53 protein-coding genes and 2 pseudogenes are annotated in these 56567 nt (G+C 67.2%); 42 read left to right on the forward strand and 13 right to left on the reverse strand.

Translation table 11 applies throughout. From position 1 onward, the window contains the following. The 4 genes and pseudogenes from ATO4_RS28475 to ATO4_RS18050 form a co-directional block, all read left to right on the forward strand. A pseudogene (locus ATO4_RS28475) lies at positions 1–145 on the forward strand (alpha/beta hydrolase); the annotation flags it as partial. A gap of 117 nt (positions 146–262) precedes the next feature. Next, complete coding sequence (locus ATO4_RS18040; protein WP_083592936.1) at positions 263–463, forward strand: hypothetical protein; 201 nt, start codon at positions 263–265, stop codon at positions 461–463. Next, positions 450–941 (forward strand): DoxX family protein, encoded by a 492-nt coding sequence (locus tag ATO4_RS18045; protein ID WP_139802533.1) that lies wholly within the window; start codon positions 450–452, stop codon positions 939–941. Before ATO4_RS18040 ends, ATO4_RS18045 begins: the two co-directional genes overlap by 14 nt. Further along, complete coding sequence (locus ATO4_RS18050; protein ID WP_083592938.1) at positions 938–2623, forward strand: MFS transporter; 1686 nt, start codon at positions 938–940, stop codon at positions 2621–2623. Before ATO4_RS18045 ends, ATO4_RS18050 begins: the two co-directional genes overlap by 4 nt. Positions 2624–2744: 121 nt before the next feature. On the opposite strand, the gene ATO4_RS18055 is transcribed toward ATO4_RS18050, so the two are convergent. Next, positions 2745–3926, reverse strand: coding sequence for an MFS transporter (locus ATO4_RS18055; protein WP_083592939.1), 1182 nt, complete (start codon positions 3924–3926; stop codon positions 2745–2747). A gap of 10 nt (positions 3927–3936) precedes the next feature. Continuing rightward, the gene (locus ATO4_RS18060; RefSeq protein WP_083592940.1) at positions 3937–4971 is read right to left on the reverse strand and encodes an aldo/keto reductase; all 1035 of its coding nucleotides are present in this window, start codon (positions 4969–4971) and stop codon (positions 3937–3939) included. A 106-nt stretch (positions 4972–5077) separates the two neighbouring features. Here ATO4_RS18060 and ATO4_RS18065 point away from each other — a divergent pair, with 106 nt between their 5' ends. Then, entirely contained in the window at positions 5078–5968 is an 891-nt protein-coding gene (locus ATO4_RS18065; RefSeq protein WP_210191099.1) for a LysR family transcriptional regulator, read from the forward strand. A gap of 206 nt (positions 5969–6174) precedes the next feature. Here ATO4_RS18065 and ATO4_RS27285 read toward each other — a convergent pair. From ATO4_RS27285 to ATO4_RS27290, 3 genes and pseudogenes are all read right to left on the reverse strand, one after another. Continuing rightward, positions 6175–6300: pseudogene (locus tag ATO4_RS27285) on the reverse strand (IS3 family transposase); the annotation flags it as partial. 146 nt (positions 6301–6446) lie between these two features. Then, positions 6447–7505, reverse strand: a complete 1059-nt coding sequence (locus tag ATO4_RS18075; RefSeq protein ID WP_083592942.1) for a phosphotransferase — start codon at positions 7503–7505, stop codon at positions 6447–6449. A 152-nt stretch (positions 7506–7657) separates the two neighbouring features. After that, on the reverse strand, positions 7658–7852 hold the full coding sequence (locus ATO4_RS27290; RefSeq protein ID WP_139802534.1) for a hypothetical protein: 195 nt from the start codon (positions 7850–7852) through the stop codon (positions 7658–7660). A gap of 131 nt (positions 7853–7983) precedes the next feature. On the opposite strand from ATO4_RS27290, the gene ATO4_RS18080 reads away from it, so the two are divergent. Next, entirely contained in the window at positions 7984–9294 is a 1311-nt protein-coding gene (locus ATO4_RS18080; RefSeq protein WP_210191100.1) for an aspartate aminotransferase family protein, read from the forward strand. A 44-nt stretch (positions 9295–9338) separates the two neighbouring features. Here the strand turns inward: ATO4_RS18080 and ATO4_RS18085 are convergent, their stop codons facing one another. The 5 genes from ATO4_RS18085 to ATO4_RS18105 form a co-directional block, all read right to left on the reverse strand. Continuing rightward, positions 9339–10070 (reverse strand): GntR family transcriptional regulator, encoded by a 732-nt coding sequence (locus ATO4_RS18085; protein ID WP_083592944.1) that lies wholly within the window; start codon positions 10068–10070, stop codon positions 9339–9341. 79 nt (positions 10071–10149) lie between these two features. Continuing rightward, positions 10150–11145: a biotin-dependent carboxyltransferase family protein gene (locus tag ATO4_RS18090; RefSeq protein ID WP_083592945.1), complete on the reverse strand. Its 996-nt coding sequence runs from the start codon at positions 11143–11145 to the stop codon at positions 10150–10152. Next, positions 11138–12007, reverse strand: a complete 870-nt coding sequence (locus ATO4_RS18095) for an allophanate hydrolase subunit 1 (protein WP_083592946.1) — start codon at positions 12005–12007, stop codon at positions 11138–11140. The genes ATO4_RS18090 and ATO4_RS18095 overlap by 8 nt, the downstream gene beginning before the upstream one ends. Then, positions 12004–13455 (reverse strand): acetyl-CoA carboxylase biotin carboxylase subunit, encoded by a 1452-nt coding sequence (locus ATO4_RS18100; RefSeq protein WP_083592947.1) that lies wholly within the window; start codon positions 13453–13455, stop codon positions 12004–12006. Before ATO4_RS18100 ends, ATO4_RS18095 begins: the two co-directional genes overlap by 4 nt. Before the next feature lie 3 nt (positions 13456–13458). Next, positions 13459–13701, reverse strand: coding sequence for an acetyl-CoA carboxylase (locus ATO4_RS18105; protein ID WP_083592948.1), 243 nt, complete (start codon positions 13699–13701; stop codon positions 13459–13461). A gap of 236 nt (positions 13702–13937) precedes the next feature. Between ATO4_RS18105 and ATO4_RS18110 the strand changes: the two genes are divergently transcribed. From ATO4_RS18110 to ATO4_RS18170, 13 genes are all read left to right on the forward strand, one after another. Beyond that, positions 13938–14855 carry a LysR family transcriptional regulator gene (locus ATO4_RS18110; RefSeq protein ID WP_083592949.1) on the forward strand — a complete coding sequence of 306 codons (918 nt, stop codon included), beginning with the start codon at positions 13938–13940 and terminating at the stop codon, positions 14853–14855. 176 nt (positions 14856–15031) lie between these two features. Beyond that, positions 15032–15754 carry a 5-oxoprolinase subunit PxpA gene (gene pxpA / locus ATO4_RS18115; protein WP_083592950.1) on the forward strand — a complete coding sequence of 241 codons (723 nt, stop codon included), beginning with the start codon at positions 15032–15034 and terminating at the stop codon, positions 15752–15754. Positions 15755–15906: 152 nt separating this feature from the next. Next, on the forward strand, positions 15907–16881 hold the full coding sequence (locus ATO4_RS18120) for an AraC family transcriptional regulator (RefSeq protein ID WP_083592951.1): 975 nt from the start codon (positions 15907–15909) through the stop codon (positions 16879–16881). A gap of 291 nt (positions 16882–17172) precedes the next feature. After that, the gene (locus tag ATO4_RS18125; protein WP_083592952.1) at positions 17173–19194 is read left to right on the forward strand and encodes a hydantoinase/oxoprolinase family protein; all 2022 of its coding nucleotides are present in this window, start codon (positions 17173–17175) and stop codon (positions 19192–19194) included. A gap of 4 nt (positions 19195–19198) precedes the next feature. Then, complete coding sequence (locus tag ATO4_RS18130) at positions 19199–21157, forward strand: hydantoinase B/oxoprolinase family protein (RefSeq protein ID WP_083592953.1); 1959 nt, start codon at positions 19199–19201, stop codon at positions 21155–21157. A 78-nt stretch (positions 21158–21235) separates the two neighbouring features. Then, the gene (gene torT, locus ATO4_RS18135; protein ID WP_083592954.1) at positions 21236–22315 is read left to right on the forward strand and encodes a TMAO reductase system periplasmic protein TorT; all 1080 of its coding nucleotides are present in this window, start codon (positions 21236–21238) and stop codon (positions 22313–22315) included. Positions 22316–22382: 67 nt separating this feature from the next. Beyond that, complete coding sequence (locus ATO4_RS18140) at positions 22383–23936, forward strand: sugar ABC transporter ATP-binding protein (RefSeq protein ID WP_083592955.1); 1554 nt, start codon at positions 22383–22385, stop codon at positions 23934–23936. Next, complete coding sequence (locus tag ATO4_RS18145) at positions 23933–24958, forward strand: ABC transporter permease (RefSeq protein WP_083592956.1); 1026 nt, start codon at positions 23933–23935, stop codon at positions 24956–24958. The genes ATO4_RS18140 and ATO4_RS18145 overlap by 4 nt, the downstream gene beginning before the upstream one ends. Further along, positions 24951–25991 (forward strand): ABC transporter permease, encoded by a 1041-nt coding sequence (locus ATO4_RS18150; protein WP_245308820.1) that lies wholly within the window; start codon positions 24951–24953, stop codon positions 25989–25991. Before ATO4_RS18145 ends, ATO4_RS18150 begins: the two co-directional genes overlap by 8 nt. A gap of 88 nt (positions 25992–26079) precedes the next feature. After that, complete coding sequence (locus tag ATO4_RS18155; RefSeq protein WP_083592957.1) at positions 26080–26940, forward strand: FAD binding domain-containing protein; 861 nt, start codon at positions 26080–26082, stop codon at positions 26938–26940. 17 nt (positions 26941–26957) lie between these two features. Continuing rightward, positions 26958–27422, forward strand: a complete 465-nt coding sequence (locus tag ATO4_RS18160; protein WP_083592958.1) for a (2Fe-2S)-binding protein — start codon at positions 26958–26960, stop codon at positions 27420–27422. Then, positions 27419–29782, forward strand: coding sequence for a xanthine dehydrogenase family protein molybdopterin-binding subunit (locus ATO4_RS18165; protein ID WP_083592959.1), 2364 nt, complete (start codon positions 27419–27421; stop codon positions 29780–29782). The genes ATO4_RS18160 and ATO4_RS18165 overlap by 4 nt, the downstream gene beginning before the upstream one ends. Before the next feature lie 43 nt (positions 29783–29825). After that, a complete protein-coding gene (locus ATO4_RS18170) occupies positions 29826–31160 on the forward strand; it encodes an aspartate aminotransferase family protein (RefSeq protein ID WP_083592960.1) in 1335 nt (444 codons plus the stop codon). A 165-nt stretch (positions 31161–31325) separates the two neighbouring features. Here ATO4_RS18170 and ATO4_RS18175 read toward each other — a convergent pair whose 3' ends face one another. Continuing rightward, a complete protein-coding gene (locus ATO4_RS18175) occupies positions 31326–31751 on the reverse strand; it encodes a MarR family transcriptional regulator (RefSeq protein ID WP_083592961.1) in 426 nt (141 codons plus the stop codon). Here ATO4_RS18175 and ATO4_RS27295 point away from each other — a divergent pair. From ATO4_RS27295 to ATO4_RS18285, 23 genes are all read left to right on the forward strand, one after another. After that, positions 31750–31989 (forward strand): hypothetical protein, encoded by a 240-nt coding sequence (locus ATO4_RS27295; protein ID WP_139802535.1) that lies wholly within the window; start codon positions 31750–31752, stop codon positions 31987–31989. The two genes, ATO4_RS18175 and ATO4_RS27295, sit on opposite strands and share 2 nt — an antisense overlap. Before the next feature lie 61 nt (positions 31990–32050). After that, positions 32051–33088 carry a substrate-binding domain-containing protein gene (locus ATO4_RS18180; protein ID WP_083593006.1) on the forward strand — a complete coding sequence of 346 codons (1038 nt, stop codon included), beginning with the start codon at positions 32051–32053 and terminating at the stop codon, positions 33086–33088. 106 nt (positions 33089–33194) lie between these two features. Further along, positions 33195–34436 (forward strand): ABC transporter substrate-binding protein, encoded by a 1242-nt coding sequence (locus tag ATO4_RS18185; protein WP_083592962.1) that lies wholly within the window; start codon positions 33195–33197, stop codon positions 34434–34436. A gap of 100 nt (positions 34437–34536) precedes the next feature. Beyond that, positions 34537–35403, forward strand: a complete 867-nt coding sequence (locus tag ATO4_RS18190; RefSeq protein ID WP_083592963.1) for a branched-chain amino acid ABC transporter permease — start codon at positions 34537–34539, stop codon at positions 35401–35403. Between the two features lie 3 nt (positions 35404–35406). After that, a complete protein-coding gene (locus ATO4_RS18195) occupies positions 35407–36471 on the forward strand; it encodes a branched-chain amino acid ABC transporter permease (protein ID WP_083592964.1) in 1065 nt (354 codons plus the stop codon). 3 nt (positions 36472–36474) lie between these two features. After that, the gene (locus ATO4_RS18200) at positions 36475–37212 is read left to right on the forward strand and encodes an ATP-binding cassette domain-containing protein (RefSeq protein ID WP_083592965.1); all 738 of its coding nucleotides are present in this window, start codon (positions 36475–36477) and stop codon (positions 37210–37212) included. Next, positions 37209–37910, forward strand: coding sequence for an ABC transporter ATP-binding protein (locus tag ATO4_RS18205; protein WP_083592966.1), 702 nt, complete (start codon positions 37209–37211; stop codon positions 37908–37910). Before ATO4_RS18200 ends, ATO4_RS18205 begins: the two co-directional genes overlap by 4 nt. Positions 37911–38005: 95 nt before the next feature. Continuing rightward, a complete protein-coding gene (locus ATO4_RS18210; protein WP_083592967.1) occupies positions 38006–39523 on the forward strand; it encodes an amidase in 1518 nt (505 codons plus the stop codon). Then, a complete protein-coding gene (locus tag ATO4_RS18215; RefSeq protein WP_083592968.1) occupies positions 39520–39822 on the forward strand; it encodes an antibiotic biosynthesis monooxygenase in 303 nt (100 codons plus the stop codon). The genes ATO4_RS18210 and ATO4_RS18215 overlap by 4 nt, the downstream gene beginning before the upstream one ends. Positions 39823–39960: 138 nt before the next feature. Further along, a complete protein-coding gene (locus ATO4_RS18220) occupies positions 39961–41367 on the forward strand; it encodes an amidase (protein WP_245308821.1) in 1407 nt (468 codons plus the stop codon). A 130-nt stretch (positions 41368–41497) separates the two neighbouring features. Next, the gene (locus tag ATO4_RS28480; protein WP_245308822.1) at positions 41498–42508 is read left to right on the forward strand and encodes a cupin domain-containing protein; all 1011 of its coding nucleotides are present in this window, start codon (positions 41498–41500) and stop codon (positions 42506–42508) included. A gap of 265 nt (positions 42509–42773) precedes the next feature. After that, positions 42774–43643, forward strand: a complete 870-nt coding sequence (locus tag ATO4_RS18230; RefSeq protein ID WP_083592970.1) for a nitrilase family protein — start codon at positions 42774–42776, stop codon at positions 43641–43643. 76 nt (positions 43644–43719) lie between these two features. Then, positions 43720–44829, forward strand: a complete 1110-nt coding sequence (locus ATO4_RS18235; protein WP_139802539.1) for a substrate-binding protein — start codon at positions 43720–43722, stop codon at positions 44827–44829. 84 nt (positions 44830–44913) lie between these two features. Continuing rightward, entirely contained in the window at positions 44914–45750 is an 837-nt protein-coding gene (locus tag ATO4_RS18240) for a branched-chain amino acid ABC transporter permease (RefSeq protein ID WP_083592972.1), read from the forward strand. After that, on the forward strand, positions 45743–47566 hold the full coding sequence (locus ATO4_RS18245; protein WP_245308823.1) for an ATP-binding cassette domain-containing protein: 1824 nt from the start codon (positions 45743–45745) through the stop codon (positions 47564–47566). Before ATO4_RS18240 ends, ATO4_RS18245 begins: the two co-directional genes overlap by 8 nt. After that, the gene (locus ATO4_RS18250) at positions 47563–48294 is read left to right on the forward strand and encodes an ABC transporter ATP-binding protein (protein WP_083592973.1); all 732 of its coding nucleotides are present in this window, start codon (positions 47563–47565) and stop codon (positions 48292–48294) included. The genes ATO4_RS18245 and ATO4_RS18250 overlap by 4 nt, the downstream gene beginning before the upstream one ends. Positions 48295–48373: 79 nt before the next feature. Next, on the forward strand, positions 48374–49120 hold the full coding sequence (locus tag ATO4_RS18255) for a DUF1028 domain-containing protein (RefSeq protein ID WP_083592974.1): 747 nt from the start codon (positions 48374–48376) through the stop codon (positions 49118–49120). Beyond that, complete coding sequence (locus tag ATO4_RS18260) at positions 49117–49335, forward strand: hypothetical protein (RefSeq protein ID WP_083592975.1); 219 nt, start codon at positions 49117–49119, stop codon at positions 49333–49335. The genes ATO4_RS18255 and ATO4_RS18260 overlap by 4 nt, the downstream gene beginning before the upstream one ends. After that, positions 49332–50705 carry an amidase gene (locus ATO4_RS18265; protein WP_083592976.1) on the forward strand — a complete coding sequence of 458 codons (1374 nt, stop codon included), beginning with the start codon at positions 49332–49334 and terminating at the stop codon, positions 50703–50705. The genes ATO4_RS18260 and ATO4_RS18265 overlap by 4 nt, the downstream gene beginning before the upstream one ends. A gap of 489 nt (positions 50706–51194) precedes the next feature. Beyond that, entirely contained in the window at positions 51195–52211 is a 1017-nt protein-coding gene (locus tag ATO4_RS18270) for an ABC transporter substrate-binding protein (protein WP_083592977.1), read from the forward strand. Positions 52212–52235: 24 nt separating this feature from the next. Then, positions 52236–53027 carry an ABC transporter ATP-binding protein gene (locus ATO4_RS18275; RefSeq protein ID WP_083593009.1) on the forward strand — a complete coding sequence of 264 codons (792 nt, stop codon included), beginning with the start codon at positions 52236–52238 and terminating at the stop codon, positions 53025–53027. Then, positions 53024–53875, forward strand: a complete 852-nt coding sequence (locus ATO4_RS18280) for an ABC transporter permease (protein WP_083592978.1) — start codon at positions 53024–53026, stop codon at positions 53873–53875. Before ATO4_RS18275 ends, ATO4_RS18280 begins: the two co-directional genes overlap by 4 nt. A gap of 23 nt (positions 53876–53898) precedes the next feature. After that, complete coding sequence (locus ATO4_RS18285; protein WP_083592979.1) at positions 53899–54816, forward strand: acetamidase/formamidase family protein; 918 nt, start codon at positions 53899–53901, stop codon at positions 54814–54816. A 295-nt stretch (positions 54817–55111) separates the two neighbouring features. On the opposite strand, the gene ATO4_RS18290 is transcribed toward ATO4_RS18285, so the two are convergent. Both ATO4_RS18290 and ATO4_RS18295 read right to left on the reverse strand, forming a co-directional pair. After that, complete coding sequence (locus ATO4_RS18290; RefSeq protein WP_083592980.1) at positions 55112–55519, reverse strand: transposase; 408 nt, start codon at positions 55517–55519, stop codon at positions 55112–55114. A gap of 103 nt (positions 55520–55622) precedes the next feature. Further along, positions 55623–56561 (reverse strand): acetamidase/formamidase family protein, encoded by a 939-nt coding sequence (locus ATO4_RS18295; RefSeq protein ID WP_176223051.1) that lies wholly within the window; start codon positions 56559–56561, stop codon positions 55623–55625. Positions 56562–56567: the final 6 nt, after the last annotated feature.

The following is a 56567-nucleotide window of genomic DNA, read 5'->3' on the forward strand; positions in this document are numbered from 1 at the left end:
CGTTCCGATCGCCGCGTCCGGCGAGAAGACCGCCGGGATCGTCGCGGGCGCCGAGCTGAAGGTCTATGACGGCGCGCCGCACGGCCTCTACCAGACCATGGGCGATCGCTTCAACGAAGACCTCCTCGCCTTCATCGAGGGCTGACGGCACCGTCACGGCCGGCGAAAAGCTGCGCCGTGACCGTCCCACCCAGGCATGTCGGGTCCGATCGACGCCCCGACATGCCCCGACCGACGGCCCTTCACACGAGGATCACGGATCATGCCGAACGCGGCACGCAAGGACGAACTCGCCGGCGCGATCGCGGCGACACGCGACAACATCCGCACCCTCGTCGAGCAAGCCTCGGCCGCCAGCGGCGAGGCCGAGGAAGAGCGGATCGCCGATCGCATCGCCGAAGAGGAGGCCAATCTGGCGGCGCTCCAGAGTGAGATGGATGGCACGACCGATGACCAGCGTTGACCATCCTGCCGAAGGCCCGGCAATCGCTCGCCTCGTCGCCTCGCCCGCCGTCCACTGGATCGCCCTCCTCGGCCTTTGCGCCGCCTATATCCAGGGCGCCCTCACCCAGGCCTTCGACTTCCCCGCCGCCATCGCCGAGATGCAGCATTTCGGCCTCGCCCCGGCGGAGCCTTTCGCGGTTCTCGTCATCGTCTCCCAACTCTGCGCCTCGGCCCTGATCCTCTCCGGCTTCTGCCGCTGGCTCGGCGCCCTGGCGCTCGCCGGCTTCACGCTCGCGGCGACCGTCGTCGCCCTGCGCTTCTGGGAGATGGCGCCGCCGGGCCGCACCATGGCGGCCAATGCCTTCTTCGAGCATCTCGGCCTTGCCGGCGGGTTTCTCCTCGTCGCCTGGTGGGATTTGGCATCGCGCCGAGACAGGTCGCGCAAGGACACGTTGCGCGAAGACAGATTGCGCCACGACGGGGACGACAGACGATGACCGCCGGCACCGCCCCCCCGCAAGCCCCCCTGCCAGACCCGGCGACAAGCCCTGCCGGCGGCTTCGGGCCGTTGCGGGAAAAGGCCTTCCTGATCCTCTGGGTGGCGACCATCCTCGGCAATGTCGGCAGCTTCGTCCGCGACACCGCCAGCGCCTGGCTGGTCACCGACCTCTCCGGCGAGCCCGCCGCCGTCGCTCTCGTGCAGGCGGCCGCGACGCTGCCGATCTTCCTCCTGGCGATCCCGGCGGGCGTCCTCTCCGACATTCTCGATCGGCGCAAGCTCCTGATTTGCATCCAGCTCCTCCTCGCCGGCGTCTCGATCACCCTGATGCTGCTCGCCCATGCCGGCGCCCTGACGGTCTCCTCCCTCGTCGCCCTGACCTTTCTCGGCGGCGTCGGCACCGCCCTGATGGGCCCCGTCTGGCAGTCCATCGTGCCCGAGCTCGTCCCCCGTGGCGAACTGAAGAACGCCGTCGCCCTGAACTCCCTCGGCATCAACATCGCGCGCTCGATCGGCCCGGCCGCCGGCGGCCTCGTCCTGGCGGCGGCAGGTGCCGCCGTGACCTACGGCATGGATGTCGCGAGCTACGTCTTCGTCATCGGCGCGCTGCTCTGGTGGAAGCGGCCGAAGGACGAAGCCGACGCTTTGTCAGAGCAGTTCTTCGGCGCCTTCCGCGCCGGCCTGCGCTATGCGCGCGCCAGCCGGACGCTGCATGTCGTGCTGTTCAGGGCCTTCGTCTTCTTCGTCTTCTCGAGCGCGGTCTGGGCGCTCCTGCCGCTGGTCGCCCGCAACATCCTCGGCGGCGGCCCGAGCTTCTACGGCGTTCTCCTCGGCGCCGTCGGCGTCGGTGCGATCGGCGGAGCGCTCGTCCTGCCCAAGATCCGGGCGCGGCTCGATGCCGACGGCCTGGTGCTGCTCGCCGCCGCGGTCGCCTCCGCCGTCATGGCCTGTCTCGCCCTCGCCCCGCCCCAGTGGCTGGCGATCGTTGCGCTCCTGTTCCTCGGCGCCGCCTGGATCGTCGCCCTTACCACCCTCAACGGAACTGCCCAGTCGATCCTGCCGAACTGGGTGCGCGGCCGGGCCCTCGCCGTCTACCTCACGGTCTTCAACGGCGCGATGACCGTCGGCAGTCTCGGCTGGGGTCTCGTCGCCCAGGAAGTCGGCATCGCCCCGACGCTTCTCATCGGTGCGAGCGTACTGCTGCTGGTCAGCCTCGTCCTGCACAGGATCAAGCTGCCGACCGGCGAGGCCGATCTCGTCCCGTCGAGCCACTGGCCGGAGCCGTTGACGGCGAGCGAAGTGCCGAACGACCGGGGGCCGGTCCTCGTCCTCATCGAGTACCGGGTGGCGGAAGCCGACCGCCAGCACTTCCTCGCGGCGATCCGGCGCCTGTCCGGCGAGCGCCGACGCGACGGCGCCTATGGCTGGGGCATCACCGAGGATGCCGGCGATCCGGAAAGGCTCGTCGAGTGGTTCATGGTCGAGTCCTGGGCCGAGCACCTGCGCCAGCACCGGCGCGTCACCCATGAAGACGCCGACATACAGGCCAACCTGCAGAAATATCACATCGGCCCTGCCGATCCGGTCGTACGTCACTTCCTGACGATCCCGGCCAGTTTTCGCGGCCATCCGTCACCATCGCCGACACCTGCAGACGCTGGCGGCACAGGGGCGGCGTAGGCCGAAGGGGCTGTCGTCGCCCACATGGCAACGACCGTTGTTTCGCAAGGAAAGCGCTTCCGATCGTCAGCCCTCGGCTCCAGACGCGAGCGGTTGCACCATCGTCGAGACCACCCGCTGATCACACGGTGCTTTCACGAAGCTCTCCTGCGGCCGCAGGCGGCGTCCGCCGCCGCGCCAAAAAGGCGGCGCAGAGACCGACGGTCGCCATCACCGCCCCGGCCAGCGCGACCGCCGGATAGCCGAGCCCGGCCGAGATGACACCGCCGCCCAACGCCGCGCCGATGGCGTTGCCGAGGTTGAAGGCGCCGATATTGACGGCCGAAGCGAGATTGGGCGCATCTGCCGCCGCGCCCATCACCCGCACCTGGAGCGGCGGCACCAGCGCGAAGCTCGCGACGCCCCACAGGAAGATGAGGACGGCGCTCGCGGGCTCGCTCGACATCAGCAATGCGAAGGCGGCGAGGACGGCGGAGAGCGATGCCAGCGTCACGATCAGCGTCCGGTCGACGGACCGGTCGGCGAAGCGGCCGCCGAGCCAGTTGCCGACGGTCAGGCCGACGCCGTAGGTGACCAGCATCGCCGTGACGAAACCGAGCGAGGCCCCGGTCGCCTCGCGCAGGATCGGCACGATGTAGGTGAAGACGGTGAACATCGCGCTGGATCCGAGAACGGTCAGCGCCAGCGCGCCGAGCACTTCGCCGCGGATCAGCACCCGCAGTTCGGCAAGGGCGTTGCCGCCCTTCGATGCGGCGAGCGCCGGCAGCGACAGCCGCAGCGCCGCCATGGTCGCGACGCCGAGGCCGGCGATCCCCCAGAAGGACGCGCGCCAGCCGAAATGCTCGCCGGCGAAGGTGGCCAGCGGCACGCCGACCACGTTGGCGACGGTCAGCCCCATGAACATCGCCGCCACCGCGCCGGCCCGCCGCCCGGGCGCAACGAGGCTGGCCGCGACCACCGAGCCGACGCCGAAGAAGGCGCCGTGATTGAGCGAAGTGACGATCCGGGCGAAAAGCAGCATGCCATAGTTGTCGGAGACCGCAGACAGCACGTTGCCGAGGGTGAAGATGGCCGCGAGCCCGATCAGGAGGGTCCGCCGTGGCACGCGCCCTGTGGTGAGGATCATCAGCGGCGCGCCGATCATGACGCCTATCGCATAGGCGCTGATAAGCAGGCCGGCCGCCGGAACAGAGACGCCGAGATCGTCCGCGATGGCCGGCAGCAGCCCCATCGGGGCGAATTCCGTCACACCGATGGCGAAGGCGCCCACCGCGAGGGCGATCAGGCCGAAGTTGGGCTTCATCGTCGCCTCCTCAGACCAGCGCCGGGTTCAGGCGGGCAAAGCCCTCCTGCTGGCGGTACGGGGTGTGGGGATAGGGCGGCAGGATGTCGCTTGCCGCATCGAGGGCCGCCATCTGCTCGCTGGTCAGCGTCCAGCCGACGGCGCCGAGATTCTGCCGCAGCTGGTCCTCGTTGCGGGCGCCGATGATCACGGAGGAGACGGTCGGGCGCTGCAGCAGCCATCGAATGGCGATCTGGGGGACTGACTTGCCCGTCTCCGCAGCGACCGCCTCCAGCACCTCGACGACCCGGTAGAGGTGCTCGGCCTCGACGGGCGGCGCGAACTGTTCGGTATCATGCAGGCGGCTGTCTCTTGGCAGGGGCCGTCCGCGACCGATCTTGCCGGTGAGCCGCCCCCAGCCGAGCGGGCTCCAGACCAGCGCGCCGATGCCCTGGTCCTTGGCGAGCGGCATGAGATCGGCCTCATAGGCGCGCCCGATCAGCGAATAATAGACCTGATGGGCGACGAGCCGCGGCAGGCCCCGGCGTTCGGCGACGGCCTGCGCCTTCATCAGCTGCCAGCCGGGATAGTTGGAAACACCCGCATAGCGGATCTTGCCGGCCGCGATCAGCCGGTCGAGGGTCTCCATCAACTCTTCGGCAGGCGTCGAGGCGTCGAAGGCGTGGAGCTGCAGGAGATCGACATGGTCGCTTTGCAGCCGCCGCAGCGACTCGTCGACCGCCCGGATCAGCCGGGACCTGGACGTGCCCCAGTCCTGCGGCCCCTCGCCCATCGGCAGGCCCGTCTTGGTGGAGATGAGCACCGCGTCGCGCCGGCCCTTGATCGCCTCGCCCAGAACCTCCTCCGAGGCGCCGTTCGAATAGACGTCGGCGGTGTCGAACAGCGTCACGCCGGCCTCGAGGCAGATGTCGACCAGACGCCGCGCCTCCTTCGCGTCGCTGCGTCCCCAGGCGCCGAACAGCGGCCCCGTGCCGCCAAAGGTTCCGGTACCGAAGCTCAAGGCCGGGACGCGCAGTCCCGAAGTGCCGAGTTGCCGATAATCCATGGTGCGATCTTTCTCTCGTTGAGACCTGAGCGCATAGATGACGGCGATCGACGCCGCTGAGTATCGCCTGTTGATGAGAAGGATCTTTGTCTTGGACGCAAAGCTGATGGGAGGCGCAGACCGGGCGCGGGCGCTGGAGATCTTCGCCGAGGTGGTGCGGCGGGGTAGCTTTTCGGCGGCGGGACGAGCCCTCGACCTGACGCCGTCGGCGGTCAGCCGGGCGATCGACCGGATCGAGGAACGCCTCGGCGTGCGGCTGCTCCTGCGCTCGACGCGCGCCCTCACGCTCACCGCCGAGGGTCAGGCCTATCACCAGGCGGCGCGGCGGATCCTCACCGATCTCGACGACGCCGAGCAGCAGATCGCCGACCAGGGCGCACCCCGCGGGCGATTGCGGGTCAGTGCCGCGCTGTCGCACGGGCGGCTCTGCGTGGTGCCGCTGCTCGGGGCGTTCGCCCGGCTCTACCCGCATATTCTCGTCGACATCGCCCTCACCGACACGCCGGTGGACATCGCAGCGGGCCAGGCGGACGTGGCGATCCGCTTCGGCCCGCTCGCCGACAGCACGCTGACGGCCCGCAAGATCGGCGAGAACGGCCGGATGATCGTCGCCTCCCCGGACTATCTCGCCCAATTCGGCACGCCCCAGGTGCCGGAGGACCTCTATCGGCACAACTGCCTGAACTTCAACTTCCGCAGGGCAGAGCCGGTCTGGCCGTTTCGCCGGGACGGCCGGGTCTTCTCGCTGACGGTGAAGGGCGGCATCGAGGCGAACAACGGCGAGACCCTCGGCCAGCTCGCCGCCCTCGGCATCGGCATCGCGCGGGTCGGCGCCTTCAGCGTCGTGTCGGACCTCGCGGAGGGTCGCCTCGTCCCGATCCTCGAAGCCTTCAATCCCGGCGACGTCGAGGTCATCCACGCGGTCTTCGCCGGCGGCGGCAACACGCCGGCGCGGGTCCGTGCCTTCGTCGACTTCATCGCGGCATCTCTCCGCTGATCCTGAACCGATTGGTCGCCTCACCCGTGCGGGTCGGGCTTTCCGGATGACCGTTGCTCAAGGAGCGACGTCGACTGAACCGCTCCTGTTTTGCGGCAGGCCGTTTCGTTTGAGTCGCGCCACCATGGCCGGTTCTTCCAGCGTGGCGTAGGAGCGCGCCTCGGCTTCGCCTGGGGGATGCTGCCGATAGTCTCAAGCAGACGGTGCTTGCTCACCCGCCAGCCGACGATGCGGCGGACATAGGCGTCAAGAACGAAGGCCACGGAGACGAAGCCCGACCAGATGCTGGCGTCGATGAAGTCCGAGAGCCAGAGCCTGTTCGGCGCCGGGGCATGGGAGTCGGAGCATCCGGCAAACCCGGGACAGTTCAGTCCGTATCGAACACTGGTGGCATCTGCTTTCGCTCGGCAGTCGTCGACAGATTTCCGAGAGACGGCAAAGGGAAGGAAGCCCGAGCCCCGGAACGCACGGCGCGCGCTCAGGCCCGCAAGCGACAGGCCTGTTCCAACTCGGCAACGGCCTCATCGCGGCGTACCGTAGCGAAACGTCCGATCGCCCGGGCGGCGTTCGCATGGTTTCGCAGCACGTAGGCAGCATTCTCCGGATGTCGCTGCGCCCGCCACTCGCTGATGGCGATCGTCATCGCGTGCCGGGTCGCGATGAGGTCGAAGAGGAGCGGAATTTCGTCCTCGGCCAGAGGGTGGACGGCGTGATAGGCTGAGAGCAGCATGGTGGCAAATCCCAGCGGCGGCCCTTCGGCCGGGACGTGGTAGGAGCAGGCGACGGCAACGTCGAAGATCCGCGGCGCCTCCATCATGTCCCCAAAATCGAGAATGCCAACGATGCGGCCCGGTTCATCGGCCGCGACGAGAAGATTGGATGGGTTGAAGTCGTTGTGGACGATCTGCCGCTCCAGAGACGCCTGTCGCGGTGCGATCTCAGCGGCAAATCGAGCGAGGATCGCTTCGACCTGTCTCCGCAGATCCGGACTGGCAATGCTCCCCGTCAGCGACAGCAATCTTGCGGCTCGCTGCATGTCCCACAGGATCTCGTCACCCGGCACAGGATGGGAAAAAGACGACAGGGCCAGGGACAATTCCCCCAGCAGCCGGCCGATCGCCGGCAACTGCGTTGCCGTTCTCTCGACGTCTGCGAGGACGTCTCCGGGCAGGTAGGTCAAGAGCCGCACCATGTGCTCTTGCCCGTCAGCGGAAGCGACGAATTCGCGCTGGCCCTGGAGAGTTTCAACGACGCGTGAGACCGGCAATGTCGGTGCAACGTCGGCGATGTGAACGAGGGCCGCGTTCTGGAAGCGGACGACCGCCGGGTCCTCGGCCGAATTGGCGATCTTGAGGACGAACCGGCGGCCATCGCTGGCCTCGACGCCCATGGTGAGATCGCGCTCGCTCGCCAGCGGCCAGACCCGGCCCTCGATCCCATAGCGATCCCGCAGCAATGCTGTGATCTCGGCGGGCTTGAAGCGAGGTGCCATGACGGTGAACGTGGCGGGGGCATCGGCGGTATCGGCGATGGTCATGGCGCGCTACGATCCTTGTGGAGATGGTGTTGGATTGGCAGCGATGGCGCAGCCCAAGAGGCTTGCAACGCGGCGCTCGCCCCTTCCGGTCAATTGCGGACTGGAAGGATGATATACCACGAAAACGACTTCATGCGTCGACAAGAGGGATTTCATGCCATGACACCGGATTTTTCGGGGATTTCGCGACGCGAATCTTTATGATGATATATGGTACCACATGAATAGCGCCTGGCGTTGGAGCCGCGACCGACGGCGCCGACGTCCTGAAAGCGAGATTTCGGTCTGTGGCCGCGCCGAACATGCGCGAGCGGCGATACGAGCAACTCGCGTTTCTCGGCCGTCATGTTTCGCCTCCTTGTGCGCACCCCGCGAGATCGGTGCCGAACGTGCAAAAACGAAATGGTCGCCTCGAAATGCTCGCGCGAGCAGCTTGCGAACCGGAGAAGCAGCGATGAGTGCCAAAGCCGATCTTTCGATGCCGAACGCCTATGTTCCCGGCATCGGTAATCTTCCGGCGAAGGACGAGGCCATGATCGAGCGGCGCGCCCGCGTCCTCGGTCCTGCCTATCGTCTGATGTACGAGACGCCGCTGCACCTCGTGCGAGGCGAAGGCGTCTGGCTCTATGACGAGGAAGGCCGAGCCTATCTCGACGCCTACAACAACGTCGCATCCCTCGGTCACTGTCATCCGCGCGTCGTCGAAGCCATCCGTGAGCAGGTCGGCATTCTCGCCACCAACACCCGCTACATTCACGGCCTGATCCTCGACTATGCCGAGCGGCTGGTCGCGACCTTCCCGGCCGAACTGTCACAGGTGATGTTCGCCTGCACCGGCAGCGAAGCCAACGATCTTGCCATGCGGATCGCCCGCGCCTTCACGGGCGGCACCGGCATCGTCGTCACCGAAAATGCCTATCACGGCATCTCCGAGGCCGTCGCCTGCTTCTCGCCATCCCTCGGCAAAGCGGTCGATCTCGGCCTGCATGTGCGAACCGTCCCCGCCCCCGATGCCTATCGCACAGGCAGAGGCGACGTCGGCCAGACGTTCACGGCCGATGTCGAAACGGCGATCGCCGATCTCAGACGCCACGGGATCACGCCGGCAGCCCTGATCGTCGACACGCTGTTCACCAGCGACGGCGTGTTGCCGGGAGAAAAGGGCTTTCTCGCCGGCGCCGTCGATGCGATCCACGAGGCCGGCGGCATCTTCGTCGCCGACGAGGTCCAGCCCGGTTTCGGACGCACCGGTGAGGCCATGTGGGGATTCCAGCGCCACGGTGTCGTTCCCGACCTGGTCACCCTCGGAAAGCCGATGGGCAACGGCCATCCGGTCTCGGCCGTCGTCATGCGCCCCGAGGTGTGCGACGAATTCGGCCGCAAGGCGCGCTATTTCAACACGTTCGGCGGCAATGCAGTGTCCTGCGCGGCGGCGATGGCGGTGCTTCAGACGATCGAGGAAGACGGGCTGATGGCCAATTCCGCGGCGGTCGGCGGCTATCTGATGGAGGGCATTCGCCGCATTTCCAGAGGCCACGACGCCGTCGGCGACGTTCGCGGCTCCGGCCTCTTCATCGGGGCGGAGATCGTGACCGATCGCGCCAGCCGCTCTCCCGACCGCGAGCGCGCCTCCCGAATCGTCAACCGGATGCGCGACCTCGGCGTCCTGATCAGCGTCACCGGAAAATTCCACAGCGCCTTGAAGATCCGCCCGCCCCTCGTCTTCACGCAGGCGAACGCCGATCGGTTCATTGCGGTGATGGACGAGGCGCTGAAGACGACGCACTGACGGCGGCAGAAGCAGCCGGGCGGCAAGGTTGGCCTCCCCCGGACCTACTGCGCTGCATCGCTTTGCGCGTGCTCAGCCTTCGCCGGCGGCCTGCCGCGCCGGTGCCTCGTCGACCTTTCGGCGCCCATCCGCAAGAGCTGCGGCAGGATGTGCCGGCTGGCAATGGTGATGTCGGCAACGAGGCCGTCGCGGGCGTCCGCGCCGTCCCGGCCTTCGAGAGCCCTCAGGATCCGCTTGTGTTCGCGATTGGCCTCGGGGCCGTATGGCTCCGAAACGAAGAGTTCGGACACGTAAGGTCCGGTCTGCCCCCACAGATCCTGGATGATGCCGACGAGGCGCGGCGAACGCGCCTCGTCGTAGAGGGCGAAATGGAAAGTCTGGTTGAGCGCGCGATAGGCGGCGTGGTCGTGCATCTCCACAGCGACGTCGATGTCCGCGACAATGCTCCTCAGGCGCTCCAGCCCGGCGGGATCGACACGGTGGGCGGCAAGGTCCGCCGCAAGACCCTCCAGCTCGCAGCGGATCCGGAGCAACTCCACATAGGCGTCGAGCTCCAGTTCCGGCACCGCGATCGAGCGGTTCGGCTTCATCACCAGAAGCCGCTCGGCAACCAGTCGCTGCAGGGCCTCGCGCACCGGCGTCGCCGACACGCCGAAGCTGGCAGCGAGCGTGCGGATGACAAGTGTCTCACCCGGCCGAAACGTCGCGGCCATCAGGCCCTGCTTGATCCGGTCATAGGTCTGATCATTCAGCGAGCGATATGCGAGCTTGTCCACGCGGCCTCCTGAAGTCCCTGATATCACACCTGTCGGAGGAGATCAGCGGCCATGGGAAACCGGCGTGAAATGACGCCGCTCAGCGACCGAGAAACTCGCCGAGCCGGTTCAGCCTCGCCTTTTCCTCCCGCCTCGCCGCCAGCGCCCCCTCCATGTCGATGGATTCGAAGCGGACCGGCTGGTGCGGCTGGAGCTGGCCGATCAGGTCCATGTCCGCCGAGATCACCGTGCCGACCATGAAATAGCCGCCGCCCGACACCGCGTCCCGGTGGAGCACGATGGGCTCGGTGCCGCCGGGCACCTGGATCGAGCCGTAGGGATAGCAGCTGTCGACGATGTTGGAGGGGTCGGAGCCGGCGCCGAAGGGCGGCTCACGCGGGACGAAATCCAGCGCCCGGCCGCCCTTGAAGCGATAGCCGATCCGGTCGGCCTCGGGTGCGACCTTCCAGCTGTCCTCGAAGAAGGTGCCCTGGGATTCCTCGGTGATGCGGTGCCAGTAGAGGCCGGGCATCGCCCGCAGCACCGTTCCCGACTGCGGGACGTTGCGGCGGATGTCCTCCGGGATGGTGACGCCCAGCCCGGGCGACCCCGTCGGCGCGCCGAACTTCACCTGGTCGCCGGCCTTCAGCGCCCTGCCTTCGAAACCGCCGAGGCCCCCCAGCGCATAGGTCGAGCGGGAGCCATGGACCTCCGGCACGTCGATCCCGCCGGCAATGGCGATATAGGCTCGCGCCCCGGCCTTCAGATAGCCGAAGGAGAGCTCCTGCCCGGCCGAGACCGCAAAGGCCGTCCAGAGCGGCTGCTCGACGCCGTCGAGCTTCGGCGGCATGGTCGCGCCGGTGATGGCGATGACGGTATCGGCCGCAAATTTGAGGACCGGACCGAGAAACACCGCCTCGAGGCCCGCCGCGCCGTCGGGATTGCCGACCAGCCGGTTGGCGGCGATCAGCGCGAAACGGTCCATCGCGCCGGAAATCGGCAGGCCGAGATGGTAATAGCCCGGCCGGCCGAGATCCTGCACCGTGGTGGCAAGCCCCGGCTTGACGACTTCGAACATCGCAGCAGCATCAGCCATCGAGCGCCTCCAGCAGCTTGGCGTTGTTGCCTTCGGGGTCGGCGTTGAAGGCATCGAGGGAGAATTGAACGGAGGCGATCTTCGGCTCGTAGCGCCCGGCCTCGACCTCGGCGAGCGTCGCGTCATAGGTCTCGCGGTCGATCGGCTTGAAGCGGATGATGTCGCCCGGCCTGAACAGGAACAGGTCCTTCAGATAACTCCGCTCGCCCTTCGGATCGTAGATCGGCATCGGCGTGATGCCGAACATCTGGTAGCCGCCGGCCCCGCGCACGGAATAGACGCAGCCGAAGCAGCCGCCATAGCCGACCGTCAGGCGCGGCGTGTCGGTGCGGGGCCGCAGATATTTCGGCACCTGGATCTGCCGCGCGCGTTCGACCAGCTGGTAGGTGAAGGGCAGCCCGGCGACGAAACCGACCATCGAGACGAACCAGGGCGCCCCGGAATGGGCCTCGATGAAGCTCTCGACGCTCGCATAGCCGTTGATCCGCGCCGCATATTCGAGATCGGTCGAATCCGGATCCTGGTGACGCTCGCGAAACCGCATCAGCGTCTCGTGGGTCCAGGGATCGTTGTAGAAGACGGGCATCTCGATGATGCGGGTGTCGATCGTCTTTTCGGCGTTCTCGGCCGCCGCCTCGAAGCCCTTCAGCCGCTCCATCAAAGCGTCCGGCGCGATCACGTCCGGGTCGAACTTCACCTGGAACGAGGCGTTGGCCGGACAGATCTCGGTGATGCCGTCGATCCCGGCCTCGCGGATCGCCGTCGTCATGGACAGGCTCTTGAAGAACGCCTCGAGGGACATTTCCTCATCCACCTCGACGAAGATGTGCTCGTCGCCGCCGAAAGAATAACGCGTCTTCATCGGCCCTCTTTCCCTGCTTCGGTTTGTCCTGCGTCGGTTTGCCCTGTGTCGATTTGGCTTGGCCGGGCCTGTCCCGGTTCGGCTCGATCGCCTGCGAGCGGGTGGCCCTTCAGCCATTCCTCCAGCCAGCCGGTGTGGAATGCGCCGCGGCGGACGTCGCCGTTGCGGGTCAGCGCCAGATGCAGCGCCGCCGTCGTCGGCAGCCCCTCCACCGTCAGCTCGCCCAGCGCCCGGGCCAGCCGCGCGATCGCCGCCTCGCGGGTCTCGGCATGGGCGATCAGCTTGCCCAGTAGCGAATCATAGAAGGGTGGCACCTGGTAGCCGGGATAGAGCATCGTATCGAAGCGCACGCCCATGCCGCCCGGAACCGCCAGCCCCGACACGGTGCCCGGATGCGGCCGGAAGTCGGCCGCCGGATCCTCGGCATTGATCCGCGCCTCGACCGCATGGCCGCGCAGCGTCACGTCGGCTTGTGTGAGCGACAGCCTTTCGCCACCGGCGATGCGGATCATCCAGGCGACGAGATCGACGCCGGTGACCATCTCCGTCACCGGATGCTCGACCTGGATGCGGGTGTTCATCTCGATGAAGAAGAACTCGCCCGTCGCCTCGTCGAACAGATATTCGAGGGTGCCGGCGCCGCGATAGGCGACCCGCTCGGCGAGTTTCACCGCCGACGCACACAGGGCCTCGCGCTGCTCCGGGCTGAGGCAGGCGGCGGGCGCCTCCTCCCAGACCTTCTGGCGGCGGCGCTGGAGCGAACATTCGCGCTCGTAGAGGTGGATCGCCCGCGTCCCGTCGCCGAGGATCTGGACCTCGACATGCCGGGCCCGGCGCACGAAGCGCTCCAGATAAAGTCCGCCATCGCCGAAGGCGGCCTTCGCCTCGGCGCTCGCTTGGGGGATGAGGGTCGCCAGTTGCGCTGCGTCGTCGGCGATGCGGATGCCGCGCCCGCCGCCGCCCGCCGCCGCCTTGATCATCACCGGATAGCCGACCGCCTCGGCCGCCGCCTGGGCTGCGGCGACGTCCGTCACGATCCCGTCCGACCCGGGCACGGTCGGAACGCCTGCGAGCTGCGCCTCGCGCCTCGCCTTGGCCTTGTCGCCCATCCTGGTAATGGTTTCCGGCTTCGGCCCGATGAAGATCAGGCCCGCCGCGTCGACCTTCTCGGCGAAGGCGGCGTTCTCCGAGAGGAAGCCGTAGCCCGGATGCACCGCGTCGCAGCCGGTCTCGAGCGCCGCCGCGATCAGCGCGTCGGAATTCAGGTAGGATTTCGACGCATGGGCGGGGCCTACCTTCGCCGTCTCGTCGGCGAGCCGGGCCGCCAGCATGGTCTCGTCCGCCGCGCTCACGGCCTGCACCGTGCCGATGCCGAGTTCCTGTGCGGCACGAACGATCCTGACGGCGATCTCGCCGCGATTGGCAACGAAGATCTTAGCGATCGCCATCGATCAGGCTTCGAGGTCGTAGAGCGGCTGGCCGGCCATCACCGCGTCCTCGTTCTCGACATGGAAGGCGACGAGGGTGCCGGCCGCCTCGGCGACGACGGGGGTGAAGGACTTCATCACCTCGATCAGGCCCACCGTGTCGCCCACCGCGACCGGGTCGCCCTCCTTCTTGAACACCGGCTCCTCTGGGGAAGGCGAACGGTAGAAGGTTCCGGGGATCGGGGCCTCGATGGTGGTCTTCGTCATTGCGTCAGCAGCCTGTCGCTTGAGGAACATCTGACGAAGCCTTGCAAAACTTCGCCCCGGCGTAAAATTGCAAAAGAGAAAGCGTCATATCAAAAAATCAGATACCCCGTCTCATCGCCTCCCGCCCTCGGCTGGAAACGGACTGACATCGGGAAAACGCCCGGAGGAGCGGAGGTCTCGCGGCGTCGCATCGCCGGGAGGGTGTCGAATTGCCATGATCGAGGAGAGCCTGCGCTTTGTCGATATCGCTGAAGCAGATCCGCTATTTCGTCGCCGCAGCCGAAAGCGGCCGGATCAGCCGCGCCGCGGTGGAACTCAACGTCTCCCAGTCGGCGGTGACGACGGCGATCCAGCAGCTCGAGGCTGTGCTCGGCGCGCCGCTGCTCGAGCGCACGCCCCAGGGCGTGCGGGTAACGATCGAGGGCGGACGCTTCCTGCCCCAGGCCAAGCAGATCCTCTCCTCCGTCGCCGAGGCGATCCGCAGCCCGCATATGAGCGGCGACCAGATCGCCGGCCGGGTCCGGGTCGGCGTGACCTACACCGTCTCCGGCTATTTCCTGCCGCCGCACCTCATCCGCTTCTATGCCAACTATCCCGGCATCACGCTCGAACTCTTCGAGGCCCCGCGCCCGGTTCTGGAACAGGCGATCGTCGACGGGGCCCTCGACGTCGCCGTCATGCTGGTCTCCAATCTGGAGAACCGCGAGCACATCGCCAGCGAGATCCTCAAGCGCTCGCCGCGCCGGCTGTGGCTGGCGCCCGGCCACCCCCTCACCCGCGCCGACCGGGTGGCGCTCGCCGACGTCGAGCCGTACCCCTACCTCATGCTGACCGTCGACGAGGCGAAGGTGACGTCGATGCGCTACTGGGTGAACGCCGCTCTCGAGCCGAGGGTGATCTACCGCACGGCCTCGGTCGAAGCCGTCCGGTCCATGGTCGCCGCCGGCATGGGCGTGACAATCCTCTCCGACATGGTCTACCGACCCTGGTCGCTCGACGGCCAGCGCATCGAGACGCGGGTGATCGACGAGGGCGTGCCGAGCATGGATGTCGGCCTCGCCTGGAAACGCGATGCCAAGGCCGACGCCGCCTGCGGCGCGTTCAGCGACTTCATGCGCTATGCGGCGGCCGGGCTGGCCGAGGGGCCGCACTGATCGCCGCCGAGGCGGTTCGCGGTGCGACCGTCCGACGGGCGAGATATGCCTGCCTGCATGGGTCATCGGTTTTGCAGATATCGCGCCGCGATTTATTCGATTTGACCTGACCGGCCGATCCCGTCCACGCTTGGAACCACTGCAAAGACGGCGGTTCGGGCAAAGGGGCGAGCATCTTGGGCGTCACCATCAATTGCGATATGGGCGAGGGCTTCGGCCTCTACCAGTGCGGCGACGACGCCGGGCTGATGCCCTATGTCGACATCGCCAATGTCGCCTGCGGCTTCCACGCCTCCGACCCGTCGGTGATGCGCGCGACGGTCGCGCTGGCCGCCGACCACGGCGTCGCGGTCGGCGCGCATCCGTCCTTCCCGGACCTGCAGGGTTTCGGGCGCCGGGAAATGACCATGGACCGGGAGGAACTCGCAGCCTGCCTAATCTACCAGATCGGTGCCCTGCGCGGTTTCCTCGACGAGAAGGGCCTGAAGCTCAACCATATCAAGCCCCACGGCGCGCTCTACGGCGCGGCGATGCGGCACGAACACGTGGCCGAGGCCATCGCCGACGTGGCGGAGATCTTCGACGTGCCGCTGTTGTGCATGCGCGGCACGTTGCAGGAAACGGTCTATGCCCGACGCGGCGTTGCCTTCCTCGCCGAATACTATGCCGATCTCGACTATGACGGCGAAGGCCGCCTGATCATCACCCGCAAACACGACGCCAAGGATCCGGAGGAAGCCGCAAGGCGGGTCAGGCAGGTGGTCCTCGCCAACAAGGCGACGACCACCGAGGGCACGCTGATCGACATGCACGCCGATACGATCTGCGTCCATTCCGACACGCCCGGCGCGGTCGAACTCGCCGCAGCCGTCCGGCATGCGCTGGACGATGCCGCATGAAGCAGGTGGTTTGCGCGATGGACTCGGCCGCGGCTACGGCGTCCACTGCATCGGCCTGACCGGAAGACGACGGAGCGCCGGCAGGTCCCGGCAGCCACAGGGAGAAGTCAACGCCGCACACGGCACGTTCGACGACGATCGGAGTGAGTGCAATGCCGCTGAGATTTTCGACCCGCGACCTTCCCCCGCCCCAGCGCCGGCTGGGCTGGCAAAAGGCCGTCTCCGACATCTATTTCCCGCTCGACCTGGCCTTCGCCGGGTCGCGGCTGTTCGACGGCACCCTCGAAGCCTGGTCCCTCGGCGCCGTCTCGGTCTCCCGCAACTGCTCGAACGGGATGCTGTACCGCCGACACCAGCACCACCTCGTCGAAGAGCGGGACGAGAGCTACCTGATCACCATCCCCGAGCTTGCCGAGGTGCGCTTCGTCCAGGACGGCCAGGACGTCTCCTGCGCGCCGGGCGGGTTCCTCATCGAGCGCAGCCACCTGCCCTATGAGTTCAGCCATGCCGATCCCGCCTCGCTCTGGGTGCTGAAGGTGCCGCGCAGGGTGCTCGAGGCGCGCATCAGCCGGCCCGAGCGCCTGGCGACGCTGCGCTTCGACGCGCGATCGGGCGCGGGTGCCCTGTTCGTCGACATGCTGCGGATCGCGGTGGCGCGGATCGCCGAGTTCACCGAGGCATCGCGCCATCTGATCGGCGGGCAACTGGTGGAACTCCTCGCCGCCGCGGTGACCCAGGACAGCCGGGTGCTCTCCGGCTCGTCCACCGCGGTCCGCAACGCCCATCTCTGCCGGGCCGAGGAGATCATCCGCAGCCGGCTCGGCGATCCGACCCTGACGCCCCAGACCGTCGCCGACGCCTGCGGGATCTCGCTGCGCTATCTCCAGCAGATCTTCGAAGCCGAGAACACCACGGTCGGGGGGCACATCCGCAGCCAGCGCCTCGCTCTGTGCGACCAGCGGCTGCGCGACCCCCGCTTCCGGGGATCGATCTCCGAGATCGCCTATGAATGCGGCTTCGGCGACCAGGCCCAGTTCAGTCGCAGCTACCGGGCGCGCTTCGGCTGCACGCCGAGCGAGGCACGAGCGACGGCCCGCGATCCGATCACGGCCAACCCGCGCCGATAACGGCAATACGGGTCGCCGACGCGGCTCGGGACAGGTGCGTCCGGCCGCCGACGGGTGGGCCGTTGTGCCCCGCCGATGCCCAATCGATACACAGGCTTGACGATGGTGCTGCGCAGCAATTGAGCATCCTTCGCAGTCGCAAAAAAAGCAGGCCGAAAGTTCGTTCTGGCGCAAGATTTCATGCGCCAATCGTCAAGAAGCGCCCCCTGAAAGCTGGTTAGCTCGCCACACAAACCGATGGCCCGGCCCGTCGCACTTCGACGGCCCGACGCATGAGCGGGAACAAGCCCCTTGCAAAACCTCCGCATAGCCGTCGACGTCGGCGGCACCTTCACCGACATGTGCATCATGGACGAGACCACGGGTCTCATCCGGATCGAGAAGACGTCGTCGACCAGCGATCCGATCGACGGGATCATGACCGGCGTCGCCAAGGCCGGCATCGATCTGTCCGCCGTCGCCCTGTTTTCCCATGGCACGACGGTGGCGACCAACGCCCTGATCACCCGGCGCCTGCCGCGCACCGCCCTTGTCTCGACCAAAGGCTTCCGGGACGTGATCGAGATCCGCCGCGCCAACAAGGAGGATCTCTGGGACGCCTACAAGGACGTGGTGCGCCCCTACATCCCCCGCCGCGACCGGCTGACCGTGCCCGAGCGGGTCGATGCCACGGGCGAAATCATCGAGGCGCTCGATCTCGATGCCGCCCGCGAGGTCGCGCGGATCCTGAAGCGCCGGGGCGTCGAGGCGATCGCCGTCTGCTTCATGAACGCCTATCTCAACGGCGACAACGAGCGGGCGATGCGCGAGATTCTCCTCGAGGCGATGCCGGACATACCGGTCTCGATCTCTTCGCAGGTCCTGCCCGAGATCTTCGAGCACGAGCGCTTCTCCACCACCGTCGTCAATGCCGCGCTCAGCCCCGTCGTCGTCAGCTACACCAATCGGCTGGGAGACCGGCTGGCCGCCGAGGGCTACACCCGCGACCTCCTCCTGCTGCACACCGGCGGCGGCGTCATGACCCCGGCGAGCGTCAAGGACTTCGCCGCCCGCCTCGCCGGCTCGGGCATTGCGGCCGGCGCCATCGCCAGCCGCCACATCGCCGGCCTCTGCGGCTTTCCCAACTCGATCGGCCTCGACATGGGCGGCACCTCCACCGACGTGTCCCTCGCCTATGAGGGCCAGTCGCGGGTGACCAAGGACTGGTACATCGAATTCGGCTATCCGATCCGCTTCTCCTCCATCGAGGTGATGACGATCGGGGCCGGCGGTGGCTCGCTCGCCTGGACCGACGAGGCTGGCTCGCTGCGCAACGGCCCGCAGTCGGCCGGCGCCAATCCCGGCCCCGCCTGCTACGGCAACGGCAATCCGCAGCCGACCAACACCGATGCCAACGTCACCCTCGGCCGCCTCGGCACCAGCCTTGCCGGCGGCTCGGTGCAGCTCGATCAGGATCTCGCCCGCAAGTCCGTCGCGACGGTCGCGGAAGCCTTCGACCTCTCCGTCGAAGCGGGGGCCGACGCGATCGTCAGGGTCGCCAATGCCAACATGTCCGATGCGGTTCGGCTGATCTCGATCAGCCGCGGCTACGACCCGCGCGACTTCGCCCTCGTCGCCTTCGGCGGGGCCGGCGCGCTGCATGGCGCCGATGTCGCGCGCGAACTCGCCATCCCGGTCGTCATCGTGCCGACCAACCCAGGGGTCACCTCGGCGCTCGGCTGCCTCCTCGTCGACATGCAGCACGACTTTTCGGAAAACTGCATGGTCGAGGCGACCCATGCCGACCCCGAGGTGATCGAGGCCCAGTTCGCCCGCATCGAAAAGGAAGCCCTCGACCGGCTGACCCATGAGGGTGTCAAGCCTGAGGACATCGTCTTCCAGCGCTCGATCGACATGATGTATCGCGGCCAGTGGCGCTCCCTGGCGGTCACCGCGCCGAGCCCGATCCGCTCGATCGAGGCCCTGGTCGAGGACTTCCACCGCGAGCATCACCGGGAATACAACTTCCGCCGCGACGACACGCCGGTCAGCCTGTTCCGGGTCAATCTGAAGGCGATCGGCGTCGTGCCGAAGGCCGATCTGAAAGTCCACGAGCCGACCGGCGAGACCCCCGGCCCGGCGAGCCGCCGCACCGTCTGGTTCGACGAGAAGCCCCACGACACCCCGATCTACGACCGCGCGGAGCTGCCGGCCGGCTTCACCATCGAGGGACCGGCGATCGTCGAACAGGTGGATTCCACCACCGTCGTGCCGCCCTGGGCCAGGGCCGAAGTCGACAAGTATCTCAACATCATCATCCGCGCGAAGGGCTGAGACGATGGCCACCGAACCGCTCGATCCCGTGACCTTCGAGGTTCTGAAGAACTCCTTCATCACCGCCGTCGACCAGATGGGCGAACAGGTGCTGCGGACCTGCTACTCCTTCGTGATCTACAATCACGACTTCTCCAGCGGCCTGCACGATGCCAAGGGCGAATGCGCCGCGCAAGGCAACCAGGACATTGCCGTCCATGTCGGCACCCTGCACTTCACCTGCCAGGACGTCATGCGCCACTTCGAGGGCGACATGCACGAAGGCGACGTCTACGCCATCAACGACCCCTATGCCGGCGGCACGCATTTCTCCGACGTCCGGCTGGTCCGGCCGATCTTCTCGGGCGGCAAGGTGATCGCCTACGCCCAGTCGAACGGCCACTGGTCCGATGTCGGCGGCTCGGTCCCCGGCTCCTTCGACGTCTCGGCCAGGGAGATGTTCCGCGAGGGCCTGCGCATCACCCCCGTCCGGCTGTTCTCCAAAAACGAGCTGCACCGGGACGTCGCCGGCCTGATCGCCCACAACACCCGCGACCCGGCCTCGATCATCGGCGACATGCAGGCCCAGGCCCAGGCGACGCGGGTCTGCGAGCGCGAGATCCTGCGGCTCGTCGACAAATACGGCCGCGACACCATCGAGACCGGCCTTTCCGCCGTCCAGGACTATGTCGAGCGGGCGGTGCGCCAGCGCATCGCGGCGATGCCCGACGGCGAATGGGAGACGGTCGACTACATCGACCGCGATCCGGCCGGCGGCGAGGGCATGATCCCGATCCGGATCAAGATGACCATCAGGGGCGACAAGGTGATCTACGACTTCACCGGCAGCCACCCGGTGATCGGCTCGATCTACAATTCCGCCTTCGGCACGACCTTTTCGGGCGTTGCCGCCGGCATGAAGACCTTCTTCCCGGACCTGCCGCTGAATTCCGGCTTCTACCGCGCCTTCGAGATCATCGCGCCGGAGGGCTCGATCGTCGACGCCCGCTGGCCGGTGGCGGTGACCGGCTTCCTGATGCCCTTCGAGAAGATCATGAACTCGATCTACGAGATGTGGTCGCGGCTGATGCCCGAGCGGGCGCTCGCCTGCGCCTTCAATCTCGAATATCTTCTGACCGGCGGCTGGGACAGGCGCGCCTCGGACAAGTCGATGTTCATGTTCTACGACTGGCTGCCCGGCGGCTGGGGCGGGCGCAACGGCAAGGACGGCAACAACTGCACCACCGCCTCCTTCGGTACGGGCATGATGGCCCAGCCGGTCGAGGGGCAGGAGCGGGCGAGCCCGATCATCTGCACCGAGATGGAGATCGTCACCGACTCCCCCGGCCCCGGCAAGTGGCGGGGCGGATCGGGTCTCAGGAAGACCTCCCGCATGCTCGCCTCGGAAGGCGTCGTCATCTCCTACATCTGCGACCGCGAGCGGGCGGTCGTCTGGGGCATCGAGGGCGGGCTGCCCTCCATGCCGCACGGCCTGACCCTGATCCACAAGGATGGCGGCAAGGAGGAGCGACTCGGCGCGATCTTCTCCGACGTTCCGATCGTCGAGGGCGACGTCTTCTCCCGCCCGACGGCGGGCGGCGGCGGCTTCGGCGACCCGCTGGAGCGCGATCCGAAGCGCGTCCTGGAAGACGTCGTCGACGACTACGTCTCCGTCGAGCGCGCGGCCAAGGACTATGGCGTCGTCATCCGCGAGATCGACGCCGAGCTCTGCGAATACGAGATCGACGCGGCGGCGACGAAGGCCCTGCGCGAAGAGATCCGCCAGAGCCGCGTCGCCTGGGCGCGCGAAGACCCTGAAGCGGTCGCCGCGCGCTACCGGGCCGGCGAGATCGACGTCTTCGACGTCATCCGCCAGCACGCCGTCATCCTGGAATGGCAGAGCGGCGAACTCCTGCCGGAGTCCACCCGGCAGTTCCGCGAGATGTTCGAGCGGCGCTCCGTCGGCGAATGGGCGCCTGCATGACCCGTTCCCCGGCTGCTGCCACGCATCGATCCCATGCCCCAGACAATGCCCCCGAAACCCCACGAAGGACTTGAGATCATGGCCGCCAGACTGAAGACCCGCATCGCCCTTTCGACCGCGACGTCCCTCGCCCTCATCGCGCTCTCGGCCCAGCCGGGCGCAGCCGCCGAAGGTTCGTGGTGGCCGTTCCCGGTCTACGACGCGTCCTCCGGCACGCCGACGGAGGCCGAGTACACGCCGCTCGGCAAGGCCGAGAAGGCCCACAACATCTGCGTCCTCTTCCCGCACATGAAGGACAGCTTCTGGGTCGCCGTCGCCTACGGCATCGTCACCCAGGCCAAGGCCGCCAACGTCAACATGAACCTCTACGAGGCCGGCGGCTACGAGAACCTGCCCAAGCAGATCTCGCAGTTCGACGACTGCATGGCGAGCGGCGCCGACGCGATCATCGTCGGCGCGATCTCCGGGGCGGGCCTCAGCCAGAAATTCGCCGAGGCGAAGGAAAAGAACATCCCCGTCGTCGGCGTCACCAACCCGCTGCCCAAGGATGCGCTGCCGGCCGCCAACTATGTCGACTTCGTCGCCATGGGCGGCGTCACCGCCAAGGGCTTGCTGGCGGCGATCGGCGACGAGGAAGCCAATGTCGTGACCTTCCCGGGACCGGCGGGTTCGGGCTGGGCGGAGGACTTCAACACCGGCTTCAAGGAGACGGTCGCCAGCCACGACAACGTCGAGATCCTCGACGAGAAGTTCGGCGATTCGGGCGTCGCGGTGCAGCTCAAGCTGATCCAGGACGCCCTCCAGACCTATCCGAACATGAACGTCATCTGGGGCACGGCGCCGACCGCCGAGGCCGCCGTCGGCGCGGTCCAGCTGGCCGGCCGTCCGGACATCAAGATCATCTCCTCCTACGAGAACCAGGCCATGCTGGACTCGCTCAACCGCGGCGAGATCCTCGCCTTCGCGACCCAGTATCCGGTCGCCGAAGGGGCCATGGCGATCGATCAGGCGGTGCGCCTGGTCGAGGGCAAGGACGTCATGAAGCTCGCCCAGCCGAAGGCCGACGTCATCGACGCGACGACGGCCAAGGATCTCAACATGGAGCTGGTGCTGGCGCCCGCCGACTGGAACCCGGAATATTCCGTCACGGCCGAGTAACAGCGTCTCGACCGACAATGGTGGACAGGCGGAGAGCCTGTCCACCCTCCCGTTTCAGGAGTGGGCAATGGCACCGGCCACCATCAGCCAGACGACGTCCCCACAGACCGCCGAACCGCTGCTCGTCCTGTCCGGCGTCACCAAGCAGTTTCCGGGCGTCGTCGCCCTCGACGGTGTCGATCTCGACGTCAGGGCCGGTGAACTCCACGTGCTCTTCGGCGAGAACGGCGCCGGCAAGTCGACCCTCATCAACGTCATCTCCGGCACCTTCCCGCCGACCAGCGGAACTTTCCGCTTTGCCGGCGAGGACATGACGGACCTGTCGCCGAGCGCGGCCCGCGCCATCGGCATCAGCCCGGTCTTCCAGGAGTTCTCCCTGGTGCCGAGCCTCACCGTGGAGGAGAACCTCTTTCTCGGCCGCGAGAAGTCGGCGGCGGGCGTCCTCGATGCGGGCGGGATGCGCCGCCGGGCGCGCGAGCTCATCGCCGAACTCGGCTTCGACCTCGATCCGAAGGCGCGGGTGGACCGGCTCGACCGCGCCCACCAGCAGATGGCCGAGATCGCCAAGGCGCTGCTCGGCAACGTCAGGTTGCTGATCCTCGACGAGCCGACCGCCTCGCTCACCGAGCGCGAGACCGGCCGGCTCTTCGAGCTGATCGCCAAACTGAAGAGCCAGGGCGTCGGCATCATCTACGTCTCGCACCGGATGCGCGAGATCCGGGCGCTCGCCGACCGCGTCACCGTTCTGCGGGACGGCCGCCACATCCGCACCCTCGATGCGGCCACCGTCACCGACAGCGAGCTCGTCGAGCTGATGACCGGCCGCAAGATCGATGTCCTGTTTCCGGCGATCACCCACAAGCCGACCGAAACGGCCATCGCGGTCGAGAACCTGTCGACCGCCGACGGGCTGGTGAAGGGCGTCGACTTCTTCGCCAGGGCCGGCGAGATCACCGGCATCGCCGGTCTCGTCGGCTGCGGCAAGTCCGAGCTGGTGCGGGCGATCTACGGCATCGCGCCGATCGCCGCGGGGACCGTGACCTTGCGCGGCGAAACGCTCCACAGGCTCGATCCGCGCACCAGCCTGCGCTCCGGGATCGCCTATTTCCCGGCCAATCGCGGCGTCGAGGGCCTCGCCCTCTCCCGCCCGATCCGCGAGAACGTCTCGATGGCGGCGCTCGATCTCGACCGCTACCAGCGCCGCGGCATCATCCGGCGGGCCGCCGAGCGCGCGCTGATCGGGCCGATCATGGAGACGCTGAAGCTGAGGCCCCCCAACATCGAGCGGCCGGTCGGCAACCTGTCCGGCGGCAACCGCCAGAAGGTCATGCTCGGCCGGGCGATGGCGCGCGATCTCGACATCTTCCTCTTCGACGAGCCGAGCGTCGGCATCGACGTCGGCGCCAAGGTCGAGGTCTACGAATTCATCAAGCGGCTGGTGGAACAGGGCGCGGCGGTGGTCGTCGTCTCCTCCGAGCTGCCCGAGGTCCTGGCGCTGTCGAACCGTCTCTACGTCATGCATCACGGGCGCATCGCCGCGCTGCTCGAGGGCCCGGCCAAGACCGAGCAGAACGTCCTGTCGAGCTTCTTCGAGGAAGAGACCCGGGAGAAGGCGGCATGAATCCGGCGACGACCCTCTCCCCGCGGAGCGGCCATGCATCCTCGCAGGAGATGCTCCATCTGGTCCTCAGGATCGGCCTCCTGCCCATCCTGATGGCGATCGTCATCGTCGGCACGTCGCTGCTCTCGCCGTATTTTCTCGGCTGGATGAACGTCGTCAACATCGTGCGCATGGCCTCCTTCCTGGCGATCATCGCCTGCGGCCAGGCGCTGGTGATCATCGCCGGCGGCTTCGACCTGTCGGTCGGCGCGGTGGTGGCGCTGGCGAGTGTCGTGACGGCGAAGGCGATGGCCGCGGCGAGCGCCGCGATCGGCGGTCCGGACATCGTCGCCATCGTCATCGGGATCTCCGCCGGCCTCGGCTCGGGGATCGCCGTCGGCCTGTTCAACGGCCTCTGCGTCTCGATGCTGAAGGTTTCCGGCTTCGTCGTCACCCTCGGCACCATGTCGGCCGCGGCCGGCATCGGCCTGCTCCTGACCAACGGCATCCCGGTCTACGGCATGCCCAACGGCTTCGTGCAGGCGATCGGCCGCTCGCAGTTCCTCGGCTTTCCGCTGGCGATCTACATCGCGCTGGCGGTCATCCTCGTCATGGTCTTCGTCCAGCGCCGCACGCTGTTCGGCCGCTACGTCTACGCCATCGGCGGCAACCAGGAGGCGGCCGTGGTCTCCGGCGTCTCGATCCGCCCCCATCTCGTCGGCACCTATGTCGTCTCGGGCGGCCTCGCAGCCCTGGTCGGCATCCTCCTCACCGCCCTCGTCGGCTCGGGACAGGCGAGCCTCGGCGGCGACGCGATGATGCTGCAGTCGATCGCCGCGGCCGTGATCGGCGGCGTCAGCCTGCGCGGCGGCATCGGCCGGGTGGAGGTGGTCGCGGTCGCCGCCCTCTTCCTCACCATCCTCGGCAATGCGCTGAACCTTCTGCACATCGATTCCCGCATCCAGCCGATCTTCCTCGGCCTGATCATGGTCCTTGCCGTCGCTCTCGACGAGTTCAGCCGCCGGAGAATGTCCCGTGTCTGACGCCAATCTCACCGCCACCGGCAAGGCCCCGGGCCTCGACGGCAAGGCAGGCGGCGCCCGCGCGTCCGGCCTGTCCTTCAGCAACACATGGCTGCGCAAGCTCGCCCTGCCGATCGCGCTGCTCGCCCTGCTCGGCGGCTTCGCCCTCGCCGATGACCGGATCCTGACGAGCTACAACCTCCTCAACATCGCCCAGCAGGCGAGCTATCTGGCGCTCTTCGCCATGGCGCAGATGGTGGTGATCCTGACCCGCGGCTTCGACCTGTCGCTCGGCCCGACGGTGTCGATGGTGTCCGTCGGCGCAGCGCTGGCCATGGCCGGCATGGGCGGCGGCGAGGCCAACGGCCTCGTCGTCGTCGCCGCCGCGGTCGCCGCCGGCTTCGCCCTCGCGATCGCCTGCGGGCTGTTCAACGGCGTCGTCGTCGCGCTTCTGGGGGTCAGCCCGCTGGTCGCCACGCTCGGCAGCATGAACATCGCCATCGGCGTCGCCACCACCATCTCCGACGGCCGCCCGGTCCAGGGCGTGCCGGCGACCTTCTCCCAGACCTTCTACACCGGCTCGATCCTCGGCCTGCCGATCGCCATCGTCATCGCCATCGTCGTCGGCGGGGCCCTCGCCTTCGTCCTGTCGCGGACGGTGTTCGGCCGCTCGCTCTACATCATCGGCACCAATCCCCAGGCCGCCGCCGTCGCGGGCATCCCGGTCAAGCGCCTGCTCGTCTATGCCTATGTCCTGTGCTCCAGCCTCGCCGCCCTCGGCGCCCTGATGATGACGGCGCGCACCGGCTCGGGCGAGCCCAATCTCGGCGGCACGCTGGCCCTGCAGTCGATCGCGGCGGCCGTCGTCGGCGGCACCAGCCTTGCCGGCGGGCGCGGCGGCGTCGCGACGGCGGTCCTCGGCGCCCTGTTCATCACCATCCTGTCGAACGGCATGAACCTCACCCGCATCGACGGTTACGTGCAGATGATCGTGCTCGGCGCCATCGTCATCCTCGGCGTCGTGCTCGACAGGCTGCGCCTCGAAGCCCGCTGACCCGGTCGACGCCGGCGATCGAACCGCCATTCTTGAAACAGCCGTTCAACCCGCCTTCGGCGACGAACAGAAAAAGAGCCTTTCGGGAATGCTCACCGCCACCTCGCCTTCCGTCGTCACCCCGACCAGCATCGCCGAGGCGCTCGCCGCGCTGTCGGGAGCGGGGCGAGGCGCCGCACCGCTTGCCGGCGGCACCTGGATCATGCGCTCGCCGCTGCGCCGCGAGGCCCTCGCGCCCGCCTATGTCGCCCTCGGCCGCATTCCGGAGCTTGCCGTCATCGCCGTTGCGGGGAACACCATCGAGATCGGCGCGGCGGTCACCCATGCCGATCTGGCAGGAGCCCTCGCCGCGCATCCCGAATTCGCGGCCCTTCGCGCGGCGGCCGGAAACTCCGCAAATCCGGCGGTTCGCAGCGCCGCCACCCTCGGCGGAAATCTCTGCGCGCCGGGCTTTGCGGCGGCCGATCTGGTGCCGGCGCTCCTCTGCCTCGATGCCACCGTCGAGATCGCCGGACTATCGGGCAGCGAACGCATGTCCGTCGCCGAATTCCTGGCCCGCCGCGTCGATCTTCGCCCCGGCATGCTTCTGACCAAGGTGATCCTGCAGCGATCCCTGCGCCGCTCGGTGCATGTCCGGCTGCCGCTGAGAAAAGCCGGCGACTATCCGGTGGCGATCGTCTCGATGGCGGTCGGGATCGACGACCGGGGCTGCATCGCCCTGCCCCGCATCGCGGTCGGCTCGGTGGAAGCGACCGCCCGGCGCTGGACGGCACTGGAGGACGCCCTCGCCGGACAGACCCTCGATCCCGCGCGGGCCTCCGCCATCGCCCGATCGCTCACCGCCGGCTTCAGCGGCCGGGAGGGGGTCGAAGCCCCGGGCTGGTACCGCGTCCAGGTGCTTCCGGCCCTCGTCGGCCGTGCCGTGGCGGCACTGGCGTCGCAAGCGTGAAGGAAGGAGCCCGGGCCATGACCATTCGCCTGACCGTCAATGGCGAGGAGCGCGAGATCGCCGCCGCGCCGATGACCCCGCTCGTCGACGTGCTTCGGGACGTCCTGCATCTGACCGGGGCCAAGCCCGTGTGCCGGGAAGGCTTCTGCGGCGCCTGCATGGTGCTGGTCGATGCCGTGCCGACCGTCTCCTGCCTGACACCCCTCGTCCTCGTCGAAGGCCGCGACGTCGAGACCGTCGAGGGGCTGACCTCGGGCGACGATCCGATGCCGGTCCAGACGGCGCTGGAGGAGCACGACGCCGTCCAGTGCGGCATGTGCTTTCCCGGCATGGTGGTGACGCTGACGCACCTGACCACCTCCGGCCGCTGCGAGACGAGCCGGGAGGCGGTCAAGGCCGGGCTCGTCGGAAACGTCTGCCGCTGCACCGGCTACGAGCGCATCGTCGACGCGGCCATCGCCGTGATGGAGGAGCGTCGATGAGTGAGATCGCCGAGCGTGCCGTCCAGAACTTCCGCCGCCGCGACGCCCGCGACAAGCTGATGGGGCGCACCCGCTACACCATCGATCGCGCGACGGCCGGCATGCTCCATGCCGCGCTGTTGCGGTCGGACGTTGCGAGCGGGCGGATCCTGCGCCTCGACACGACTGCGGCGGCGCGCATGCCGGGCGTTCGCGCCATCGTGACGGCCGCCGATGCTCCCGGCCGCGCCGGCCTCGGCATCGCCGACCATCCGCTCCTTGCCGTCGACACGGTGCGCTATTGCGGCGAGCCGATCGCCGCCATCGCGGCCGATACCGAGCGCCAGGCGCGGGATGCCCTCGCCGCCATCGAGGTCGAGATCGCGCCGCTTTCCGCCGTGCTCGACATGGGCGCGGCCCTCGCCGACGGCGCGCCGCTCGTCCATCCGGAGTGGCAGGGTTACGAGGTCCTGACGCCGGGCGGCATGCGGGGCGGCAATGTCGCCTGGGAGGCGAGCGTCGACCGCGGCGACGTCGATGCCGCCTTCGCCCGGGACGACGTGACGGTGGTCGAAAGCGCGTTCCGCGTCGGCCGGCAGAACCATCTTTCCTTCGAGCCGCGCGCGGTGGTCGCCCATTTCGAGGACGGCCGATACCACATCGAGACCTCGACCCAGGTGCCTTGGACCGTGCGCAACACCGTGGCCGCGCTCCTCGCCGTCCCGGCCTCGTCGATCCGGGTGACAGTGCCGCCGGTCGGCGGTGGCTTCGGCCTCAAATTCGACTGCGCGCTGGAACCCTTCGCCGCCCTCCTCGCTCGAAAGTCGGGCCGAGCGGTGCGCCTCGTCAACAGCCGCGAGGAGGAGATGACCACCTGCCTCTTCCGCGAGAACGCCGAGATCCGCATCCGCTCGGCGATCGCGCCGGACGGGTCGATCGCCGGACGGGAAGCGGTGGTGCTGATGGATTGCGGCGCCTATGGCGGCGAGCAGGTGTTCCTGACCACGATGACCGCCCATACGCTCGGCGGCAACTACCGGCTCGGCGCGGTGCGCATCGTCTCGCGGGCCGTCTACACCAACACCGCCCCGAACGGCGCCTTCCGGGCCTGCAACGGCGTCTACAACACCTTCGCGCTGGAACGGCATACCGACGAGATCGCGGCCGCGATCGGCATGGCGCCCGACGCGTTTCGCCGCAGGAACGTCATCGGCGACGGCGATCTCGGCGCGACCGGCCAGGTCTTCGAGGGCGACGTGCTGGCGCCCATGCTGGCGAAGATGGAGGCCCTGCGCGCGCGAACGCCCGCCAGGCCGCTCGAGGATGGCCGCCTCCACGGCCGGGCGACGACCGTCGGCACCTGGTTCGTCTTCACCGGACCGTCCGCCGCCACCGTCAACATGAATGCCGATGGCACCGCCACCCTCGTCACCTCCGGCGTCGAGATCGGCTCGGGCTCGATGATGCAGGCGCTGCCGCAGATCGTCGCGGCCACCCTCGGCCTGTCGCCGGACAAGGTGGTGGTGCGCGCCGCCGATACCGATGCCGCCGGCTATGACGTCGGCGTCGGCGGCGGGCGCACCACGGTCTCGCTCGGCGCCGCCAGCCGATCCGCCGCGATCGAGGTCCGCACGAAACTCCTGAAGGTGGCGAGCGACATGCTCGAAGCCTCGGCGGAAGACCTCGTCATGGAGGACGGGCGCATCGACATCGCCGGCGCCAGGGGATCCGGCGTCACCATCGCCGAGGTCGCCGCCCGCGCCCAGGCCCTCCTCGGGCCGGTGGCCGGCACCGGCTCCTTCACCGGAGCCGGCACGCCTGCGATGGCCGGCTGCTGCGCCGGCCACTTCATCGAGGCGCTCGACATCCCGGTCTTCGCCGTCCACGACTGCGACGTCGCCGTCGATCCCGACACCGGCCATGTCGAAGTGCTGAAATACCGCGTCGTGCAGGATGTCGGCCGGGCGCTGAACCCGAGCGCCATTCATGGCCAGATCCAGGGCGGGGTCGTCCAGGGCCTCGGCTATGCGCTGCACGAGGAGGCCGATGTCGGCCGCGATGGCGCCATCCGTCAGACGAGCTTCGAGACCTACCGCGTGCCGCTCGCCGGCGATGTCGTGCCGGTCGAGATCGAGCTCCACGAGGGAGCCCCGTCGATCGGCCCGCTCGGCACCAAGGGCGCCGGCGAGGTGCCGATCCTGAATGTCGGCGCGACCATCGCCTGTGCCGTCGCCCATGCGACGGGCAAGCAGGTCCGCGAACTGCCGCTGACGCCGCCGCGCGTGTTGGAGCTCATGCTGGACAGGGCGTCGGCGCCGGATTTCGCCCACATCCGCGAGCGCCATTCGGACAACCGGCTGGCAATCGATACGCTCGACTGAAAATCCTGGCGCCGATGTCCCCCCCAAGCGAAAGAACCCTGCGATGAACGACATGCCGAATTCCATCGAGGCCCGCGACCGGGCCTATCAGCTGCATCCGCTGGTCGATCTCAGGCAGCACGAGAAGACCGGCTCGCTGGTGATCGATCGCGGCGAGGGCGTCTATGTCTACGACATCGACGGGAAGCGCTATTTCGAGGGCCTCGCCGGGCTGTGGTCGGTGGCCGTCGGCTTCGGCGAGAAGCGCCTCGCCGAAGTCGCGAAAGCCCAGATGGAGAAGCTGCCCTACTACCACATCTTCTCCCACAAGACCCACGGGCCGTCGGTGGAGCTTGCCGAAAAGCTGATCCAGATCGCGCCCGTGCCGATGTCGAAGGTGCATTTCACCTCCTCGGGCTCGGAGGCGAACGATCTCGTGGTGAAGCTCTGCTGGTATCGCTCCAACGCCCTCGGCAAGCCCGACAAGAAGAAGATCATCGGCCGCATCAAGGGCTATCACGGCGTCACCATCGCCGCCGGCTCGATCACCGGCCTTGCCCGCAACCATGCCAGCTTCGACCTGCCGCTCGACCGCATGAAGCACACGAACTGCCCCGACTACGGTTCCATTGCGCTGCCGGGCGAGAGCGAGGCGGAGTTCTCCCTCCGCATGGCCGATGATCTCGAGAAGCTGATCCTGGAAGAAGGCCCGGACACCATCGCCGCCTTCTTCGGCGAGCCGGTGATGGCGTCGGGCGGCGTCTATGTTCCGCCTCAGAACTACTGGCAGGAGATCCAGAGGGTCCTGAGGAAGTACGACATCCTGCTCGTCGCCGACGAGGTGATCACCGGCTTCGGGCGAACCGGCAACATGTTCGGGTCGACGACCTTCGGCATCGAGCCGGACGTCATGGTCATCTCCAAGCAGATGGCCTCGTCCTACATGCCGATCGCGGCGATCCTGATGAACGAGACCTTCTACGCCCCGATCGCCGACGAATCCTCGCGCATCGGCGTCTTCGGCCATGGCTATACCGCCTCGGGCCATCCGGTGGCGACGGCGGTCTCGCTGGAAAACATCAAGATCATCGAGGAGCGCGACCTCGTCGGCAACTGCCGCAGGCTGTCGCCGCAGTTTCTCGGCCATCTCGACGCACTCGCCAGGCACCCCAAGGTGAAGCTGAGGCGCGGCGTCGGGCTGATCGGCGCGCTGGAACTCCACCCCGAAGGCGAGCCCGGCAAGGCCGGCGCGGCGATGGCGGCGGCAGCGCTGGAAGAGGGTGTCATCGGCCGCGCGGTCGGCGACGCCTTCTGCCTCTGCCCGCCGCTGATCATCACAGCCGAAGAGATCGACGCGATGTTTGCAGCGGTCGGCAAGGCCCTCGATCGACTGGGGTGACGGGAAAGAGGAGGCGCGGCTGGCCAGCGACTGCGGCTTTGCCCGACAGATCCGGCCATGCCGCTTTCCCGCACCCCGCCTCACGGACGGCGCCCGCATCGACCCCTTCGTTGCGTCCGGGGCCCGGCCCTCGAACCCGCGGAAACCGGCCCGGCTGCCCGAACGCTAGGCCAGGATGCCGCGCAGCAGATGGCTGAGCTGGCTGGTCTCCGCCGGGCTGAGCGTGTCGATCACCTGCCGGCGTTCCGTCTCGACCAGAGGGACCAGCTCGCGAAGGTTCCGTCGGCCCTTGTCGGAGAGAACGACCAGCACCCGGCGACGATCCCGCGGATCGGGGGCACGGTAGACGAGCCCGCTCGACACCATCCGATCGACGATCTTGGTCAACGTCGGCAGATCGACGAAGACGCTCGGCGCCAGTTCGCCCATCGACTGGCCGTCGCGGCGATCGAGCGAGGCCATGACGCGGAACTGTTCGATGCGCACGCCAGCCGGCTTCAACCGCGCTTCGACAGCCGTGTCGAGGCGTCGATTGACGCCGGCAATGAGGTCCGAAAGCTCGACCGAGCCTGAATCAGGCGCGCCATTCATGAGGATGTCTCCGGAATACTGGAATTTTCATATATTCGCTGCCCGCGCCGGAGGCAATTTCGAACCTGAAGGAAATGTCGGCGAGCCGGGACCGATCGGCGCTGCCCGGGATTCGCGCAGCCTGCCCGGCCAGCATGCTCAAATTCGCGTGTTCGGGCGTCTGCGCCTGCCGAAACCCCTGCTCTCGCGATGGTTTCGCCATCCCTCGTTTGGCACGGGAAATGCAAAGCCAAGCTGAACGGACCGCGCCTGAATTCGTCGCGCGCTTCGAAGACATCGTCCGACGGCAGGAGTTGCGGATGATACGCATTGGGCTCTTGATCGCACAGAGCGGCGCTTCCGGGATCTGGGCGCCGTCCTCCGAGGCCTGCGCGCGGCTCGCGGTCGACGAGATCAACGCCCATTACGGGCTGCTCGGCGACGAGGTGGATCTGACGATCATCGATGCGGGTCGCTCGGCGGCAAGCGCGGCGGCAGCCGTCGATCTGCCGATCGGGCTCGACGAGATCGACGCGGTCGTCGGCATGATCCCCAGCTACCAGCGCGCCTCCGTATCGACCATGATCGGCGGGCGTGTCCCCTTCATCTACACGCCGCAATTCGAGGGATGGGAGCACGACCGGGCGATCGTCACCGTCGGCGAAACCTCGCACGAGCTGCTGCAGCCCGGCATCGACTGGCTGTTCGAGAAGAAGGCGGCGAAGCGCTACTATCTCTGCGGCAACGACTATGTTTGGCCGCGTCGGACACTGGCGACCGCAAGGCGCCTCGTCGCCAGTCGCGGGGGAGAGGTCGTGGGCGAGCGGATCGTGCCGTTCGACTTCGAGGATTATGACGCGCTCTTCGACGAGATTCGCGGCAGCCGGGCGGAGGTCGTGATCCCCTATTTCCTCGGTGCCGAGGCCGTCTCGTTCAACCGCGCGTTTGCCGAAGCCGGGCTCGCGGCAAAGGTCCTGCGGTTCTCTTCGGCGATCGACGAGACGGTGCTCTACGGGATCGGAGCGGATGCGACGGAGAACCTTTTTCTCTCCTCGGGCTATTTCGGCTCGATCGATTCCCGCAACAACCGGCATTTTCTCGAGCGCTACCACTCCCGCTTCGGCGAGACCCCGCCCCCCGCCAACGCCTTCGGCCAATCCTGCTACGAGGGCATCTACTGTCTTCTTGCCCTCGCCGAAGCCGCCGGAGATCTCGCCGTCCAGGCCGTCGTGAGCGGCCTTGGCCGCACCTGTCAGAAAAACACCGCGCGTGGTTCGGACGAACCCAAGGTCGCAGGCCATCGGCAGCCGATCCATCTGGCCGAGGTCGATGGGCTGGAGCTGACGATGATCGGTTGAAGAATCGATTTCCTCCCGCAGCGCAAAAATCATTTGCCTTTTCAAATTTTGTGATTTCAAATAACTCCATCGCCGGTTCGCACTGGGTTTCGAAGGGGGTTCCGATATGACGATCACACGCCGCAGGTTCATCAAGACGTCGCTCTCCGCCACCGCGGCGCTGGCGAGCCCCGCCATCTCGACCCGCTACGCCTTCGGCAGCGACGACCCGATCAAGGTCGGAAGCCTGCTCGACCAATCCGGCGCGATCGCCTCTTCGGGCGTCACCATGGTCTCGGCGATGGAACAGGGTGTGGCGGAGATCAACGAGGCCGGCGGCCTGCTCGGGCGGCCGCTTCAGCTGATCCAGTACGACACCCAGTCGAACATCCAGCTCTACTCGCAATATGCCCAGCAGCTGGCGCTGAAGGACCGGGTCGACGTCGTTCACGGCGGCATCACCTCTGCCTCGCGCGAGGCAATCCGGCCGACATTCGACCGGTTCAAGGTGCTCTATTTCTACAACGTGCTCTACGAGGGCGGCGTCTGCGACCGGAACACCTTCTGCACCGGCACCACCCCGGCCCAGACCGTGGAGAAGCTGGTCCCCTACGCGATGAAGAACAGCGGCAAGAAGGCCTACATCCTCGCCGCCGACTACAATTACGGCCAGATCACCGCCAAGTGGATGACCAAATACATGCGGGACAATGGCGGCGAGGTCCTGTCCGTCGACTTCTTCCCGCTGGACGTCACCAATTTCGGCCCGACGATCTCGAAGATCCAGGCAGCGAAACCCGACCTCATCCTTTCGGCCCTCGTCGGAGGCAACCACGTGTCGTTCTACCGGCAATGGGAGTCGGCCGGGATGAAGGGGCAGATCCCGATCGCCTCCACCACCTTCGGCCTCGTCAACGAGCCGTCCACCGTCGACGCCGCGGTGAGCGCGGACATCTACGGCTGCTACGGCTACTACGAGGAACTGGCGACCCCCGAGAGCCAGGCTTTCGTCCAGAACCTGAAGAAGCGCTGGGCCGACATCCCCTATATCAGCGAGCTGACGGCCACGACCTACGAGGGGCTGCATCTCTGGGCCGAAGGCGTCAGGAAGGCCGGCTCGCTGGACCGAATGGCGGTGATCGAGGCCCTGGAGAGCGGCATCTCCTACAAGGGCCCAAGCGGCGAGGTCACCCTCGATGGCGTGACCCACCACACCGTCCGCAACGCCTATCTCGCGCAGGTGAAGGACCGCAAATGGAACGTTCTGGAGACGTTCGAGGCGGTGCAGCCCTCCGACACCGCGATGGTCTGCGATCTGGCGAAGAACCCTGCGGACAACCAGCAATACGTCATCGACATCGACGCCTGATCCTCATCCGGAGAGGCGGGCAACGGCTGTCCGCCTCCCCGCCCAAGCCTTCTCGCCCAAGCCTTTTCGCCCGTGAGTCCTCGATCAGGATCGGACCGACATGGATCTTGCAGCCATCGTGGCGCTGAACGTCGTCAACGGCGCGGCCTCGCTGTTTCTCCTCTGCCTCGGCCTGGCGATCATCTTCGGGATGATGCGGATCATCAATCTCGCCCATGGCGAGTTCGTGATGCTCGGCGCCTATGCCGCGGTGATCTCGGCCAATGCCGGCGTCAACATCTGGGTCGCGATGCTGGTCGTCGCGCCGCTCTTCGTCGGGCTCGTCGGCCTCCTGGTCGAGCGCTGCCTCGTGCGGTTCCTCTATGGCCGACTGGTCGATTCCATGCTCGCCACCTGGGGGCTCAGCCTTCTCATCATCGGCCTCACGACGACGGTCTTCGGCAACACGATGCAGGGCGTTCCGACGCCGCTGGGCGGCTTTTCCATCGGGGACTACCGCACCTCCTGGTACACGCTGTTCCTCCTGGCCGTCGCGGTCGTGATGATGGCGATCGTTTACGGGGTCCTGCGCTACACACGCTTCGGCCTGATCGCCCGGGCGGTGATGCAGAACCCTGACATGGCGGCGGTCCTCGGCGTCAATCCCGCCCATATCTACATGGCGACCTTCTCCCTCGGCGCAGCCGTCACCGGCCTTGCAGGCGGCGTTCTCGCCCCGGTGTCCGGCATCACCCCGGTGATGGGCGCGGCCTATGTCGCCAAAGCCTTCATCACCGTGGTCGGCGGCGGCGCGGCGATCATATCGGGGACCCTGTCGGCCTCCGGTCTCTTCGGCTTCGTCAACCAGCTCGGCGCCTATTTCACCACGCCCGTCTATGGCGAGGTGATCCTCTTCCTCTCCGCCATCGTCCTCATCCGGATCCTGCCCCAGGGCATCTCCGGTCGCTTCTTCAAGGGGACCGTCTGAGCCATGTCCGACAACGTCAAGCTCTCCCTCCAGGTCGCGGCCGTCCTCCTTGCCTGCGTCGTCGTCGCCATCATGCCGGCCTATGCCGACCTGTTCCAGCTGATGCAGTTCACGCTGTTCGCGTCGATGGCGGTCCTGGCGCTCAGCCTCGGTTTCATCTGGGGCTTCGGCGGCATTCTCTGCTTCGGACAAACCGCCTTCTTCGGTCTCGGCGCCTATGCCTATGCGGTCGCAGCCATCAACTTCGGCGATTCCACCCCGGCGATCCTCATGGCAATCCTCGTCCCCAGCCTGTTCGCCCTGGCGCTCGGCTACTTCGTCTTCTACGGCCAGATCAGCGACGTCTATCTCGGCGTCATCACCCTGACCGTCACGCTCATTCTCTTCAACGTCTTCAACTCGACGGCCGGTGACGAATACACCATCGGCACCGCGCGGCTTGGCGGGTTCAACGGCATGCCGGCCGTCCCGACCTTCAACATGCCGTTCGATCCGACTGAGATCCTCTTTCCCGAGCAGTCCTGGTACGTCACCGGCGGGGTTCTGATCGCGATCTATGTCGGCCTGCGGATCCTGCTTCGCAGCCCCTTCGGCCGCGTCGCCGTCGCCGTCCGCGAGAACGAGACGCGCGCCGCGCTGCTCGGCTACGATCCGCGGGCCGTCAAGCTCTGGGTGTTCGTGCTCGGCGGCGCGATCGCCGGCATGGCCGGTGCGCTCTACGTCAACTGGGGCGCCTTCGTCGGTCCGACGATCTTCGCCTTGTCGCTGTCTGCCGAGATCATCATCTGGATCTGCATCGGCGGCCTCGGCACGCTGATCGGGCCGATCGTCGGCTGTTTCCTCATCCAGTATCTCGTCTCGCAGATCGGCTCGCAGCAGAGCTTCAACTCCAACCTGGTGCTCGGCGCGATCCTGCTCGTCTTCGTGCTTCTCCTGCCGAAGGGCCTCGTTCCGACGCTCCGCGATCTCGCTTCCGCCGGGTGGCGTCTCGGCAGCGAACGCCGGCGCCGGAGCGAGCCGGCAGAGCATCGCGAATTGACAGCCGGCCAGCCGGTCGGAGCGGAGTGACCCATGGCGAAGATCCCTCCCCTCCTCGAGACCCGCAACCTGACCATGCGCTTCGGCGGTGTCGTGGCGAATGACGATGTGAACTTTGCGCTCGACGAGATGGAACTGCGCTGCCTCATCGGACCCAACGGCGCCGGCAAGAGCACCTTCTTCAAGATGCTCACCGGCCAGCTGACGCCGAGCGAAGGCACGATCCGCTTCCGCAACCATCCGATCGACGGCAACCTGCCGCACCAGATCGCCCGGCTCGGCATCGGCATCAAGACGCAGATCCCGAATGTGTTCAACGGCCTGTCGGTGCGGGAGAACATCTGGCTGTCGGCTCGTCGCGCCGCGCGCCGGGAGGCTTCCGGGCGCGCGGCGGCGATCGTCGACGACGTCCTGGAGCGCATCATGCTGACCGGGCTTGCCGGCGCGATCGTCGGCCAGCTCTCGCACGGCCAGCGCCAGTGGGTCGAGATCGGGACGGTGCTCGCCGCGGAACCCGAACTCATCCTGCTCGACGAACCGGCTGCCGGCATGACCGACGAGGAGACCGTGCGCACCGCCGAGATCATCCGCGAGATCAACAAGACCCGCGCGCTGATCGTCGTCGAGCACGACATGGAGTTCATCAAGATGATCGCCAAGACAGTCACCGTCTTCCACCAGGGTCGCATCATGATCGAGGAGAGCGTCGACGCCGTCCTCGCGGACAGCCGGGTGCGCGACGTCTATCTCGGCAAGAAGGTCGCGGCATGAGCCCGCTTCTCGACGTCGAGGGCCTGCGCGCCGGCTATGGCCGCGTGCCGATCCTCGCCGGGGTGACCTTCGCCATGGCCGATGGCGAGTTCCTCGGCATCCTCGGCCACAACGGCATGGGCAAGACGACCCTCATGCGCACCATCATGGGCTCGCTGCCGGCGACCGGCGGCGTAGTCCGCTTTGCCGGCACCGACGTGACGAGGATGGCGACGCATCAGCGTTCCCGGCTCGGCCTCGGCCTCGTTCCGCAGGGCCGCGAGATCTTCCCTGCTTTGACCGTCATGGAAAACCTGCGCATGGGCCTTGCCGCCGCCAGGAGCGAGGACCGGGCCGTCATCGACGGCGTGCTGGAAGACTTCCCGCGTCTCGTGCGCCTGCTCGACCGCCGCGGTGGCGCGCTCTCGGGCGGCGAACAGCAACTCCTCGCCCTCGCCCGCTGCCTGTGCGCGAGGCCGAAGCTCATCCTCCTCGACGAGCCGACCGAGGGCATCCAGCCATCGATCATCGAGGAGATGATCGAGACGCTGCAGACGCTCCGCCACCGCTGGTCCCTCTCGATGATCATCGTCGAGCAGAACCTCGACTTCATCACCTCCTTGTCCGACCGCGTCCTGTCGATCCAGAAGGGTCGGATCACCGGCGAGGTCGACCGCGATCGCCTGCTCTCCGGGAACGTGGCCATGACCATGGCCTGATCCCGCATCCGCCCGGGCGACCGGGCAGCGTCCCCCCACGCTCCTAAGCCCCCCAAGACCCCAAGGACAACCTCGTTCGCGAGAAAGGAAACGCCATGCCCATCACCCGCCCGAACGCCGCCCGCATCAAGGAGATGGCCGAAGACTTCGGGATGACCTTCACCGACGAGGAGGTCGCCGAGTACCTTCCCTTGATGCAGGCGAATTTCGACGCCTACGACCTCGTCGATGCCCTTCCGGACTATACAGCACCGGTCACGTATCCCCGCGTCCCGGGCTACCGCCCCGAGGGTGAGGAGAATCGCTACAACGCCTGGGCCTACAAGAGCGAGGTAAAGGGCGCTGCGGGCGGCAAGCTGGCCGGCAAGACGGTGGTGCTGAAGGACAATGTCGCCCTGGCCGGCGTTCCCATGATGAACGGCGCCGCGACGCTCGAGGGTTTCGTGCCGACCATCGACGCCACGATCGTCACCCGCATGCTCGATGCCGGCGCCACGATCGTCGGCAAGGCGACCTGCGAGCATTTCTGCCTGTCCGGCGGCAGCCATACCTCCGATCCCGGCCCGGTCCACAATCCGCACAAGATGGGCTACTCCGCCGGCGGCTCGTCGTCCGGCAGCGGCGCGCTGGTGGCCGCCGGCGAGGTCGATATGGCGATCGGCGGCGATCAGGGTGGCTCGATCCGCATCCCGGCCGCCTATTGCGGCATCTACGGCATGAAGGCGACCCACGGTCTCGTCCCCTATACCGGCGTCATGCCGATCGAGGCAACGATCGACCATACCGGTCCCATGACCGCCACGGTCGCCGACAACGCCCTGCTGCTGGAGGTTCTCGCCGGAGCCGACGGCCTCGATCCGCGCCAGTATGCCCCGAAGGTCTCGGCCTATACCGAGGCGCTCGGCAAGGGAGCGAAAGGGCTCAAGATCGGCGTCCTCGTCGAAGGCTTTTCGATCCCGGGCATGCAGGAAGGCGTCATCGACAAGGTCAGGGCCGGCGCCGAGCGTTTCTCCGCCATGGGGGCGATCGTCTCCGAAGTCTCGATTCCCGAGCATCCGCTTACGGCCGCCGTCTGGCAGCCGATCGCGCTGGAGGGCCTCGTCGCCCAGATGATGATCGGCAACGGCATGGGGTTCAACTGGAAGGGCCAGTACGATGTCGCGCTCCTGGACGCCCATTCGGCTTGGAGTTCCCGGGCCGACGAACTGTCCAAGTCTCTGAAGCTCTCCATGCTGGTCGGCCAGTGGGGCCTGTCGCACTATCGCGGCCGCTACTATGCGAAGGCGCAGAACCTCGCCCGCCGCATGAAGGCCGCCTACGACGCCGCCTTCGAAAAATACGACCTCCTGCTGATGCCCACGCTGCCCATGGTGGCGACGAAGATCCCGGCAAAGGACGCACCGCTCGAGGATGTGATCACCCGCGCCTTCGAGATGGTGGGAGCGACCTGCCAGTTCGACGTCACCGGCCATCCGGCCATGTCGATCCCCTGCGGGCTGTCGGACGGCCTGCCCGTCGGCTTGATGCTCGTCGCCAGGGACTACGCCGAGGCGACCATCTACCAGGCCGCCAGCGCCTTCGAGGCGGAAGGCGACTGGAAGACCTTCGGATGATCACCATCACGGCAGTCATCACGGTGATGGCCGGGCAGGAGGACGTCATGCGCGACGCCCTCCTCGCGGTGGCGGACCATGTGGGGGCGAACGAACCCGAGACCGTCGGCTTCTTCGTTTCGCAGGACGCCAGCGATCCACGTCGCTTCACCACCTATGAGCGCTTCTACGACGAGGCAGCCATGCTGCGTCACAACGGCTGCGAGGCGGTGGCGGACTTCTTCGCCATCGCCAAGCCGATCCTCGATGGCGAGGTGGTCCTCGTCACCGGGGCGGAGCTTTCGGCCAAGACCGGCTGACCGGCAGACCCGAATGGCGCCGCCCCGCACGCGGGCGCGGAGCGCCTTCAGGGAGCCGTTTCACCTCAACCACGCGCGGGGCCGGCCGGCGGCAGCGGCGATGCCGTCGCGCGGATCGGCACAGACAGGAGAAAATCCGTGGAATATCTCAGCCTGCTCGACCTGTCGGACGCCATCCGTCGCCGCGCGATCTCGCCCGTCGAGGTGACGCGGGCCATGCTCGAACGCATCGAGCATCTGGACGGCAGCCATCGCAGCTACGCCTGCGTCCTTGCCGACCGGGCGATGGATCAGGCGAAAGCCGCCGAAAGCGAGATCGGCAGGAGCATCTGGCGCGGGCCGCTCCACGGCGTGCCGATCGCGGTGAAGGATCTCTGCTACTCGACCTTCGCCCCCACCACCGCCGGCACGCGCATCCACCGGGACTTCGTCCCGGACCATAACGCGACCGTGGTCGACAGGCTGGAAGCTGCCGGCGCGATCATGCTCGGCAAGCTGAAAATGACCGAGGGCGCCTATACCACCCACCATCCCGACGTCGATCCGCCGCTCAATCCCTGGGGGGCCGGGCATTGGGCGGGGTCCTCCTCCAGCGGCTCCGGCGTCGCGCCGGCGGCGGGGCTTTGCTACGGCTCGCTCGGCTCCGACACCGGCGGGTCGATCCGCTTTCCCTCGGCCGCCAATGCGCTGACCGGGGTCAAGCCCACCTGGGGCCGCGTCTCCCGCCACGGCGTCTTCGCACTTGCGGACTCCCTCGACCATGTCGGGCCGATGGCGCGATCGGCCGGCGATGCCGCCGCGCTTCTCGGTGTCGTCGCCGGTGCCGACGCGAACGATCCGACGAGTCTTCGAGCCGAGGTGCCCGACTATCTCGCAGAGATCGGCAAGAGCATCAGGGGCATGACGATCGGCATCGATCGTTCCTACGCCTTCGACGGCGTCGACCCGGAGGCGGCTGCAGCGCTCGCCGCCGCCGAGGCGGTCTTCCGCTCGCTCGGCGCGCGGATCAGGGAGGTGCGCTTTCCGGCTTATGAGCGGCTCGTCAGCCTGTGGATCCCGATGTGCGCGGTGGAGACGGCCATCGCCCACCGCGACACCTATCCGGCGAAGAAGGAAGACTACGGGCCCGAACTCGCCGGCCTGATCGAGGAGGGGCGAGCCCTCGGCGGGCTCGACCTTTGCGACATCCTGCACGAGCGATTGCGATTCAACGGCGCTCTGGCGGCAATGTTCGAGGACATCGACGCGTTCCTGATCCCGACCATGCCGATGCGCCTGCCGAGCCTTTCCGACCTCGCATCCTTCGGCGACGATCCGACCGTTCTCGTGCGACTGCTGCGCTTCACCGCACCCTTCGACTTCTCCGGCACGCCGACGATCACCTTGCCGAGCGGCTTCGACAGCGCGGGGTTGCCCCTGTCGATGCAGCTGGCCGGCCCATCGCTCTCGGAGGGACAGTTGGCGAGGATGGCCCATGCTTTCCAGACCCAGACGGATTGGCACGCCCGCAGGCCGAAGAGCGATCCCGGTGTCGCATCGGCCTGAGACGCTCGTCGTCATCCGTCATCGCCGTCCCGGCTGCCGTTGCAGCCTTCGCCGGAAGCTCGCCAAGGTCTCGCCGCGATCCTGTCGCTCGCCGTCTTCGACTTTCTCCATTGCGGATGAGCAGCGCGCCATGCGGCGCGGCGTCGGGCCTCCACGAGAACGAAGGCTGGCGGAGCGCCCGCATGGTGCCATTGGCTGCCAGCGGGCACGGCGGCGCCCTTCGCGTCGACCCGGCAGTTCGTGGGTGATGAATTTCGGCTCGGCTTCTGGCCGATCAAGGGGCATTCCCTGTGGAGCAAACCCGGCCATCGTCGGGCAGCGCCAAAGGATCGAGCGGAAAACCATCGACGATCGTCGCTTGCAGTCCCCTGGATCGCTGCTTAACATCGCCCCCGGACGAGGATGCTTGTGCCTTGTTCACGCTCGACCGGGCGTCAAATTCTCCGACGATGGACAGGCTCTCCGGGCGACCTCGGTGTTCCATGCCTGCGTCTATGTGGCTGCGGGGGCTGATGCGTTGCCACCGTCCGGGCCTGCACCGACCAAGGCTCACGATTGCATGAATGAAAGCAGCAGCGCCCTCCCTGCGGATCTCGGTCTGAAGCTCCGCCATATGCGGACCCTCCACAATCTTTCGCTCAAGCAGCTCGCCCGGACGGTCGGCTGCTCGGAGAGCATGCTGTCGAAGATCGAGACGGGCAAGGTGAACCCGACCATGACGATGCTGCGCAAGCTCGTCGACACGCTCGGGATCAACATCACCTTCCTCTTCAGCGCGGAAGACGATCGCGACGCCGTCGTCCATCGCGCCGGAGACCGACCGGTGATCGGCATCGGGCAGTCCCGCTTCGGCGCCGGCATCATGCTCGAGCGCCTCCCGCCGGCCTCGCCCCAGAACCTGCTCGAGGCGAACATCCATATCGTCAACCCCGGCGGATCGACCGATGGTGCCTTCAGCCATGTCGGCGAGGAAATGGGCTTCGTCCTCGAGGGCCAGGTGACCCTCGTGGTCGAAGGAACCGCCTACGAGCTCTCTCCCGGCGATTCTTTCGCTTTCCGGTCCGAAAGAGCGCACGAGTATCGCAACGACGGCGACCAGGTGGCGCGAATTCTCTGGGTGAACACGCCGCCGACCTTTTGAGCCGCGGCGACGATCTCTCCGGGCGGCAGCGACCGAGGCGAGCGCGCCGCGAGCGCCTCGATCCATTCCTGTAGCACCACCCCGCACAGGCCCATCTCGCGAGCAAATGCACAGAAATTAGGCTCGCACAGATTCTTTTCAGAAATTCATTCAAGTCACTTGAATGCGAATACGGATCGGGTAGGCTCGATGGATGAGCGTCGTCGCGAGGCCGGCAGGCGATTGCGATGACCCGGGCATGACGATTTCGGGGGCGCGGGGATCCATGGCGCAGGAAGCGCAAATCCAGATTTCATGCGCGCAATTCGAGCCGCGCATCGGCGAGAAGGAGCGCAACGTCGAGGCGAGCCTTGCTCTCATCGAGAGGCTCGCCGGGGACGGCTCGCAACTGATCGTCATGCCGGAGCTTTGCAACACCGGTTACGTGCTGGAAAGCCGGGAAGAAGCCTACGCTCTCTCCGAAGAGGTCGCGACGGGCGAGACGATCACCGCCTGGACCAGAGCCGCCGCCGAGAAGGATGTCACCCTCGTCGCCGGCTTCCTCGAGCGCGACGGCGTGAAGCTCTACAACAGCGCCATCGTCATCGGACCGGATGGGATCATCGGCACCTACCGCAAGGCCCATCTCTGGAATGCCGAAGCGTTGTTCTTCGAGCGCGGCGATCTCGGCTTTCCGGTCTTTCACACGCGCTTCGGCCGGCTCGGCGTGCTGATCTGCTACGACGGCTGGTTTCCCGAAGCCTGGCGCCTCCTCGCCCTGCAGGGCGCCGACATCGTCTGCGTGCCGACCAACTGGGTGCCGATGGAGAAGCAGCCGGGCCACCTGCCGGCCATGGCCAACATCCTGTGCATGGGCGCGGCGCATTCCAACTCGATGGTCGTCGCCGCCTGCGACCGGGTCGGCACCGAGCGCGGCCAGCCATTCATCGGCCAGAGCCTGATCGTCGACCACAATGGCTGGCCCGTCGCAGGTCCGGCCAGCAAGGACGAGCCGGAGCTGGTCACCGCGCGCGTCGACCTCTCGCAGGCCCGGCGCCAGCGCAACTGGAATGCCTTCAACCAGGTCGTCCGGGACCGCCGGACGGATCTTTATGGGGAAATGTTGGGGACGCAGGCTCGCCCCGACTGGCACTGAGACGAGCCTTTCACAAACAGGGAACGACGTCATGAAATTCACCCATCTGGCCGGCAGCGTGCTGCTGCTCGGAGCGATGACTTACGGCGCCGCGGCGCAGGAAGATCCGATCAAGATCGGCATTCCGGTCGGTCTCAGCGGCGCCAACAGCGTCGTCGCGCCCTCCGTCGTCCAGTCGAGCGAACTCGCCGCCGAGGAGATCAACGCCGCGGGTGGCATTCTCGGCCGCAAGGTCGAACTCGTCGTCGCCGACGACGGCAGCGGCGCCCAGGGCGCGCAGCGCGCCTTCGACTCGCTGGTCTTCCAGGACGACGTCGACGTGCTGATCTCGATGGAGACGAGCGCCGCCCGCAATGCCGGCCTGCCGATCGTCAACCGTGCCGGCAAGCCGTACATCTACACGTCCTTCTACGAAGGACGCTCCTGCAGCCCGTGGATGTTCGTCGACGCCTGGGTGCCCGAACAGCAGGTGACGCCGATCGTCGACCAATTCATGAACGAGGAAGGCGCCAAGACCTTCTACCTCATCGGCAGCGACTACGCCTTCGGCCGCGGCATGCTGGAATTCACCCGCAAATACATCGAGGACAGCGGCGGCCAGGTCCTCGGCGAAGAGTACCTGCCGATGGACGGCTCGGACTGGACCGCGATCATCTCCGATCTGAAGTCGAAGAACCCGGCTGCCCTGATCACCTCGACGGCCGGTGGCGCGCCCAACGTCACCCTGACCAAGCAGCTGCGCAATTCCGGCGTCGACATCCCCTATGGCAACCTCGCCGTCGACGAGGGCACGGCCAAGAGCATGGGCTCGGACGCCTCCGGCATCTACATCTCCCAGTCCTACCTGACCGGTATCGGCAGCGAGGAGAACAAGACGTTCCTCGCGGCGATGGAGAAGAAGTTCGGCGCCGATCTGAAGACGCCGAACGATCTCTCCGTGCCGCAGTACGAGGCGATCTACCTCTACAAGGCCGCTGTCGAGAAGGCCGGATCCACCGAGCCCCAGGCCGTCGTCGACGCGCTGCCGGAGGTCTCCTTTACCGGCCCGCGCGGCGCCATCCAGATGAACAAGCAGCACCACACGCCGCTGACCATGTATCTCGGCCAGGTCAAGGACGACGGCAGCGTCGAGGTCATCAAGACCTTCGACAACGTCGACCCGGGCGAGCAGTGCCCGAACCTCTGACCGGCTGAACGCCCGGACGGGCGATCATCATCGCCCGTCCGTCATCCGTGCTTCGCACCGCGAACGCTTCAAGGACCCCTGCTCATGGCGACGCTGTTTCTCGATATCGTCACGACGTCGTCGATGCTGTTCATCGTCGCCGCCGGCCTGATGATCATTCTCGGCGTCATGAAGCTCATCAACTTCGCCCACGGCGCCTTCCTGACCGTCGGCGGCTATAGCGCCCATGTCGTCACCGACGCCGGTTTCAACGCCTGGCTCACCATTCCGGCGGCGGCGGTCGTCGGCTTCGTCCTCGGCATCGTCGTCGAGCGGATCATCCTGCGTCCGCTCTACGACCGGCCGCTCGACGCGATCCTCGCGACCTGGGGCCTCGGCATCGTCATCGCGCAGATCATTACCTTCATGTTCGGACGCGGCGTCCAGTTCGCCGAGAGCCCGATTTCCGGCACGGCCGATCTCTTCGCCATCACCTATTCGTCCTGGCGGCTGATCCTCGTTGCCGTCGCCGTCGCGCTCGGGATCGCGCTGACCGCCCTCCTCTACTTCACCCGCTTCGGCCTCAACGCCAGAGCCGTGATCATGAACGAGAATCTCGCCCGGGGCCTCGGCATCGACAGCGTCAGGGTGCGGGCGCTCACCTTCGGGCTGGGTGCGGCGCTGGCCTGCGCGGCCGGAGCCTTGATCACGCCGCTGCTCTCGATCGACCCGAACATGGGCCTGCCGTGGCTGGTCAACTCGTTCATGCTGGTGCTGGTCTCGGGCGTCGCGATCCCCGGCCTGGCGCTGGCCTCGCTGCTTCTGGGCGGGGCGCAGGTCCTGGTCTCCACCTTCGTCAGCCCGATCATCGGCGGCATCACCATCGTCGTCCTCGCGGCGGTCATACTCAGGATCAAGCCCCAGGGACTGTCCCGTGGTTGACATCACCTCGCACGCCCCCCGACGCTCGCTGACACCATACTGGACGACCGCGATCGTCGCCGGCCTGGCGATCGCCCTCGTCGTCGCGGCGCCGCACTTTCTCGGCATCTACCTGACCAACGTCCTGATCCGCGCCCTTTTCCTGGGCGTCCTGGCGCTTACCGTGGATCTGATCTGGGGCTATACGGGCATCCTGACCTTCGGCCAGTCGGCCTTCTTCGGCATCGGCGCCTATGCCTGCGCCCTGGTCTTCACCCATTGGGGTTTCGGCCCCGGATGGTTCGTCGCCGCGCTTCTGATCGGCATCGTCGCGGCGGGGCTGGTCGCCTGGCTGGTCGGCCTGTTGTCGTTCTATCACGGCGCCTCGCCGCTCTACTCGTCGATCATGACGCTGGCGCTGCCCATCGTCCTCGTCCAGGTGATCTTCGCCGGAGGCCGGTTTACCGGCTCCAGCAGCGGGCTGTCCGGGTTTCCGACCTACTACTGGTCGATCGGCACCTGGTTCGTCATCGCCGGCGTCCTGCTGATCGCGGTCGCCTCGCTCGCCTGGCTGTTCGTGCGCGGCGACTTCGGCCGCATCCTGATCGCCATTCGGGAAAACGAGGATCGCTGCGCCTATCTCGGCATCCCGGTTTCCGGCATCAAGACAGGGCTGTTCACTGTCTGCGGGGCGGTCGGCGCCGTCGCCGGCTTCGGCTATGCCGCCTTCACCGACGTCGTGGCGCCGGAGCTCGCGGGCTTCCTGCTCGGAACGGAGTCGCTCATCTGGGTGGCGCTCGGCGGCAGGGCGACGCTGATCGGGCCGATCCTCGGCGCCATCGGCATCGACGTCACCTCCTCTTATCTTTCGGGGAGCCTGCCCTTCCTTTGGAAATTCCTCGTCGGCGTCGCCTTCGTCGTGGTGATCATCCTTCTGCCGAACGGCATCGCCTCGCTCGTCACCGGCGCATGGCGCCGCTACAAAAGGCGCGGCAAGGAGGGCGCCGCGGCGCACACGCACCGGGAGACTGTCACCCTGGTCCAGGCCAAGGCCGGCGGCCTCGCGCAAAGCCCGTCCGGCGACGTGTCCCCGATCAGGATCGCGGCGCTCACCTGCCGTTATGGCAGCCTCACGGTGCTGGACGGGATCGAACTCGAGGGCAGGCGGCGCGAGCTTCTGTCGATCGTCGGGCCGAACGGCGCCGGCAAGACCACGCTGATGCGCTGCATCAGCAATGGCAGCGAACGCAGCGGCGGCGAGGTGGTGATCGGCGGCGAGAGCATCGGACGGAAATCGCCTCAGAAGATCGTCGCGCTCGGCGTCGGCCGCAGTTTCCAGAACACCAGCCTGTTCGACAGCCTGACCGTCGGCGACTGCCTGCGGCTTGCCCGCTTCCGCATCGACGGGGCCCGCTATTTCGAGCGCAGCGACACGGTCGCCCTGCCCGAGCCCGCCCTCGACATTCTGAGGGCGACCGGTCTCGACCGGCAGCTCGGCCTCGAGACGCGCTACCTGTCCCACGGCATGAAGCGCGGCCTGGAACTCGCCATGGTGCTCGCCACCGAACCGCGCGTCCTTCTGCTCGACGAGCCGACCGCGGGCCTGACCAAGGCCGAGCGCACCGCCATCGGCAGCGTTCTGACCCGGCTGGTCGAGGACTACGGCCTCTGCGTCTTCCTGATCGAGCACGATCTCGATTTCGTCCGCGAGATCTCCGACCGGATCGTCGTGCTTCACCAGGGCCGGATGCTGCTCGACGGCAGCGTCGAGGAGGTCGTCTCGTCCGACCTCGTCAAGGCCGTCTATTCGGGCCAGGAGACGGAGACACCGGCATGAGCGCCGTTCGCCAATTCGAACCCGCGCAAACCGTCCTCGCGGTCGAGGGGCTGACCAGCGGCTACGACGCGGCGCCGGTCGTGCGGGAGGTGTCCTTCTCCATCGCCGCCGGCGAGATCCTGGTGATCCTCGGCAAGAACGGCATGGGCAAGTCGACGCTGTTGAAGACGATCATGGGCTTCGTCCGCGCCTCCGCCGGCAAGATCCGTCTCGCCGGCGAAGACATCACCAACCGCCAGCCGCATCTGATCGCCCGGCACTCCGTCGCCTATACGCCGCAGGAATATGCGATCTTCCAGGATCTGACGGTCGAGGAGAACCTCCGGCTCGGCGTCGCGAACGACACCCTCCTCAAGGAACGTCTGGAAGACGTCGAGGCGGCGTTTCCGCGCATCGTCGAGCGACTGCACCAGCGTGCCGGCACGCTGTCTGGCGGCGAGCAGAAGATGCTGCTCCTGTCGCGCGGCCTGATCGCCCGGCCGAAGATCATGCTGATCGACGAGATCTCGGAAGGCTTGCAGCCGACGATGGTCGCCAAGATGGCCGAAGTCCTCAAGGCGACCAAGGAAAGGAACGGCGTCGCGGTGGTGCTGGTCGAGCAGAACCTGCCCTTCGCCCTCTCCGTCGCCGACCGCTATGCCATCCTCAAGATCGGCGAGATCGTCGAGCGCGGCGACGTGGCCCATGCCGACACGGCGGCGACCCTTGAGGAGCATCTTCGGATCTAGGGCACCATCCGGCAGTGCCGGGACAGAGCTTGGGATCATGCGCAAACGAGACGAGCGAGCGGGCACCGGGAGACGCGGTATGACAGGCATCGAAGCCAACACCTTTTCGATCGTCGCGCGATGTCCCCGCACGGGGGAGCTCGGCGTCGCGGTCGCATCGGCGGTTCCCGCGGTCGGGGCCATCTGTCCCTATGTCCGGCCGGGCGTCGGCGCCGTGACCACCCAGTCCTGGGTCAATCCCTATCTGGCGACGGCGATCCTCGACGCCCTCGCCGCGGGCTCGCCTGCGGATGCGGCACTGGCAAGCGCACTGGCCAGCGATGCCGAGGCAGATCTGCGACAGGTCGGCGTCGTCGACGCCAGCGGCGGATCGGCCGTATGGACCGGCGGCGCCTGCACCGACTGGCATGGCTCGCGGCACGGCTCCGACTTCAGCGCGCAAGGCAACATGCTGACGGGGCCAGAGGTGATAGACGCCCTCGCCGAGACCTTCGAGGCGTCCCACGCCGAGAGCCTCGACGCGCGGCTCATGGCGTGCCTGGAAGCGGCGCAGGCCGCCGGCGGCGACAAGCGCGGCAAGCAGGCGGCGGGGATCGTGGTGTTCGGCTCCGAAAGCTACGCCAAGGTGGACCTCAGGGTCGACGAACACGCGGCGCCGATCGCCCGCCTGCGCGAGGTCTACGAGATCGCCAGATTGCAGCTGATGCCCTTCGTCGAGGGAATGCCGAAGCGCGAGAAGCCGAGTGCTTTCCCCCCGAGCGTGATGGAGCTTCTCCTGAAATCGCCGCCCGACCGTCCCGGCGGCGGCGGGAGCGCCCAGCCATGAACGACACGACCAATCAATCTCAGACGGTGAACGGCCCCATGATCGACCAGGAGCGCGATCCGCAGACCCTCATCCGCGCCGACCGGCTCGACGACGTGCGGCTCGCCTATGTGGCCATCGCCCGCCAGATCGAGCTCTTGCGGTCGTTCGACCTCGGCGAAATCCATCCAGCGGTGGTCTATCGCCCCGTGCGACAGATGGACGAGCCCCGATGACGCCGGACGAAGCGCTGGCCGCGCCGATCACCGCCGTCGCCGCGGCCATTCGGGAGGGACGGCTCGCCTCGGCCGATCTCGTCGCTCGTTGCCTGGAAAACATCGAGACACGCGACGGAACGCTGCGATCCTTCGTCCACGTCGCAGCCGACGCGCTCGACCAGGGGCGCCGCGCCGACGAAGCGGCGCGCGCGGGGGCCGATACGGGACCGCTCGCCGGCATCCCGATCGCCGTCAAGGACAACTATCTCACCGCCGGCATGCCGACGACCGCAGGCACCGAAGCGGATATCGCCTATCCGCAACAGGATGGCGCGGCCATCGCCAGGCTGCGGGCGGCCGGCGCGATCTTCATCGGCAAGACGCGGATGCACGAATTCGCCTGGGGCATGGAAACCCCTCCGACCCGCAACCCCTACGATGAAACCCGCGTGCCCGGCGGCTCGAGCGGCGGTTCGGGCGCGGCCGTCACCGCCGGCTTCTGCCTCGCCGCCACGGGTTCGGACACCGGCGGATCGATCCGCATCCCGGCGAGCCTTTGCGGCAATGTCGGTTTCAAGCCGACCTTCGGCCGGATCGGCCGGTCCGGCATCGTGCCGCATTCCTGGTCGCTGGATCACGCGGGGCCGCTCGCCCGCAACGTCGCGGACGCGGCGCTGCTCGTCGAGATCATGTCGGGCGTCGATCCCGAGGACGCCGGTTCGGCCGACGAGCCGCGACCCGACCTCATGGCCGCCCTCGACCGAGGTGCTGAGGGCCTCAGGGTCGGGGTTTGCCGGAATCACTTCTTCGAGGCGCTCGATCCGCAGGTGGAACAGGCGGTGGAAGGCACCATCGCGCTGCTCGGCCGGCTCGGCGCGACCATCGTCGAGTTCGAGGTTCCCGAGCTGGCATACGGCCTCGGCGCGATCTTCGCGATCGAACTGTCCTCCTCGACCGCCTACCACCTGCCGCATCTGGCGGCCGGCCGGGTCGACGCCTACGCGGAAGACGTCCGGCTCCTGGTCGAGATGGGCCGGCTGGTGACGGGGTCGGACTATCTCCACGCCGAGCGCTACCGGACGCTGCTCGGCCGGAAGTTCCGGGACGCCTTCGCCGAGGTCGACGTCGTCGTGGGCCCGACCATGCCGATCACCGCCTGGGAGATCGGTCAGAAGGAGGTCGTTCTCGGCGGCAAGCGCGAGGCCGTTCTCGAAACCTCCTGGCGCTTCACCTATCCCTGGAACCTCCTGGGCCTTCCCGCGATCACCGTCCCCTGCGGCATCGACGACAAGGGCCTGCCGATCGGCTTCCAGATCGCCGGAGCGGCCTTCGACGAAGCCAGTGTCGTTCGAACCGCGTCGCTGGTCGAGCGCCACACGGCCGGATAGCGCGTCAGGCGACCGGCGGGCTTCAACCGTTTCTTGCACATCCCGACACGGTCCGTTCGGCGGACGTGGATCGACGCCTTGCTGCAGCCGGACGGGCGGCTGAAGCGACGAGCGTTTGCGTCCGCATTTCTCGTCGAAGGCGGCGGGACGGAACCGCCGCGATCGACGCCGGCCGGACCGCCGGCTCGTGCTCCGATTGGCAAAATTGACAATCATGAGCCTTCATGCCGGAGGCGAAGGCAGGTCGTCCCGATGCGCCACTTTCCTGGCATGTTCGCGTGCGTTGCCGCCTGCGCGCCTTCGGTCCCGGGGCTGGCCCAACTCGCCCGAATGCCCTGCGGTTCCTGGGCTCCGGCCCTATCCGCCTTCGTCTGTGACGACATGGCACGGCGTTTGCTGAACCTTGCAGAGCAAGGGGAAGCCAACCCGCTTTGGGCGAGCCGCCTCGTGCAACTGGTGTCCATCGGCGAAGCGAAACGGAGCAAGTCAATGAAGATTGTCGGCATCCTCAAGGCACGAATGGTGCAAGCGGCGCTTGCCGTGGGCGTGACGGTCGCCCCCGTGCTGGCACATCCCGGATCGGCCGTCGCTGCAGACCTCAAGGAGGTCAACTTCAGCGAGGCGGTCCACAATCTCGGCTACATCAACCTCTATGTCGGCTTGCACGCCGGCATCTTCGAAAAGAACGGCCTGAAGATGAACGTCTCCGCCGCAGGCGGCGATACGCAGACATTCGCGGCGGTGCTCGGCGGATCGGCGGACTTCGCGATCGGTGACGCCACGATGGCGGTCATGTCGCGCGAGGCGGGCGGCCCCGGCGTCGTCGTCGGAACGGTGGTGCAGAGGGCGCACTACTTCGGCGTCTCGAAGACGCTGGAGCCGATCACCGATCCCAAGCAGTTCAAGGGGCTGACGATCGTCACCTCTCCCGAGCCCAATACCAACTACAGCGTCGCCAAGCGCATGCTCGAGAATGCCGGGCTGAAGATCGGCACGGATACCACGATCCTGCAGGTCAGCCCCGGGACCGAGATCGCCGCCATGCTCGCCGGACAGGCCGACATGGCGATCGCCTACCAGCCCGGCGTCGCATCCGCGGTCGACCAGGGCGCCAAGGTGGTCTTCGACTTCTCCAACTATGTCGGCCCCTTCTGCAACACCGGCATCATGGTGCTGCCGTCGACGGTCGAGACGGACCCCGAGATGGTCCAGGCCCTGGTGACCTCGTTCGAGGAAGCATCGCGCATGACCTATGCCGATCCGGACTTCGCCAAGAAGGTCGCTCGCGCGGAATTCCCGGATCTTCCCGGCGAGGTCGTGGACGCTGCGATCGATGCCGAGCTGCAGTACAAGATTCCGGCCGAGACCGTCGTCGTCCAGAAGGATCAGTGGAAGAACCTCATGGACATGCAGATCTACCTCGGCAACGTGAAGGGTACGGTGCCCTTCGACGAGGTCATCGACAACAGCTTCGCCGAGAAGGCCGTCGAGAAGGTCGAGGGCTGATCCTTGGCGAAGGCGCGGCGGAACATGCACGAAACCGGGCCAAGCGCCGCGCCGCCGCTCGTTGCCGAACGTCTCGCCAAGACGTTCGACGACGGCGCCGTTGAGGTCCCCGTCATCGCCGATCTCAGCTTCACCTTGAATGCCGGCGAGATCGTCAGCATCGTCGGCCCATCCGGCTGTGGCAAGACGACGCTTCTCAACGTCGTCTGCGGGCTGACGCCGGCGTCCTCAGGGTCGGTCCTGTGGCACGGCGCCGCGCCGCAGGGCATGCCTGGACGCGTCGGATACATGCTGCAGAAGGACATGCTGCTGCCATGGCGAACCGCCCTCTCGAACGTCACGCTCGGCATGGAGATCAACGGCAAGGTCGGGGCCCCGGAGCGCGACAAGGCCCGCGTCCTCCTCGACAGACTCGGTCTGCATGGGTTTGCCGACCGCTATCCGGCGACCTTTTCCGGCGGAATGCGCCAGCGGGTCGCCCTCGCACGGACATTGGTCAACGACCCGGAGGTTCTCTTGTTCGATGAGCCCTTCGCGGCGCTCGATTTCCAGACCAAGCTGCTTCTGGAGGCCGACACGGTGCGACTGGTGCGCGAGGAAGGCCGCAGCCTGCTCTGCATCACCCATGACATCGAGGAGGCGGTGTCGATCTCGGACCGCGTCATCGTTCTGACGAAACGTCCGACGCGCGCCAAGGCAGTCTACGAGATCGATCTCGGCGTCCAAACCGCTGATATGATGGAGGCGCGCCAGAGCCCGCGCTTCAACGACCATGTCCGCGCCATCTGGCGCGACCTCGAGGTCTCAGGCACATGACCGACACACGCGCATCGTCCGCAGTGACGGCCGACCAAGCTGCGAGCGGTGCGAGTTCGCGCGAGAAAGCCCGCCGCCGCGCCCGCTCGCGGACACGCGCCAAGGTCGCCGGGTGCCAGTTCGCCCTTCTCGCGCTCTTCCTCGGCGGCTGGGAATACATCACCTCGCTCGACCGGCAGACGGCCTTCCTGTTCGGATCACCGAGCGCGATCTTCGGCTTCCTCAAGACGATGGCAACCGACGGAAGCCTTGCCCGCGACACCTATGTCACCGCGCTCGAGACGCTCCTGGGCTTTCTCCTCGGCAATCTGATCGGAACCCTCGTCGGTCTCTCCTTGTGGTACTCGGCATTCGTGTCGCGGGTCGTCCAGCCCTTCGTCGTCGCCCTCGGGTCGATCCCGATCATCGCTCTCGCCCCGATGGTGATCATCTGGTTCGGCACCGGCCTCGCCTCGAAGGTCGCCATGTCCACCCTGTCGGTCGTGGTCGTGGCACTCGTCACATCCTACAAGGGCGCGATGAGCGTCGACCCGGACCAGATCAACCTGTTCCGGACCCTCGGGGCCCGCAAGTCGCAGATCTTCCGCAAGCTCGTCGTCCCGTCCTCCCTCAACGACATTTTCGCAGGGTTGAAACTCACGGTGGGATTCGCGCTCATCGGAGCGATCATCGGCGAGTTCATGTCCTCCTCGGAGGGCCTGGGCCACGCGATCTTCAAGGCCGGATCGCTCTATGTCATCCCGAAGGTGTTTGCCGCGCTGACGGCAACCATCGCCCTCGCCCTCGTTCTCACCTACCTCGTCGGCTGGCTGGAACGACTTCTCAAGCCTTGGCAGCCAGACCGCTGATCAGCCCCGGAGTTCTTCGAAACATGACGACCCACGTGACCAAGGCCGGCAATATCAAATACGCCCTGTCGGCCGGCGATCCTTTCGTGGCGGCGATCGCCCCCGGCGAGACAGTGACGGTGGAGACCGCGATCAATATCAATGACGGGGTGATCAAGGCCGTCGGGCAACAACTCACGCCCGAGGACGTCACCATGCCCTTCGTCAACGGTGCGACCGGGCCGATCGAGGTGCGCGGGGCGAGGCCCGGCGACATGCTGACGGTCGAGATCCTCGACATGGAACTCGACACGCTGGGCTTCACCTCCCTGTGGCCCGGCATCGGCATGTTTCCCGACTGGGTCCGCCACAAGGAGTTCGGCATCCAGACACGGGTGGTGGAGGTCAGCGACGGCGTCGTCCATTGGAACGACAAGGTCAAGCTACCGGTCCGCCCGATGATCGGGGTCGTCGGCGTCGCCCCGGTCCATGGCTCGGTGCTGACCGTCGACAACGGCGTCCATGGCGGCAATCTCGACGTCCAGGAGATCACCACCGGCAACACGGTGTCGATGCGCGTCCACCACGAAGGCGCACACCTGTTTCTCGGCGATTGCCATGCGATCCAGGGCGACGGCGAATGCAACGGCATGGGGGCGATCGAGATCGCCACCGTGCTGACGGTTCGGGTCTCTTTGGCGAAGGCGCCGGAGCGCCTGACCTGGCCGCGCTTCGAAACACCGACCCACATCGGCACCATCGCCTGCGCCCGCCCTCTCGAGGACGCCATGCGCATCGCCTTCGAGGAGATGATCTACTGGTTGGAGGACGACTACGGCATCCCCGCGCCCGAGGCCTATATGCTGCTCGGCCAGATCGCCGAGGCGCGCTGCACCCAGGTCGTCAACCCCAAATACACCTATGTCTGCACCGTGGCGAAGAAGATCCTGGCGGCGTTCTGACGAGCGATGCGAGTGGCCCGGGAGCCTGACTCCCGAACCACTGGTTTCAAGCCCGGGCGGCGCTTGGGCGGCACCCTTTGCGCCGGTCCAAGAGCGTGGCCGACGGTATGAGGCGGGAGACCCACTGCCCGCCAACCCCTGTCGCGCTCGCTCGACGGTCCCGAATGCCCGCTTGCGAGGCAGGGCGCCCAGCGGTCGGGCAGCAAGGACGCCGGACGCCGGGGGCGTTCCCGGCACGACGTTCATCGCCCCACGGCCGCACTCGCACCGAGCGAGGCCTCGTCGCCCTCCGCGATCAGCAACGGCCGGCGCGCAAGCTGGCGAAGCGGCCGGCCGAGTGGCCCGAACCGCAGTGACGCCCCTGCCGCGGGATCGACCCACTCGCAGCCTCCGCCGTCGGACGATCATGCTGGGATCCGGGCGTTGCAGGCGCAGCGCCGCGCTCCAGCCAGCCGGACCAGACTCCCTCGGGATTCTTCGGCTTCAACCGTCCGACAAGGATGCGCAGATTCTGGTTCTCGCGCTCGAGCGTCTGCAGGCGCTGGAGGGCCTCCGGCTTCAGGCCCCCCAGCCGCTTTCGCCAGCGATAGAAGGTTCGTTGCGAGACATGGGCGGAGCTGCAGATCTCCTCGATCGGCACCCCCTCCTCCGCCTCTCGCAGCAGCGTCAGGATCTCGAAATCGGTGTGGTTCGTCCTTCTCATCCCTCGACCTCTCGAAGCGGGGCGGCGCCCAACGGGGCAGGCCACCCCCCGACGAGGCAGCGAAGCAACTTCGGTGCCACGGCCGACCGACCGCGCCGAAGCTTCAGAGAAGGGACTTCTCCAGCATCATGTGGACGCCCTTGTTGCCATCCACGAGTTGCGTGACCCTGAGATTGCCCGCGAGCGAAATCAGCATGTAGGCCTGGTTGCGGGTCAGGGACGTCCGTTTGCAGACGTGCTTCACCATCTCCGCGACCGCCTCCTTGGCGGCATCGTCGAGGTCTTCGTTCAGGCCGATCGCGATGAGATGGGTCTTGTTCTCCGCAAAGGGCCGGTCGAAATCGAGGTCCTTGCGCACCGTCAGGCGAAACGTCCCGCTGCACCCGGTTTCGAGGGCCGTGAGACAGACCTCGCCATCTCCCTGAACTCCATGCCCGTCACCGGCATAGAACAGGGCCCCCTCGTTGAAGACCGGGAGGTAGAGCGTCGTTCCTGGCCGCAGTTCCTTGTTATCCATGTTGCCGCCGAAAATCCGCGGCACCGGCGAGCCGCAGCGCCCCCATGCCGGCGGCGGTGCAACCGCGATGATGCCGAAGAACGGATCGAGCGGGATCTGTGTCCCCCACGGCATGATGCAGACCTGGCGCTCCCGGTCGATGGTCGGCCGTACGGTCTCGTATTCGGTGAAGGCGTCGGGCAGCGTTCCCAGAAGCGGGAGGATCGCCACGAACCCCCAGTCCATCCAGACGCTGGTCTCCAGGATATCGATCTGCAGCACGTCGCCGGGCGCCGCGTCTTCGACATAGACGGGGCCGGTGATGAAGTGCGGCCCGGGCCCCTGCGGCAGTGCCTCGATCGCTTCGCGATAGGCGTCCGGCACCAGTTCGCGCTGCTCGGGGAGGATCTCGGCGCCGCCGGCCGGAAACGAGTGCAGCGTCACGATGTCGCCCGACGCCACGCGCAGGATCGGCGGCGTCGCGGCGTCGATATAGCCCCAGACCATCGCCTCGTGGGTTGCCGGGATCTCGTGGCTGGTCGGGATGTCACG

The organism is Aurantimonas sp. 22II-16-19i, assembly GCF_002088275.1.
In the GTDB taxonomy this organism is placed as follows: Bacteria; Pseudomonadota; Alphaproteobacteria; order Rhizobiales; family Rhizobiaceae; genus Jiella.

Bases quoted from the DNA above. Each gene is read 5' to 3' on its own strand.
- ATO4_RS18040 (WP_083592936.1), top strand. From the start codon at position 263: ATGCCGAACGCGGCACGCAAGGACGAACTCGCCGGCGCGATCGCGGCG.
- ATO4_RS18045 (WP_139802533.1), top strand. From the start codon at position 450: ATGACCAGCGTTGACCATCCTGCCGAAGGCCCGGCAATCGCTCGCCTC.
- ATO4_RS18050 (WP_083592938.1), top strand. From the start codon at position 938: ATGACCGCCGGCACCGCCCCCCCGCAAGCCCCCCTGCCAGACCCGGCG.
- ATO4_RS18055 (WP_083592939.1), bottom strand. From the start codon at position 3,926: ATGAAGCCCAACTTCGGCCTGATCGCCCTCGCGGTGGGCGCCTTCGCC.
- ATO4_RS18060 (WP_083592940.1), bottom strand. From the start codon at position 4,971: ATGGATTATCGGCAACTCGGCACTTCGGGACTGCGCGTCCCGGCCTTG.
- ATO4_RS18065 (WP_210191099.1), top strand. From the start codon at position 5,078: ATGGGAGGCGCAGACCGGGCGCGGGCGCTGGAGATCTTCGCCGAGGTG.
- ATO4_RS18075 (WP_083592942.1), bottom strand. From the start codon at position 7,505: ATGACCATCGCCGATACCGCCGATGCCCCCGCCACGTTCACCGTCATG.
- ATO4_RS27290 (WP_139802534.1), bottom strand. From the start codon at position 7,852: ATGACGGCCGAGAAACGCGAGTTGCTCGTATCGCCGCTCGCGCATGTT.
- ATO4_RS18080 (WP_210191100.1), top strand. From the start codon at position 7,984: ATGCCGAACGCCTATGTTCCCGGCATCGGTAATCTTCCGGCGAAGGAC.
- ATO4_RS18090 (WP_083592945.1), bottom strand. From the start codon at position 11,145: ATGGCTGATGCTGCTGCGATGTTCGAAGTCGTCAAGCCGGGGCTTGCC.
- ATO4_RS18095 (WP_083592946.1), bottom strand. From the start codon at position 12,007: ATGAAGACGCGTTATTCTTTCGGCGGCGACGAGCACATCTTCGTCGAG.
- ATO4_RS18100 (WP_083592947.1), bottom strand. From the start codon at position 13,455: ATGGCGATCGCTAAGATCTTCGTTGCCAATCGCGGCGAGATCGCCGTC.
- ATO4_RS18105 (WP_083592948.1), bottom strand. From the start codon at position 13,701: ATGACGAAGACCACCATCGAGGCCCCGATCCCCGGAACCTTCTACCGT.
- ATO4_RS18120 (WP_083592951.1), top strand. From the start codon at position 15,907: ATGCCGCTGAGATTTTCGACCCGCGACCTTCCCCCGCCCCAGCGCCGG.
- ATO4_RS18130 (WP_083592953.1), top strand. From the start codon at position 19,199: ATGGCCACCGAACCGCTCGATCCCGTGACCTTCGAGGTTCTGAAGAAC.
- torT (WP_083592954.1), top strand. From the start codon at position 21,236: ATGGCCGCCAGACTGAAGACCCGCATCGCCCTTTCGACCGCGACGTCC.
- ATO4_RS18140 (WP_083592955.1), top strand. From the start codon at position 22,383: ATGGCACCGGCCACCATCAGCCAGACGACGTCCCCACAGACCGCCGAA.
- ATO4_RS18145 (WP_083592956.1), top strand. From the start codon at position 23,933: ATGAATCCGGCGACGACCCTCTCCCCGCGGAGCGGCCATGCATCCTCG.
- ATO4_RS18155 (WP_083592957.1), top strand. From the start codon at position 26,080: ATGCTCACCGCCACCTCGCCTTCCGTCGTCACCCCGACCAGCATCGCC.
- ATO4_RS18160 (WP_083592958.1), top strand. From the start codon at position 26,958: ATGACCATTCGCCTGACCGTCAATGGCGAGGAGCGCGAGATCGCCGCC.
- ATO4_RS18165 (WP_083592959.1), top strand. From the start codon at position 27,419: ATGAGTGAGATCGCCGAGCGTGCCGTCCAGAACTTCCGCCGCCGCGAC.
- ATO4_RS18170 (WP_083592960.1), top strand. From the start codon at position 29,826: ATGAACGACATGCCGAATTCCATCGAGGCCCGCGACCGGGCCTATCAG.
- ATO4_RS27295 (WP_139802535.1), top strand. From the start codon at position 31,750: ATGAGGATGTCTCCGGAATACTGGAATTTTCATATATTCGCTGCCCGC.
- ATO4_RS18175 (WP_083592961.1), bottom strand. From the start codon at position 31,751: ATGAATGGCGCGCCTGATTCAGGCTCGGTCGAGCTTTCGGACCTCATT.
- ATO4_RS18180 (WP_083593006.1), top strand. From the start codon at position 32,051: ATGATACGCATTGGGCTCTTGATCGCACAGAGCGGCGCTTCCGGGATC.
- ATO4_RS18185 (WP_083592962.1), top strand. From the start codon at position 33,195: ATGACGATCACACGCCGCAGGTTCATCAAGACGTCGCTCTCCGCCACC.
- ATO4_RS18190 (WP_083592963.1), top strand. From the start codon at position 34,537: ATGGATCTTGCAGCCATCGTGGCGCTGAACGTCGTCAACGGCGCGGCC.
- ATO4_RS18195 (WP_083592964.1), top strand. From the start codon at position 35,407: ATGTCCGACAACGTCAAGCTCTCCCTCCAGGTCGCGGCCGTCCTCCTT.
- ATO4_RS18200 (WP_083592965.1), top strand. From the start codon at position 36,475: ATGGCGAAGATCCCTCCCCTCCTCGAGACCCGCAACCTGACCATGCGC.
- ATO4_RS18205 (WP_083592966.1), top strand. From the start codon at position 37,209: ATGAGCCCGCTTCTCGACGTCGAGGGCCTGCGCGCCGGCTATGGCCGC.
- ATO4_RS18210 (WP_083592967.1), top strand. From the start codon at position 38,006: ATGCCCATCACCCGCCCGAACGCCGCCCGCATCAAGGAGATGGCCGAA.
- ATO4_RS18215 (WP_083592968.1), top strand. From the start codon at position 39,520: ATGATCACCATCACGGCAGTCATCACGGTGATGGCCGGGCAGGAGGAC.
- ATO4_RS28480 (WP_245308822.1), top strand. From the start codon at position 41,498: ATGCGGCGCGGCGTCGGGCCTCCACGAGAACGAAGGCTGGCGGAGCGC.
- ATO4_RS18230 (WP_083592970.1), top strand. From the start codon at position 42,774: ATGGCGCAGGAAGCGCAAATCCAGATTTCATGCGCGCAATTCGAGCCG.
- ATO4_RS18235 (WP_139802539.1), top strand. From the start codon at position 43,720: ATGACTTACGGCGCCGCGGCGCAGGAAGATCCGATCAAGATCGGCATT.
- ATO4_RS18240 (WP_083592972.1), top strand. From the start codon at position 44,914: ATGGCGACGCTGTTTCTCGATATCGTCACGACGTCGTCGATGCTGTTC.
- ATO4_RS18250 (WP_083592973.1), top strand. From the start codon at position 47,563: ATGAGCGCCGTTCGCCAATTCGAACCCGCGCAAACCGTCCTCGCGGTC.
- ATO4_RS18255 (WP_083592974.1), top strand. From the start codon at position 48,374: ATGACAGGCATCGAAGCCAACACCTTTTCGATCGTCGCGCGATGTCCC.
- ATO4_RS18260 (WP_083592975.1), top strand. From the start codon at position 49,117: ATGAACGACACGACCAATCAATCTCAGACGGTGAACGGCCCCATGATC.
- ATO4_RS18265 (WP_083592976.1), top strand. From the start codon at position 49,332: ATGACGCCGGACGAAGCGCTGGCCGCGCCGATCACCGCCGTCGCCGCG.
- ATO4_RS18270 (WP_083592977.1), top strand. From the start codon at position 51,195: ATGAAGATTGTCGGCATCCTCAAGGCACGAATGGTGCAAGCGGCGCTT.
- ATO4_RS18275 (WP_083593009.1), top strand. From the start codon at position 52,236: ATGCACGAAACCGGGCCAAGCGCCGCGCCGCCGCTCGTTGCCGAACGT.
- ATO4_RS18280 (WP_083592978.1), top strand. From the start codon at position 53,024: ATGACCGACACACGCGCATCGTCCGCAGTGACGGCCGACCAAGCTGCG.
- ATO4_RS18285 (WP_083592979.1), top strand. From the start codon at position 53,899: ATGACGACCCACGTGACCAAGGCCGGCAATATCAAATACGCCCTGTCG.
- ATO4_RS18290 (WP_083592980.1), bottom strand. From the start codon at position 55,519: ATGAGAAGGACGAACCACACCGATTTCGAGATCCTGACGCTGCTGCGA.